This is a genomic window from Schaalia sp. JY-X159, from assembly GCF_014525425.1.
Classification (GTDB): domain Bacteria; phylum Actinomycetota; class Actinomycetes; order Actinomycetales; family Actinomycetaceae; genus Scrofimicrobium.
Map to the genome: position 1 here is coordinate 114126 of NZ_JACEXI010000005.1, position 57671 is coordinate 171796.

At 58.6% G+C, this 57671-nt stretch carries 46 protein-coding genes, 4 tRNA genes and 3 pseudogenes (2 of these 53 cut by a window edge); 9 read left to right on the forward strand and 44 right to left on the reverse strand.

Features of this window, described 5'->3' with window-relative positions:
* On the reverse strand, positions 1-65 hold the beginning of the coding sequence (locus IDL90_RS09475; RefSeq protein ID WP_187994347.1) for an FKBP-type peptidyl-prolyl cis-trans isomerase. The gene continues 340 nt to the left of window position 1, outside the view; the window shows 65 of its 405 coding nt (coding positions 1-65); the start codon lies at positions 63-65; its stop codon lies beyond the left edge, outside the window.
* A 62-nt stretch (positions 66-127) separates the two neighbouring features.
* On the reverse strand, positions 128-964 hold the full coding sequence (locus tag IDL90_RS09480) for a Bax inhibitor-1/YccA family protein (RefSeq protein WP_187994348.1): 837 nt from the start codon (positions 962-964) through the stop codon (positions 128-130).
* A 125-nt stretch (positions 965-1089) separates the two neighbouring features.
* On the opposite strand from IDL90_RS09480, the gene IDL90_RS09485 reads away from it, so the two are divergent.
* A complete protein-coding gene (locus IDL90_RS09485) occupies positions 1090-1941 on the forward strand; it encodes a site-specific DNA-methyltransferase (protein WP_187994349.1) in 852 nt (283 codons plus the stop codon).
* On the opposite strand, the gene IDL90_RS09490 is transcribed toward IDL90_RS09485, so the two are convergent.
* Complete coding sequence (locus tag IDL90_RS09490) at positions 1938-2549, reverse strand: Ltp family lipoprotein (protein WP_187994350.1); 612 nt, start codon at positions 2547-2549, stop codon at positions 1938-1940. The two genes, IDL90_RS09485 and IDL90_RS09490, sit on opposite strands and share 4 nt — an antisense overlap.
* A 137-nt stretch (positions 2550-2686) precedes the next feature.
* On the opposite strand from IDL90_RS09490, the gene IDL90_RS09495 reads away from it, so the two are divergent.
* Positions 2687-3802, forward strand: a complete 1116-nt coding sequence (locus IDL90_RS09495; RefSeq protein ID WP_187994351.1) for a methionine synthase — start codon at positions 2687-2689, stop codon at positions 3800-3802.
* Positions 3803-3920: 118 nt separating this feature from the next.
* Here the strand turns inward: IDL90_RS09495 and IDL90_RS09500 are convergent, their stop codons facing one another.
* Positions 3921-4784, reverse strand: coding sequence for an endo alpha-1,4 polygalactosaminidase (locus tag IDL90_RS09500; RefSeq protein ID WP_187994352.1), 864 nt, complete (start codon positions 4782-4784; stop codon positions 3921-3923).
* A 160-nt stretch (positions 4785-4944) separates the two neighbouring features.
* Here IDL90_RS09500 and IDL90_RS09505 point away from each other — a divergent pair, with 160 nt between their 5' ends.
* Genes IDL90_RS09505 through IDL90_RS09515 form a run of 3 tightly spaced genes read left to right on the forward strand, consistent with a single transcriptional unit; the run spans position 4945 to position 7989 of the window.
* The gene (locus IDL90_RS09505; RefSeq protein WP_187994353.1) at positions 4945-5403 is read left to right on the forward strand and encodes a hypothetical protein; all 459 of its coding nucleotides are present in this window, start codon (positions 4945-4947) and stop codon (positions 5401-5403) included.
* 58 nt (positions 5404-5461) lie between these two features.
* Entirely contained in the window at positions 5462-6154 is a 693-nt protein-coding gene (locus IDL90_RS09510; RefSeq protein ID WP_187994354.1) for a hypothetical protein, read from the forward strand.
* Positions 6155-6156: 2 nt separating this feature from the next.
* Positions 6157-7989 (forward strand): hypothetical protein, encoded by a 1833-nt coding sequence (locus IDL90_RS09515; protein ID WP_187994355.1) that lies wholly within the window; start codon positions 6157-6159, stop codon positions 7987-7989.
* Positions 7990-9347: 1358 nt separating this feature from the next.
* Here the strand turns inward: IDL90_RS09515 and IDL90_RS11880 are convergent.
* From IDL90_RS11880 to IDL90_RS11890, 3 pseudogenes are all read right to left on the reverse strand, one after another.
* A pseudogene (locus IDL90_RS11880) lies at positions 9348-9803 on the reverse strand (transposase); the annotation flags it as partial.
* 83 nt (positions 9804-9886) lie between these two features.
* Positions 9887-10152 (reverse strand): annotated as a pseudogene (locus IDL90_RS11885) (IS3 family transposase); the annotation flags it as partial.
* A 33-nt stretch (positions 10153-10185) separates the two neighbouring features.
* Positions 10186-10362, reverse strand: a pseudogene (locus tag IDL90_RS11890) (transposase); the annotation flags it as partial.
* A 6-nt stretch (positions 10363-10368) separates the two neighbouring features.
* Here IDL90_RS11890 and IDL90_RS09525 point away from each other — a divergent pair.
* Positions 10369-11580, forward strand: coding sequence for an MFS transporter (locus IDL90_RS09525; RefSeq protein ID WP_187994666.1), 1212 nt, complete (start codon positions 10369-10371; stop codon positions 11578-11580).
* A 137-nt stretch (positions 11581-11717) separates the two neighbouring features.
* Here IDL90_RS09525 and IDL90_RS09530 read toward each other — a convergent pair.
* From IDL90_RS09530 to pth, 8 genes are all read right to left on the reverse strand, one after another.
* Positions 11718-11790 (reverse strand) — tRNA-Leu (locus IDL90_RS09530).
* Positions 11791-11880: 90 nt separating this feature from the next.
* Complete coding sequence (locus IDL90_RS09535; RefSeq protein ID WP_223175168.1) at positions 11881-12870, reverse strand: Ppx/GppA phosphatase family protein; 990 nt, start codon at positions 12868-12870, stop codon at positions 11881-11883.
* Entirely contained in the window at positions 12860-13426 is a 567-nt protein-coding gene (locus tag IDL90_RS09540) for a DUF501 domain-containing protein (protein WP_187994356.1), read from the reverse strand. The genes IDL90_RS09535 and IDL90_RS09540 overlap by 11 nt, the downstream gene beginning before the upstream one ends.
* A gap of 29 nt (positions 13427-13455) precedes the next feature.
* The gene (locus IDL90_RS09545; RefSeq protein WP_187994357.1) at positions 13456-13902 is read right to left on the reverse strand and encodes a septum formation initiator family protein; all 447 of its coding nucleotides are present in this window, start codon (positions 13900-13902) and stop codon (positions 13456-13458) included.
* Positions 13903-14387: 485 nt separating this feature from the next.
* On the reverse strand, positions 14388-15668 hold the full coding sequence (gene eno, locus IDL90_RS09550; RefSeq protein WP_182141898.1) for a phosphopyruvate hydratase: 1281 nt from the start codon (positions 15666-15668) through the stop codon (positions 14388-14390).
* A gap of 63 nt (positions 15669-15731) precedes the next feature.
* Entirely contained in the window at positions 15732-16310 is a 579-nt protein-coding gene (locus IDL90_RS09555) for a hypothetical protein (protein WP_187994358.1), read from the reverse strand.
* 53 nt (positions 16311-16363) lie between these two features.
* A complete protein-coding gene (gene mfd, locus IDL90_RS09560) occupies positions 16364-19996 on the reverse strand; it encodes a transcription-repair coupling factor (RefSeq protein ID WP_187994668.1) in 3633 nt (1210 codons plus the stop codon).
* Positions 19997-20020: 24 nt separating this feature from the next.
* On the reverse strand, positions 20021-20614 hold the full coding sequence (gene pth, locus IDL90_RS09565) for an aminoacyl-tRNA hydrolase (protein ID WP_187994359.1): 594 nt from the start codon (positions 20612-20614) through the stop codon (positions 20021-20023).
* 180 nt (positions 20615-20794) lie between these two features.
* On the opposite strand from pth, the gene IDL90_RS09570 reads away from it, so the two are divergent.
* Both IDL90_RS09570 and IDL90_RS09575 read left to right on the forward strand, forming a co-directional pair.
* Complete coding sequence (locus tag IDL90_RS09570) at positions 20795-21334, forward strand: 2'-5' RNA ligase family protein (RefSeq protein ID WP_187994360.1); 540 nt, start codon at positions 20795-20797, stop codon at positions 21332-21334.
* A gap of 14 nt (positions 21335-21348) precedes the next feature.
* Complete coding sequence (locus tag IDL90_RS09575) at positions 21349-22548, forward strand: YihY/virulence factor BrkB family protein (RefSeq protein ID WP_187994361.1); 1200 nt, start codon at positions 21349-21351, stop codon at positions 22546-22548.
* Here the strand turns inward: IDL90_RS09575 and IDL90_RS09580 are convergent.
* Complete coding sequence (locus tag IDL90_RS09580) at positions 22533-23378, reverse strand: exodeoxyribonuclease III (RefSeq protein WP_316930273.1); 846 nt, start codon at positions 23376-23378, stop codon at positions 22533-22535. The two genes, IDL90_RS09575 and IDL90_RS09580, sit on opposite strands and share 16 nt — an antisense overlap.
* 132 nt (positions 23379-23510) lie before the next feature.
* On the opposite strand from IDL90_RS09580, the gene IDL90_RS09585 reads away from it, so the two are divergent.
* Positions 23511-24389 (forward strand): cation diffusion facilitator family transporter, encoded by an 879-nt coding sequence (locus IDL90_RS09585; RefSeq protein WP_262509016.1) that lies wholly within the window; start codon positions 23511-23513, stop codon positions 24387-24389.
* Positions 24390-24398: 9 nt separating this feature from the next.
* Here the strand turns inward: IDL90_RS09585 and IDL90_RS09590 are convergent, their stop codons facing one another.
* From IDL90_RS09590 to IDL90_RS09725, 28 genes are all read right to left on the reverse strand, one after another.
* Entirely contained in the window at positions 24399-25301 is a 903-nt protein-coding gene (locus IDL90_RS09590; protein ID WP_187994364.1) for a bifunctional methylenetetrahydrofolate dehydrogenase/methenyltetrahydrofolate cyclohydrolase, read from the reverse strand.
* Positions 25298-26599 carry a serine hydroxymethyltransferase gene (gene glyA, locus IDL90_RS09595; protein WP_187994365.1) on the reverse strand — a complete coding sequence of 434 codons (1302 nt, stop codon included), beginning with the start codon at positions 26597-26599 and terminating at the stop codon, positions 25298-25300. The genes IDL90_RS09590 and glyA overlap by 4 nt, the downstream gene beginning before the upstream one ends.
* Before the next feature lie 105 nt (positions 26600-26704).
* Positions 26705-27673, reverse strand: coding sequence for a sugar-binding transcriptional regulator (locus IDL90_RS09600; RefSeq protein WP_187994366.1), 969 nt, complete (start codon positions 27671-27673; stop codon positions 26705-26707).
* Positions 27674-28399: 726 nt separating this feature from the next.
* The gene (locus IDL90_RS09605) at positions 28400-29389 is read right to left on the reverse strand and encodes a malate dehydrogenase (RefSeq protein WP_187994367.1); all 990 of its coding nucleotides are present in this window, start codon (positions 29387-29389) and stop codon (positions 28400-28402) included.
* 114 nt (positions 29390-29503) lie between these two features.
* Positions 29504-31201 (reverse strand): glucose-6-phosphate isomerase, encoded by a 1698-nt coding sequence (gene pgi / locus IDL90_RS09610; protein ID WP_187994368.1) that lies wholly within the window; start codon positions 31199-31201, stop codon positions 29504-29506.
* On the reverse strand, positions 31198-33570 hold the full coding sequence (locus IDL90_RS09615; protein WP_182141886.1) for a 6-phosphofructokinase: 2373 nt from the start codon (positions 33568-33570) through the stop codon (positions 31198-31200). The genes pgi and IDL90_RS09615 overlap by 4 nt, the downstream gene beginning before the upstream one ends.
* A 46-nt stretch (positions 33571-33616) precedes the next feature.
* Complete coding sequence (locus IDL90_RS09620) at positions 33617-34834, reverse strand: NADP-dependent isocitrate dehydrogenase (RefSeq protein ID WP_182141885.1); 1218 nt, start codon at positions 34832-34834, stop codon at positions 33617-33619.
* Positions 34835-34902: 68 nt separating this feature from the next.
* The gene (locus IDL90_RS09625; protein ID WP_182141884.1) at positions 34903-36135 is read right to left on the reverse strand and encodes a UDP-N-acetylmuramate dehydrogenase; all 1233 of its coding nucleotides are present in this window, start codon (positions 36133-36135) and stop codon (positions 34903-34905) included.
* A 172-nt stretch (positions 36136-36307) separates the two neighbouring features.
* Positions 36308-36478 carry a 50S ribosomal protein L33 gene (rpmG, locus tag IDL90_RS09630; protein ID WP_182141883.1) on the reverse strand — a complete coding sequence of 57 codons (171 nt, stop codon included), beginning with the start codon at positions 36476-36478 and terminating at the stop codon, positions 36308-36310.
* 112 nt (positions 36479-36590) lie between these two features.
* Positions 36591-36664 (reverse strand) — tRNA-Met (locus tag IDL90_RS09635).
* Between the two features lie 34 nt (positions 36665-36698).
* A tRNA-Thr gene (locus tag IDL90_RS09640) sits at positions 36699-36771 on the reverse strand.
* Positions 36772-36929: 158 nt separating this feature from the next.
* Entirely contained in the window at positions 36930-39068 is a 2139-nt protein-coding gene (locus IDL90_RS09645; RefSeq protein WP_187994369.1) for a glucose PTS transporter subunit IIA, read from the reverse strand.
* Positions 39069-39962: 894 nt separating this feature from the next.
* Positions 39963-40044 (reverse strand) — tRNA-Tyr (locus IDL90_RS09650).
* A gap of 128 nt (positions 40045-40172) precedes the next feature.
* On the reverse strand, positions 40173-40667 hold the full coding sequence (locus IDL90_RS09655; RefSeq protein ID WP_182141881.1) for a YajQ family cyclic di-GMP-binding protein: 495 nt from the start codon (positions 40665-40667) through the stop codon (positions 40173-40175).
* A 10-nt stretch (positions 40668-40677) separates the two neighbouring features.
* Complete coding sequence (locus tag IDL90_RS09660) at positions 40678-41553, reverse strand: M48 family metalloprotease (protein WP_262509017.1); 876 nt, start codon at positions 41551-41553, stop codon at positions 40678-40680.
* A gap of 20 nt (positions 41554-41573) precedes the next feature.
* The gene (locus IDL90_RS09665) at positions 41574-43082 is read right to left on the reverse strand and encodes an FAD-dependent oxidoreductase (RefSeq protein WP_187994370.1); all 1509 of its coding nucleotides are present in this window, start codon (positions 43080-43082) and stop codon (positions 41574-41576) included.
* A 53-nt stretch (positions 43083-43135) separates the two neighbouring features.
* A complete protein-coding gene (locus IDL90_RS09670) occupies positions 43136-44149 on the reverse strand; it encodes a polyprenyl synthetase family protein (RefSeq protein WP_182141879.1) in 1014 nt (337 codons plus the stop codon).
* On the reverse strand, positions 44146-45705 hold the full coding sequence (gene nuoN / locus IDL90_RS09675; RefSeq protein ID WP_187994670.1) for an NADH-quinone oxidoreductase subunit NuoN: 1560 nt from the start codon (positions 45703-45705) through the stop codon (positions 44146-44148). Before nuoN ends, IDL90_RS09670 begins: the two co-directional genes overlap by 4 nt.
* 14 nt (positions 45706-45719) lie before the next feature.
* Positions 45720-47330, reverse strand: a complete 1611-nt coding sequence (locus tag IDL90_RS09680; RefSeq protein ID WP_182142603.1) for a NuoM family protein — start codon at positions 47328-47330, stop codon at positions 45720-45722.
* 51 nt (positions 47331-47381) lie between these two features.
* A complete protein-coding gene (gene nuoL / locus IDL90_RS09685) occupies positions 47382-49376 on the reverse strand; it encodes an NADH-quinone oxidoreductase subunit L (protein WP_259349597.1) in 1995 nt (664 codons plus the stop codon).
* A 16-nt stretch (positions 49377-49392) separates the two neighbouring features.
* Positions 49393-49692: an NADH-quinone oxidoreductase subunit NuoK gene (nuoK, locus tag IDL90_RS09690; protein ID WP_182141877.1), complete on the reverse strand. Its 300-nt coding sequence runs from the start codon at positions 49690-49692 to the stop codon at positions 49393-49395.
* Complete coding sequence (locus IDL90_RS09695) at positions 49689-50639, reverse strand: NADH-quinone oxidoreductase subunit J (RefSeq protein ID WP_187994371.1); 951 nt, start codon at positions 50637-50639, stop codon at positions 49689-49691. Before IDL90_RS09695 ends, nuoK begins: the two co-directional genes overlap by 4 nt.
* The gene (nuoI, locus tag IDL90_RS09700; protein ID WP_187994372.1) at positions 50639-51310 is read right to left on the reverse strand and encodes an NADH-quinone oxidoreductase subunit NuoI; all 672 of its coding nucleotides are present in this window, start codon (positions 51308-51310) and stop codon (positions 50639-50641) included. Before nuoI ends, IDL90_RS09695 begins: the two co-directional genes overlap by 1 nt.
* Complete coding sequence (gene nuoH, locus IDL90_RS09705) at positions 51303-52691, reverse strand: NADH-quinone oxidoreductase subunit NuoH (RefSeq protein WP_187994373.1); 1389 nt, start codon at positions 52689-52691, stop codon at positions 51303-51305. The genes nuoI and nuoH overlap by 8 nt, the downstream gene beginning before the upstream one ends.
* Positions 52691-55249 (reverse strand): NADH-quinone oxidoreductase subunit G, encoded by a 2559-nt coding sequence (locus IDL90_RS09710; RefSeq protein WP_187994671.1) that lies wholly within the window; start codon positions 55247-55249, stop codon positions 52691-52693. Before IDL90_RS09710 ends, nuoH begins: the two co-directional genes overlap by 1 nt.
* 11 nt (positions 55250-55260) lie before the next feature.
* Complete coding sequence (gene nuoF / locus IDL90_RS09715; RefSeq protein WP_182141873.1) at positions 55261-56562, reverse strand: NADH-quinone oxidoreductase subunit NuoF; 1302 nt, start codon at positions 56560-56562, stop codon at positions 55261-55263.
* The gene (gene nuoE, locus IDL90_RS09720) at positions 56562-57281 is read right to left on the reverse strand and encodes an NADH-quinone oxidoreductase subunit NuoE (protein WP_187994374.1); all 720 of its coding nucleotides are present in this window, start codon (positions 57279-57281) and stop codon (positions 56562-56564) included. Before nuoE ends, nuoF begins: the two co-directional genes overlap by 1 nt.
* Positions 57278-57671: the final stretch of an NADH-quinone oxidoreductase subunit D gene (locus IDL90_RS09725; RefSeq protein WP_182141871.1), read on the reverse strand. 959 nt of this gene lie beyond the right edge of the window; only the last 394 of its 1353 coding nucleotides appear in the window; its start codon lies off the right edge, out of view; its stop codon occupies positions 57278-57280. Before IDL90_RS09725 ends, nuoE begins: the two co-directional genes overlap by 4 nt.

Sequence of the window (57671 nt, forward strand, 5' to 3'; positions counted from 1 at the left end):
ACTGCCGAAGAGAATGTGATTGCGGGCTTATCTCCGAACTGGCCGGATACTGTCACGTTTTCCAAAGGTTTTCCTTGTCTTTCGGGGCGGCCTCACCGCCTGGGAGGGTTGGGTAATTTCTGTCTTTCTAGCGGGACTGCAAACGGGAGAGAATGTTGAGAATCTCCACGTACAGCCACACCAGTGTCACCATCATGCCGAATGCGCACATCCATGAGTACTTCGCGGGAGCGCCCTGAGCGACACCGACTTTGACCTGGTCAAAGTCAGAGATCAGGCAGATAGCCCCGATCAGCACTGCAAACATTGAGAGGACAACACTGAGCGGGAAGCCCATGATCATGGGCCCGTCGATGCCACCGATCGGCGCACCCATCATCCCGAGTACCCAAATGAGGACGCGGGAGAGGATCAAACCGATAATGGAGATCAGGGCAAACTTCTGCATCTTTGGGGAGTTGCGAACCTTGCCCGACGCAAATAGCGCAAGGGTGACACCAAAGACCGCGAATGTTGCAACCACGGCCTGAAGAACTACGCCTGGGGCCCACATTTCCGTCACCAGGCTCAGCGCGCCAAGAGCAACGCCCTCGAGTGCAGAGTAGGCCAGGATCAGACCCGGACGAATCGTCTTAGAGAAGATGTTGACCATCGCGAGGACGAACCCAAGCAGCAGGCCGCCCATCATGAGCGGCATTGCCAAACTAAAGTTCGAGGCCACCACAAACCACGTAGCCGCAGCAGCAGCAATCAGCACACCCAGGTTGAGGGCTGTCTTAACGATGACGTCGTCGTACGTCATCCGTCCCATATCAACTGCATCAGCCGAGGGCGCTTCATACGAACGCCGCGCCTCCTCAAATGCTTTCTGATCGTAAACAGGGGGGTGTGTCGCCTGAGCCGTTGCGGCCGTCGACTGGTTAGCCCACTGGCCTTCCATGCGGTTGAAAACCGGGTTCGACATTCTCTCTCCAAGTTCTAGGTAGTTCTAATCCAAGATTTCCATATTTAGCTACCTCTGCGCCAGCGTTCCGCCCTCGGCTTGATGATCGCGATCGCTCCGGCGCCTGGTTGGATTAAAATGAGTCAATGGATGTGCACAGACTTGGGAATGTCGTCATTGAGGGCGACAACCTCGCGGTGATTCGCGAGATGCCAGATGCTGCATTTCGCCTCATCTACCTCGACCCGCCATTCAACACGGGTCGCACCCAGACCCGCCAAACGTCAACTTCGACTCGGGTCACAGACTCGGGTCGCGTCGGGTTCAAAGGGGTGCATTACGAGCAGGTCGTAGAGAAGGTGACGTCCTATGATGACCGTTTCGTCGACTACTGGGAGTTCCTAGAGCCCCGCCTTGAGGAAGCCTGGCGGCTCTTGTCCGAGGACGGAACCCTCTACCTCCACCTCGACTTCCGCGAGGTGCACTACGCAAAGGTCCTACTCGACGCCCTGTTCGGGCGGGAGTGCTTCCTCAACGAGATCGTCTGGGCCTACGACTACGGGGCGCGCTCTAAGAAGAAATGGCCGGCAAAACACGACACAATCCTGGTTTACGTCAAGGACCCGTCCTCGTACTACTTCAACTCTGAAGACGTCGACCGCGAACCCTACATGGCTCCCGGCCTCGTCACACCTGAGAAGGCGGCCCGCGGCAAGTTACCGACAGACGTGTGGTGGCACACCATCGTATCCCCTACCGGCAAAGAGAAGACGGGCTACGCCACCCAGAAGCCCCTGGGAATCCTGCGCCGCATCATTCAAGCCTCCAGCCGTCCGGGCGACACCGTCCTCGACTTCTTCGCGGGCTCTGGCACAACCGGGGTTGCAGCCTCACAGCTGGGTCGGCCATTCGTCCTCGTCGATCAGAACCCACAGGCCATCGAAGTGATGCGTTCCAGGCTTCCCGAGGCCGAGTTCATCAACTGGCCCGATCGCTAACCCTGGGACCCGAGCTGCGCTACTGCGTGCTCGGCTTGGGCGGGGGTGAAGAGTTCGCCGTGTTCACTGGTGAGCAGGTCGTAAATGTCCTCCGTAGTAAGGTCTGGATCCTCACTGAGCAGCCGCGCCTTCTCAATGGCGTTGGCGTTCCAGTCCCAATCCAGTCTTTCGATCGCGCACGATGCCGCATCTGCACTGAACCCATCACCATCAGGACTGATCAAGAGAGACTTGGCCATTGCTTCGCTGACGTAGAGAGTTCCCGCGTAGTACTCGGCCTGCGCGAAGGCAGCGTCACAGTCCTCTGAATCATTGGTCGTCGCGGAATCGCCCTCGGACCCACCGCTACTCTCCGGATCTTCGACTTGGGCGCCCTCGTCACTTTGCTGCGGATCAACCACTGACTCCTCAACTTCGCCTGACTGCTCACCACTCTGCGGAGGTGCGACCTGCCGGGCATTGTTGACGAGGACGACCGCGGTGACCACAGCCACCACCGCAAGCGCCACGACAACCCAGACCCACAACTTCTTGAACCAGGGTTGACGCGGGGCACCATGGTGCAGTTGCGCACGCGAAGGTAAGGAATGCTCCGGTTGTGACGTCATGGTCGCCATGCTACCCCGGTCACGCGGCCGACTGACGGACGCGGGATCATGGCGATGCTCGTGGGCGTATCTTGGGATGCGCGGCGCCATGAAGAGACCGTTCTATGCCTTACGCCGCCGATCACACGGAGGACGCCATGTCGAAGAGCAAGCACAACCCCAAATGCGACATCGTTGGGTCATTCCTTAGGCCGGAGGAAGTGAAGCGGGCCCGTGCATCCTTCAGAGCTGACGATATTTCCTTGGCGGAACTGCGCGAAGTTGAGGATGGCGCAATCGCTGACCTTGTGGCCCGGCAGGTGGAGCATGGTTTGACTGTTGTGACGGATGGAGAGTTCCGCCGCCGCTGGTGGCACCTCGACTGGCTCAAAGAGTTCGATGGTTTCTCAACCCACCACCTTGTGAAAGAGCTCAATGGGGTCAGCAATGAGATTGAGTTGGGGTACATAGACGGCAAGGTTTCCTACGATTCGGATCGCTCACACCCAGAAGTGGAGGCGTTTGAGTTCCTCGCTAACGAGGCCGCCAAGTATCCGGGTGTAGCAGCGAAGAAGTGCATTTCTGGGCCGAACATGATCCTGGTCGACAACTATCTGCAGCTTGGTAAGAGGGATGTCCCCTACTACGGTGACGATGTCGACCTGCTCATCGAGGATATCGGCCTCGCTTACCAGGACGCCATCAGGGATCTTTATGATCACGGGTGCCGTTTCCTGCAGATTGACGACACTTCGTGGACGTACCTGATTGACGACAACTTCAACCAGCGCATTGAGGCAATGGGTTACGACAAGGACACGGTCCTAGAGTGGTTCCGCCACGTGTCGACGCTGGCGCTAGAGAACAAGCCTGAGGACATGACGATCGCCACTCACTTCTGCAAGGGCAACTTCAAGGGGCACCCGCTTTTCTCAGGGTTCTACGACTCGGTCGCACCGATCATTGCGCAACTGCCGTTTGACCGCTTCTACGTGGAGTACGACGATGACCGCTCGGGATCATTCGAACCGTGGGCGGTACTCAAAGATACTGGGACGACGTTTGTCGTCGGCCTCATCTCTACCAAGAACCCAGCAATGGAGACACCCGCCGATATAGAAGCCCGCCTTGCACAGGCCCGCGCCATCATCGGCGACAACGTCACGCTGTCTCCCCAGTGTGGCTTTGCCTCAGTTGAGGAGGGCAACTCCATAGACGAAGCAACGCAGTGGAAGAAGATTGACCTCCTGGTTTCGTGTGAGTCCCTAGTCTGATCCCGAGGCGCCGTCTGGCGCCGAACGCGCGAGTTTCAAGGCTCTTCACCTGGCGACTAGCCGCAGCGCCCTGTCGCCCTCTATGACTCTGTATCCAGGCGTTGGGAGACCCGGTCCACTAGGAACTGCATCTCTCATAGAGGTAGCTCGGCGAACCAAAAGGCACAAGGTCATGGTCACGCAGGATCGTCAACGGCGCGCGACTCGGCAGGGAGCAGACGTCCTCGAACGTCATCCCAGCCTCAGCGAGCTCGTCGTCATACTCAATCTGCAGAACGTGCGGGCCATAGGTTTCCCGGTATGAGGAGCACTCGTCATACACCGCACAGGACTCAGTAATAGCAAAGTCAAACCCAATTTGATCCTTGCCAATACGACCGAATTCCAAGGTGTTCTTTTGGCCAATCGCCAGACCCGCGTCATGGGCGCGAGTCGCGTAAGAGGTTGCCAAGGCAATGGTACCGGCGCGGTCAATCTGTCCAAATCTGGTGAAAGTATCGAGGTTATCGATCTCAACTGCATCGAAACCCTTTGCCGCACAGGCATCTATTTTTGGTCCAATAACCGCGAGTATCCCCTCACGTTGGCTTTCTGTTGAAGGATCAAGAATCTGCTCATCTGGCCAATCGGGGTCAGTTATCGGTGTCCCAGAGGAATCGGTGAGAACTAACTCGTTAGCGAACTCCGCTTCCTTGAGAGGTTGTGTCTGGAAGCCGTTGATATAGCAGATGCTGTACGCACGAGGCTCGGGAGAGTCCGTCACATCCCTGACAACAACATTCGGTCTCCTTCCGTCAACTGGGGAGTATCCTCCTCCGAGCTGATAGTCGAAGACACCACTGGTCGGGAGAGTTTGCAAGTCTTTGCCGCTACTGCAGGCCCCAAGAACCCCTCCTCCGGCAAGGGTCAGACAAAGTCCTACCAATACACTCGTTCGCAGCGATCGCTCCCAGTTTATGCTGCAACGTATCAGGACTCTCATTGCACTGCTCTCCTTCTCTCCGATAAAACTCGCCACAATTTGACTCTCACGTAATAGCACGGCACAACCACGAATGTCGCAATCAAAACGTTAGATTCATTCGCCTGCCTGCCTGTCCGTGATCCGGAAAGATTGAGATAAGTCAACTCAAGGAGGAGCCATGACGCGGACACACAAACTACTTACAACCGTGCTGTCACTACTAGGAACCACACTGTTTGTTGCATGTTCAAGTGGCGCCCCGACCTCGCAGACATCGGGTGATGCGGTGCAGTCCGGGGAGGACACAGCGGGCGACACCGTGGTGTCGCAGTCAGTGGACTTCCCCGGCACCTGGATCATGGTCGAAATGGAGACGGACGGTGTTGCAATTGGCTCCGAAGAGTTGGCCGCACTTCAAGAGGACGGGTTCACCGTGTCCCTGACTTTGGCGGTTGACGGCAGCGGGGCGTTCAGTGACGGCGAAACGGACACATCACTTACATGGGAAAAGATCGACGATTCTCACATCAAGCTGCTAACTGACGACGGCGCAGAAATAATCGGCACCGTTGAAGGGAACCAGCTATCCGTTGACGATGGGGAAGAGACTCGGATGGTTCTGGAGAAGGATAGTTAGGGCCGAAACTGCGGAATCATCATAAGGCCAGTTGATCTACAAGTCGGAGGTGGGTGCTGTGAAACGTTCGAGTATTACACCAATTGTGATCACGGTAGTGCTCGGTGTGGTTGCCTTGTTGGCATGGGCGGGCGGAGCACTGCTTTGGCTCACCAGGTCCAACGCAACAGAGGGCGCAACTATCAGTGTTGCTCCTCCGGCAATTGTAGAACTGGGTGGTGCAGCGGCTGGGCAAGCGGACGAATCTGACCCCGTCGAGGGCGGTGACACAGCCGACGTGAAGACAGACTTCGTCTTCTCAGACATCGCCGGAACGTGGGATATGACGTTTACTCGCGGGTACTTCGATAGCGAGGACGCAGCCGGGAATCCCATGGCTGAAGAGCTGGTCACCGGCGTACTTACCATCCCCGCAGATCAGAGTGAAGCTGGCTTTGAGGCATTTCTCAGTTCCCTCACCGCAACCATCAACGGGGATGCAGACCCAGGTTACGTGGCTACGGGGGACGTGCTAGTGACCGGAGAGCTGCATGGATCTGAGCTCCTCTTGTATCTAGATATTGATTCTTTCTATCTTGACCTCACTGCCGAAATTCTGGAAACAGTCGAGCCAGCCTATTTCCCTGTGGTTGTGCAGGATGTTGAAGGGCTCATGGTTGGCTACGGCCAACAGGCAAATGAGATCGAGGTCGGTGGTGCCACTGTCTACTCAGTTGCAACCATAGAGCTAATCAGAAGGGCAGGAAGCTAGTCATGTCAGTCGCTCCCGACCAGACCCCATCTGTACGCCGCCCAGTCAACTTGCTGCCCGCTCAAATCGTTCTGGCCGTGCTGGCTGTGTGTGGCCTCGTGTTCGCAGGACTGGGCTTTCGCGCCCACATCAGCGCCCCAATTCCCACCACGGACACGCAGGTGGTTGAGCCGGTCCAGTTTATTTACCCAGAGCCATCCGAAGAAGTCGAAGCCGCAAACGTCGCAGCAACGCTTGCCATGCAACAGTACGTTGACGCACGCTTGGTGACAGAGCGGTTCTTAGTGGTGGATTTTGCCGAGGAACCAAACATAGACGAGGTCGCAACGATAATCGACGAAGCCCTAGCTTCGCTAGCGGATGCAGACCTAATCATCAGTCAGGGCCTTCAAATCATCGACGCGGCCGTAGGAGAGGAAGCAACAGCCCCGTCGGAGAATGCTGGTTCAGATTCAACAGATTCAGATGCGGCCAGCTCAAACGCGCCACCGTCGGATGTTTTTTGGGGTCAGCCGACAGCGTACCAAGCGACTTCGCTACCCAAGCTCCTTCCTGCTGCGCCCGGGGACCAACAGCAATGGGCCGAAGAGTTCACCAAAGCGTACGACCAGACCAAGGGCCCTAAAAAGTTGCAGACACTCGCTCGACAATTGGGTCAAGACGTAAAGGACATCAAAGCCCAATTGGATGCAGCGCAAGAGATCATTCATTCTGGGGCCACCAAAGATGCCTCGTTCTGGGACAAGATGACCAAGGCTGCGATGGCCACCAAGACAGTCGCGAAAGTCGGGTTATTTGTGGGCGCCACAATCGCCACTGCCGGCGGAGCTGCAGCGCTGGCAGCCCCAACAGCGGCTGGTTCCCTGGCGGCCGCTGCCTCCACCGGGGGTGTTGGGCTTGCCGGAGCGGCCTCAATCGTGATCAACGGCGCCGACGTGATGGTGGAAATAGGGGAAACTACCAGTGCGATAACGTTAGGCGAAGACCATAAACTCACCGCCGCGTTCGGTTCCATGCAGGACACCACGGGACCGTTGTCCGGAGCTACCTTCGTCGCTTTCCCGAACCCGACCGACACCGTAGGCCTGATTGCCGACCTTTCAGGCAACATCATGGACTACTTTGCTGACGGTCGCCTCTGGGGCTTCAAAATGGAACGCTATCAGGAAGGCGAAGTCGCCCTCGACAAACTCCTTGCTGGGGATAACTCCCCCGTCCTCACTGTCACACCCCTACCGGAGGCTAACACGGAGGCGGAACTCGAATCGAACCTAGCTGCCGCTGGCCTGAGCCTTCCACCACAACAGGTTGAGAGCCTCGATGAGGCAATAGCCCAAGTGGATGTAATGGAACTGAGCAAAGCGTTGGAGGTCCTCGACGCGCTGGCACAACAACTAGAAATAGAACTGGCAAGCCCCGATCAACCGGGAGAACCCGAGGCCGAACAACAGGCATCCGACTCTCCGGTGGTAGGCGTCTACCAGTATCGTGGGACCTATTCTGCACACCCCTTCGACCCCGGGGATGAACCGATGGTGACTGAGTTCGACCCGCACCAAGCGGTCATCACTCTAGACGAGAACAAAATGACAATCACAATTGATGATGGCAGACCAACGGTCCTGCAAGGTACTTTTGATTCGCAGACAAACACCTTCACGGGAATCGACAACTCACCGGCATCCGGGGAAGCGTGGGACATTCCCCTATACCAGCGAGCGCAGACAACTGTTACTTTCGACATTGGTGCCGAACCCGTGGTGGGAATAGGGTACGCGGGAGACGAAATAGAGAATATCTCGATGGTTTTCACCCGGACCGGGGACCTACCCTAGAAGCACCAATACTTCGACCGTGCACGAGGTCTGTATGGTGCCGGACCAGCATTTTTTGCTCTAGGGCGTTTGCCGTGGCATTGGTCTGGTAGTGGTCTACTTCGAACTCTTGGGGTTGCGTCCAATCGACAACACCTCGACAAGCTGTGTTTGTCATGTCGGATCTGATAATCCGATGATGTGAGAGCAAGCAGAAATGTTCCCTCTGGTGGAGGGAACTCGGATCGGCTCGGAGAGCATCCCCGCTCGGCCGCCCAAGAGTCCAACGTCGACTCTGCCATCGACACCTCCACGCTTCACCCTGTGCTGCGAGAGGTTGGGAATGACATCTTAATTCGGTCTTTTCCTCCACCACAGGTACCAACAAATTACCACGAGCTGAATAAGGATAAGAAAGCCTAGATAGAGCCAACCCAACAAGCCTCCCCACAGCCCCGGCAGTACAAGAAGTCCGCCAAAGAAGACCAACACTTGGGCAGCAATGACGACACCCTTGTCTCCACGGTTCATGGACAAGAGCCCTTAATGCCGATTGCTCCTAAGAGAGCAATCGATGCCTTCAAAATCCAGCCTCCAACGGACGCGGGTTGACCAGGAAGGCTCAACACGAAAGATGCCCCGGAGGCCACACAATACCAGTTGACGTTCGCGGGCGCTGCTGGCGAATTGGGTATGAACATACGAGAGGCTTCTTTTTTCAGCGTCTTATCCCAGATAACCAGCGTCCCGCCTCTACACTTCGACATTGAAGTTACGTCGTATTGCAGATAGCAAATCCATTGGTATCTGGAGCCATAGTCGTGCCATGTCGGCGCAGCTCGAGGCTTTAATGGAGGGACGGTTGTTGCCTCATTTGCTTGCTGCGTTGCCTCGACTCGTTGAGCTTCTTCGGGGTGTACGGCACTCGCAAACCCGCTCAGCGAAACGGTAAGTGTCGTAGCAAGAAACACAGCTGCAAGAACGTTAGTTACGGACCGCATAGTGCCAGCCTTCCCTCTGATAAACACGTTTCGCCGGCGCCAATCGTTGCTTGTCTAGTGCCACGATATCATTCGATTTGTGACACATGTTGTTTTTTGGATGTAGTTCTGTCGAGACCGCGTCATGCGCACCCTATGCCGTCAACGGCTGGAATGGGGACTATGCAAGGAAGTGTGTGACTGGCCTGGTTCGCTGACTGGTTGTCGGCACGGCAGGTGGGCATGAGAAATGCCTGTTGCAACACTGGTGCCTGTGGCATCGAAAACAAAGAAAACGCAGGATGAAGATCGAAGTGCGGAGATGGATGCTGCGGTGGAGTTGGTCCGTCAGGCTATTGGGGGCCTTGACCCTCGATCGTGGACACGGTGTCGTTTCGGTTATGCCGCTTCCGCGAGGGTAGCAGCCGTGGTTGCCGTGTAGGCGGTCTCGTAAGTGTTCGGTGCGATCTGGCCGATCGCGGAGTGCCGCCTTCGGGTGTTGTAGCGGTTCGCCCACCGGAACACGGCCCGGTAGGCGGTGGCCTGGTCCGGGAACGCGGACGCGCCTTCGAGGAGCTCGCGCTTGAGCGTGGCGTTGACGCTCTCCGCCAAGGAGTTGTCGGCGCTCGTGCCCACCGCCCCCATGGACTGGGTCACCTTGAGCTGCTCGCAGAGCGCGGCGTAAGCCTTCGACGTATAGACGCTTCCGTGGTCGCTGTGGAACACCGCCCCGGCCAATGACCCACGGTCGCGATGCGCGGCACGGAGGGCGTCCTCGACGAGTTCAGTGCGCATGTGGTCGGCGACCTGCCAGCCCGCGAGCTTCCGGGAGCCGAGGTCGATACAGGTCGGTAGGATGCCGCGAACCCGTGGGATCATTCCCCCCCAGCGATGCGCCCGTGGTTCTACAAGGCGATTTCCACTAACGTCGTCTCAATTGCTAACTCCGCGTCCTCCACCGCTCTCACTGCCCGCCCCGGGGCCGCCGCGAGCCAGGCGTAGAACGACGACCTGGCGACCTCGACGACCTCACACAACCGCTTCACGCCGTAGGCGTCCTTGTGGTCCTCGACGAACTGGAAGCGGTTCACCAGTTCGTCTCCCCCGCGAAATACTTCGCCGCCTGACGGAGGATATCCCGCTCCGTCTCAAGCTTGACCCGCTCCGCCTTCGACTCGGCCAGTTCGGCTTTCAGCCGCACAATCCTCGCCGACTGCGACTCCGGCCGACCCGCCGGCGGTGCCGCTGTCAACTTCGTCGTCGTCCCGGAGCCCAGCCGCTCAACCCACTCCTTCAACGCGCCCCGGGAGATCCCCAGGTCCGCCGCGATGCCCTTCAGCGTCGCCCCCGGCGTGGACTCGTACAAGTCCACCGCCCGCTGCCGGAACTCGTCCGTGTAGTTCTTCCTTGCCATCCCTAGATTCTCGCTTCCCCAGCCCAGTGCTGGAATCAGCGTGTCCAAGATCAGGGGTCAAGTCCCGGCGTACTACTCTTCGTCGTCGGGCTGACGATCTGCACTTTCTCCCCATCCATGCAGATCTTTGTGTTGGGAAGGGCAATACAGGGATTCGGCGGCGGTCTCTCTATGGTTCCGCTCTACACCATCATCGGCAACCACGTACACCCGCTTCGACAACCACCATTTTTCGCCGCTTTCGCGGCCGCCTGGGTCCTGCCAGCGCTAATCGGCCCGGGAATTGCGGGCCTGGTTGTTCAGTATGCGAGCTGGCGGTGGATTTTTGGTTTTGTCCCTGTCGTCTTCCTGATCGCATTTCCAGTTCTGGTCAAAGTCACGGCCGCACTTCCCCGGACAGAACCGGCGGACTCAGATGGTTCAACTAAGCGCAGAGTGTTACTTGCGGTCGGCGCTGGCGTATCCGTGGCGCTTCTCCAGGTGATGTCCGGGACAGAGCCCGACGAGTTCGACCCCTTGATCCTCCTCATAATCGCGGTATCGGCGATCCTCACTTTCGTGTTCATGAAGCCGCTACTCCCCGCGGGAACCTTCACCGCAAAACGAGGGCTCCCCTCCACCGTACTACTGCGCGGACTGGCCAACGGAACTTTTATCGGGGTAGAGACCTTTCTCCCGCTCCTACTTCAACTGGTACACGGGTGGGACCCCGCCAGCGCCGGCCTCGTGCTAACAGTCGGTTCCATAACCTGGGCTATCGGATCAGCCGTCTCCGGGCGCATCACCGACCAGGCTAAGCGAGCGCAACTCCCAGTGATCGGCACGCTGGTGCAACTTGTCGGTACCGCGATCACCTTCGCAGGCGTGTTCGAGGGCGTACCCGGCGCAGCAATCATCATCGGCTGGACCATAACCAGACTTGGCATCGGCCTCATCTACCCCACCATGACTGTTCATGCGCTCGCCATGACCAAGACACGAAACAAAGGGAAGACCTCATCCGCTCTGCAGATGGCCGACACCCTTGGCGGCGCATTCTGTGTGGCAGCAGCGGGAATCGCCTATGCCCTGGTACTGCCGAACCTATCCCCCGCCTTCGCGGCCGCAGTCGGACTGATGGTTGTCATCCTGGTGATGGCAATGCCAATCGCCAGGCGGATCAGTCCCGCCCCAGACTCCGACGAGGCACTCCAGTTACAACAGACCCAACAGCTGTAGGAGGAGACGACAGCGTCGCGAAATGTATACGTTGGGAACCGATGCGGCCGTGGGGTACCTACCCCAGACGCAGTTTGGTTCCCAACGTAAACATTTCAGGGTTGTGGAGGGCGTGCACGCCCAGTCGCTTAGAGAAGTACCCCCGGTCGGACTCGAACCGACACTGTACCGATTTTAAGTCGGTTGCCTCTGCCATTGGGCTACGGGGGCGTGTGCGCCAGATGCGGCCCTCCGATTGTAATTCACAACCGCTGGGACCGTGAAACCGGGATCAAGGCGACGGGACCGTGAAAACCGGGATTAGTCCCGCAGCGCCACCGCAACGCTCAACGCCAGCCCGTCCAGGATGTCATGCTCGGAAACGACCACTGTGGGAGCCGCGGTAGTGGGGCCCGCCGCGTGATCCGGGATGACCCCCAGTCGAACCAAAATCCTCTCCCAAATCAGCGCACCCCCCGCAATAACATCAGCGCGCCCAGGTGGCATGGCAGGCTGCCGTGACTTCTCTTCCACCGAATCGTTGACCATGTGGTCGAGGGCGGAGGCCCACTGTTCGACCGTTGGGATCAAGCCGTGGGTGGCGTCCGGGGAATACTCCGGGACCTGCGCGATCAGCGCCGCCAACGAAGTCACTGTGCCTGCCACTCCCACGACGGTCCGGGCAGCCGCGAAGTCCACGGAACCCTCAGCCACGTCGAGTTGGGTATCGATCCAAGCCCTGGCGGCCGCCTGCTTGTCCGGCGTCCATGGTTCCGGACCAAATCTCTCCGTGACTCGAACCGACCCCATATTCACCGACACGGCCTGTTCTACCTCGGAATGACCGAGGACGAACTCCGTTGATCCCCCACCAATATCCACAACCAGGTAGGGCGTCTTGAGGTCACGCGGCAGCGAAGAAATGGCGCCAACAAAAGACAATGCGGCCTCTTCCGCACCCGTGATGACCCTCGGTTCAATCCCCGTGATCGCGCGAATACCTTCAACAAAGTCGGCCCGGTTGGACGCATCTCGACTCGCAGAGGTCGCCGCGATAATCACGTCCGCCACGCCAGCATCCTCAATACGCTCCTGGTATAGGCGTGCAGCGTCCAGGGTTCGCTGGATTGCTGCGGGATCAAGCATTCCGGTGCGGTCAACTCCTTGACCCAGGCGAGTGATGATCATGTCGCGCTCAACGTCTTTGAGGTCGCGCGCGTCCTCGGCCCCCTGCGGCACATCGGCAATCAGGAGGCGGATCGAGTTTGTCCCGCAATCGATTGCGGCGACGCGGACCACGTCAGTCGTCATTGCCGACGCCCTCAGCAAGTTCTTGTGCCGAGACTGCCCTGAAACCCGCGGGAATCAAGCCCCGACGCTTCATCTCTTCCAGAGCGGCGTCCCCCGCTGGGTTAACTCCGGGTCCTGCCACGAGGGCGTGTCCGACGAGGGCGTGCAGGCACTTCACGCGGTTCGGCAACCCACCTGCGCTTATGCCCGCAACTTCGGGAACCTCCCCGGTTCCCGTTACGGCACCGACCTCGGACCTGCGGGAAAGGTAGTCCTGGTGAGCGGCTTCATGGAGGGTGGCAAAGCCGGCATCTTCTTCCAAAGATGCGTTGAGCTGCTCCATGAAGTGTTCTGCCTCCAGCCGTGAGCATGCGGCTGTGAGCGTCGCGTCTGTCAGGTAGAAGGTGGTCGGGAACGGCGTTCCGTCGGGCAGCCTCGGGGAAGTGACGAGGACGAGGGGGTGTCCGTCAGTGCCGCGCGCCCCAACTCCGACGACACCCCGCGGTTCGCGACCCAGGTCCGAAATGACTGCCTCTCGGTCCGCTTCGTCCCACCGCACTCCCTGCAACCACGTCATCTCTCATCCATCCTTCTGCATCGTCGTAACTATCCGCCCTCGCCATTCGTCGACGAGTCAACGAGACCCGCTGAGGCCGGTGGCTGATCAGCATTCTTGAGGGACTCCAATACCGTCCAGGCCCACGGCTTGTCCGGCCCTGTCGCATTGTTATGTGCGACCGTGTGCTCCTTGTCCTCTTCGGGTTCTGGCGCATCGGTGATCACATACTGGGTTTCGCCGGGTCTAACGTATCCCAGTCTCTCCCGAGCCTGAGCCGCGATGTAGTCCTCTTGATTCCACTGCTCCAACTCACCTTGCAGCTCTTCGACTCGCGCCTGGGCGGTCGCCACCTCATTGACGGCGGAATGATATGCCTGCTCCTGTTTCACCCACTGCAGACCCAGGGGCACGAGTGTCACAACAAGGACCCCAACGACCGCCAGTACTACTAACAACCTCACCGAAATGGTCAGGCCCCCAAAAGTCCATTTCATTGGCGCGCGCTTGGTATGAATCTTGATCGGGCGCCGTGGTGCTTTCGCAGCATCCGCAGGCTTCTGAGCTGCTGGTTTGGAATGGTTTTTCGTCCCACTGCTTCCGGGACGCCCGGCGCTGCCCTTTCGACCACCCCAAGTGAAGGAGGTTTCCTTCCGGGGGGTGGAGGGCCGAAAAGACCCGGTAGTGGGCTTCCTGGCCCGGGTTGCAATCCCACTTGAGGTCGTCCGCGGCGAGGTCGCGGTCTTCAGTGTCGAGGACGAAGGCGCCCTTCGTGATACTTCTCGTTCCGGGGCCCCCACCGTCTGCTTCTCCGACGCATCCAGCATGGCGCGCGCACGAGGGCGCTGCGGGGGGCCGGATGTGGAACTCATAGTGTCCATCTTGTCGGAAGTCGGGTCATTGCCAAATCCACCACGCCAAGGGCCCCCGGTAAAAACCGGGGGCCCTGACGACTACGCGTTAGTTCACGCGCAACGAGACACTAGAACGAAGCGCGAGGAAATGCGCTGCGGCCTGCGTAAACAGCATCCTGGCCCAGTTCCTGCTCGATGCGGAGCAAACGGTTGTACTTCTCAACACGCTCTGAGCGGGCAGGTGCACCAGTCTTGATCTGACCGGAGTTGGTAGCAACTGCTAGGTCAGCAATAGTGGTGTCGCCTGTCTCACCACTGCGGTGGGAGGTCATGGTGCGGTAGCCATTGCGGTGAGCATCCTCAACAGCCTCAAGGGTCTCAGTCAAGGTACCAATCTGGTTGACCTTCACAAGGAGGGCGTTTGCAGTACCGGTTTCGATACCGCGTGCCAGACGGGTCGGGTTGGTGACAAACAGGTCGTCACCAACGATCTGGACACGGTCACCAATGGCGTCGGTCAGTGCCTTCCACGCATCCCACTCATCTTCTGACAGCGGATCCTCAATGGAAACCAGCGGGTAGTCGGTGATTAGCTTCTCGTAGTAGTCGACCATGTACTCGGTCGAGCGCGGCTCGCCCTCGAACTGGTAGGCGCCATCCTTGAAGAACTCGGTAGCGGCAACATCCAGTGCCAGCGCAACATCTTCGCCCGGCTTGTAGCCAGCGCGCTCAATCGCCTCAACGATGAGGTCAAGGGCTGCCTGGTTGGAAGGAAGATCGGGAGCAAAACCGCCCTCGTCACCCAAACCGGTGGAGAGTCCACGCTCCTTGATGACGGCCTTCAGCGTGTGGTAGACCTCTGCACCCATGCGCAGTGCCTCACGGAATGTGGGGGCGCCAACGGGAGCGATCATGAACTCCTGAATGTCAACGTTGGTATCCGCGTGGGAGCCACCGTTGAGGATGTTCATCATCGGTACCGGCAGGACGTGTGCGTTCGGTCCACCCAGGTACTCGTAGAGGGGAAGTTCAGCGGACTCAGCAGCGGCGCGTGCAACTGCAAGTGAAACGCCGAGAATGGCGTTTGCGCCAATCTTTCCCTTATTGGGGGTGCCATCGATTTCCAGCATGACACGATCAATTTCGCGCTGATCGCGAGCATCAAGCCCGATGATTTCGGGGGCGAGGACTTCACCAACAGCGTCAACGGCGTCCTGGACGCCCTTACCCTGGTAGCGGTTCTCATCACCATCGCGACGCTCTACTGCCTCAAATGCGCCGGTGGAGGCACCGGAGGGAACACCTGCGGTGCCCTCTGCACCGTCTTCAAGGTAGACGGTAACTTCGATGGTCGGGTTGCCGCGGGAGTCCAGAATCTCGCGTGCTTCAATGTCTTCGATCATTGCCACGGTGTTTCTCCTTATTTAGCAGTGGATTGTCGAACAGGTTTAGTAGGAACAGCTTAGTTGGCCTTAGCCGACAGGGATCTCTTCAAGCAGATTTCCCGTTACCGTTCCCGGCAGGGCACCGGGAGCTTGAATCTGCCCGTCGGTGAAAGTGCCGTAACGCGGGTTTAGTGTGATGGATGCATCCGAAATCAGGGTGTTCATCTCAGTGATCTGCTCTTCACTCACAGCGCCACTCTGCACGGTGTTGACCAGTAGCAGGTCGCGGAACATTTCACGAACAGGGGGAATAATCTGACTGACTGACAAGTCACTGTTCGCCTGCGCCAGCGTACCCTCTAGGGTCTGCTGCACATCTTCCTCACTCAGCCCAACCCCAACTTCATCTGCTGCCTGAAGTCGGACAGTGGTCTCAACAAGAAACCCAGCCATCTGATCACGAGGAACCTCAACCCCGGACAATTCAGCCCACTGCGTAACAGTGTCTGTCAGGTCCGTTTCTGAGAAGCTTTCACCATTCACAATGAACGCAGTTCCCGGACTACCTGATGTGCCACAGGCAGAAAGTCCTAGTGCAACCGCCGAAGCGAGTGCCGCTGCGGCCAGTGTCTTACCAATGGATCGAAATTTATAGGCTCGAGCCACTTCGCCCCCTTCGTGGAAATCTCCGCTTCCCAGTGTACGACAAACTCGGGCCCCTAACTCCGCGCTATGGGAGCACTGAGGACTTTCAACAGGTTCTCAACCCACTCTAGAAGCTCCTCATCGGCCGGGGATGACTCTGAAGCCATGCTCGGTCGTGAGATCGGCACAAGGATTTGGCGAACCGTCGGCTTGATGGTGGTCCCCGGATAGAGGCGTTGCAGTCGGAGCGCCTTTGATTCGGGGAGCTGCACGGGGCCGAGCCGCAGGTAACGCCCCTGTGTCAGGGCCTCCGTTATACCGGCCTGCCGCAGCTTTTCTCGCAGTCTCGCTACGGCAATCATTAGATCAACCTCGCGGGGAATCGGACCAAATCGGTCGGTAAGCTCCTCGCGCAGTTCGGCCTCGGTGACATCACTCGTCACCGCTGCGATGCGCCCATAGGTCTCCAGGCGCAAGCGTTCACCCGGCACGTACTCTTCCGGGAGGTGAGCATCCACCGCCAGTTCAACTCGCACATCCGTCGTGTCCTCTACCTTTTCCCCCTTGAACGCCGCAACAGCTTCGGAAACCATGCGTATGTACAGGTCAAAGCCCACCCCTTCAATGTGACCCGACTGAGCGCCACCCAGCAGGTTTCCTGCCCCGCGGATCTCCAGGTCCTTTTGTGCGATGGCAAGCCCTGCACCCAGATCGGTGTTGGAAGCGATTGTTCGCAGTCGTTCGAGGGCGGTCTCAGACAAAGTCTTGTTGGTGCCGTAGAGGAAGTAGGCATACGCCCGCTCCCGTCCTCGTCCAACGCGACCCCTCAACTGGTGAAGCTGAGACAGTCCAAACGTGTCTGCCCGGTCAACGATCAGGGTGTTGGCGTTAGAGATGTCGAGGCCGGTCTCAATGATGGTCGTGGAAACTAGTACGTCAAACTCGTGATTCCAGAAATCAATGATTGTCTTCTCAAGTTCGGCTTCGGACAGTTTTCCATGCGCCACCCGAATCCTGGCTTCCGGCACCAGCTCCTGAAGTCCTGCCGCGACCTTATTGATCGAATCGACTCGGTTGTGAACGAAGAAGACCTGGCCGTCCCGCAGTAGCTCCCTACGCACTGCCGCGGCGACCTGGGCGTTCGAGTATGGTCCCACGAAAGTGAGGACCGGTTGTCTCTCTTCTGGAGGGGTCTGCAACACCGACATCTCGCGGATGCCAGAGATCGCCATCTCCAGGGTCCTGGGGATTGGCGTGGCGGACATGGACAGCACATCGACGTTGGTTCGCAACGCTTTCAGGGTCTCCTTGTGTTCCACCCCGAATCGCTGTTCCTCATCAACCACAACCAGCCCCAAATCCTTGAACTGGACTGACCCTGTCAACAGGGTGTGGGTGCCAATAACGACGTCAACGGTGCCGTCGGCAAGGCCCGCCTTGACCTTGGTGGCGTCCGAGGGCGAAGTGAAGCGGGACAGTTGTGCAACCTTGATGGGGTAACCCGCATAGCGTTCAGCAAAGGTGTCGTAGTGCTGCTGGGCAAGCAGCGTTGTGGGCACGAGGATCGCAACTTGCTTCCCATCCTGAACGGCCTTAAATGCAGCACGCACAGCGACCTCGGTCTTGCCGTACCCGACGTCGCCGGTCAGAAGCCGATCCATCGGGACCCGCTTCTCCATATCCGCCTTCACCTCATCAATCGTCGCCAACTGATCGGGGGTTTCCGTGTACTCAAAGGCATCTTCAAGCTCGCGCTGCCACGGCGTGTCAGGAGCGAAAGCGTACCCTTCCGCCTTTGCACGTTCCGCGTAGAGGCGCACGAGTTCCGCAGCGATCTCCATGACCGCCTTGCGGGCCTTCTGCTTAGTCTTTGCCCAGTCAGCCCCACCCATCTTGGATAGCTTGGGAGCATCTGACCCGGAGTAGGCCGAAACCTGGTCCAACGAAGTTGTCGGAACATAGAGGTTATCCCCGGGTTGACCACGCCGCGCGGCCTGGTACTCAATCACCAGGTAGTCGCGCTGGACCCGATCCTCACCCTTACCCGTCGTTCTGGTCTCTATACCGAGGAACTTCCCGATGCCGTGTTGGGAATGGACGACAAAGTCACCGATTCGCAGCGTCAGGGGATCGATGCCCTTCTTTCGTTTAGCGGCAAGTTTGCGCATGTCCCGAGTGTTCGCGCCAGCACGCCCCGTCAGATCTTGCTCGGTGAGAATGGCGAGGTTCTCAGAGTGCATGACAAACCCGGTGTTACCCGGAGCGGGAATAACCGCAACCACGCCCACCGGATCATCAGCGGTGACATCTTCAACCAGCCGGGCAACAACGTCACGTTCGCGCAGCACCTCAACAATGCGGCGACCAGCCCCAGGAGCTGGCACCGTAACGATGAGGCGCCACCCACGCCCTGCCAATGAACGCAAGTCATCCGTCGCGCGGTCGAACTCACCGCGGTAGGGCTGCACGTCGCGCCCTCCGACGCGCGCGAGTCTGGCGCTAACCACCACTGCTTCCACCGACGCACCGGAAGCATCACCACTGTCACCCTGATCTGGAATGGTGGTGTCCTGCTCATCCACCATGGCGTCGGCGAGGGCGGGTGGCGGCAACGCCGTGAACTCCCACCATGCCCTTGAGGGACCGCGCCCCCATATGTCCTCCAAAGGCACAAAAGAAGCATCCTGGGCCAAGAGAGGAATCGCCCCACCGGCCGCAGCGCTACCCCAGGCAGCAGAGAGAAACTCGTCGGCCGTGCGCAGGAGGTCAGCGCCCCTGGCCAACGTTTTTTCCGGCTCATCAAGGATGAAAAGTGAGTCCTGCGGAATCAGGTCGCTGAGCATCTCCATACCGGACACCAACGAGGGCGCCAACGCTTCAAGACCAGGCGCATAAATTCCCTCAGCTGCCAACTCGAGTATCTCTCGCGCTCCCGGCAGGTCGGACTGCGCCGCAAGCGCTTTCGCCCGAGCCTGCTGGGTGAGGAGGAACTCTCGGGCGGGGGGCGCCCACAGTCCGCCCTCGGCGTCCCCAACGGTCCTTTGGTCGGACAGGTTGAAGTGGCGGATTTCCTCAACTTCGTCGCCAAAGAGCTCCAGGCGGAGCGGGTGGGGGCTGGTGGGAACAAACACGTCAACAATGGAGCCACGCACAGCCACCTGTCCGCGCTTCTCCACCATATCCACTGCTTCATATCCCAGTGCGACCAGCTGCTCCTGGAGTAAACCTGGATCGATCCAGTCTCCAACGTGTGCGGTCACCGGAGTGATCTCACCGATTCCGGCAATGAGGGGCTGCATCAGGGTTCGAACTGGGAGCACAAGAACCGAGATGGGACCCGCGCCTGGGACATCATCCTGCGGATGGGTCAGGCGACGAAGAATAGTGGCGCGTCGAGCCATCGTGTCGACCTGGGGTGAAAGTCGCTCGTGCGGCAGGGTCTCCCAAGAGGGCATCATGGCCACCCCGGTTGTCCAGGCGGATGCTGCCTGGGCGAACTTCGCGCCTTGGCGCCCCGAGGACGTCACCACGACCACGGGTGACTTCACGCCCCGAGAGACTCTCTCTTGAACCGCAAGCGCAACCGCTGCCGGGCGCAGTCCATCGGGGATAACTAGAGTGCCAAACCCTGGTTGCGCCATAGTTGGCAGGGTCGCGGCAAGGGCACCGTCATTTTGGACGACCTCTAGTAGCGCAGAGAGCTCCATGCTGTGTTCGTCGCTCATTCGTCCCTACCTTGCCGAGTGTAGAAGTTGCTGGGTTGGGATGAACCCGCGTCTCACGACATCACAAGCCACATCCGCCGCCATTTCCTCAGTCACCGTCCACTCGGTTCGCTCTGCCTTTGGGATTGGCGCGAGGACGAAGCCTGCCGCATCTTGGCGACCCTGCGGACGTCCAATGCCGATGCGTAACCTCAAGTAGTCTTTGGTGCCCAGAGCAGCTGATATGGACCGCAGTCCATTGTGTCCACCTTCTCCCCCATCTCTCTTGAGTCTGAGGGTATGGGGTTCGAGGTCGAGGTCGTCGTGGATTACTAGGATCTGCTCGATTGGAATGCTGAACCTGCGGGCAAACGCAGCCACGGGAGGGCCCGTAACGTTCATGTAGGTGGTCGAGTAGGCGAGGTAGGTGCGACCGTTGCCCGGACCCGGGCCGAGAAATGCGTCAGCCACCATCAATCCGCTCCTGTCTCTTGAGAAGCTGCTCGCCTCCCTAGCGGCAAGTATCGTCACAGCGTCCCTACCGACGTTGTGACGGGTGAACTGATAGGTGGAACCGGGGTTGCCAAGGCCGACGATCAGCCACGGCGACTGCTTATCCAACGTATGCTCCGTTCATTTGCCTGCGGTTTGGGACCTCTACGCCAGGATCCACCACGGCAAAGTTTACCGATTCTCCCCATCGACCCCTAGGTCCCACAAGTGGGGATGAACGATCCCACTGCGCCGGGGTAGACTCAATCGGTCCCCTGCAAACCGTTCCCACCATAGTCTTGAGGTTCGATGTTCCTCCCCACACGCGATGAATCAGAAGACTGGCTTGGTGTTGTCATAGCGGTCCCTGAACCATGGCTGTCACGCATTAGTGAGGCACGTTTGGCGCTCGGGGACGAGGCCGGGGCAAGCGTTCCCGCTCACATCACAATCATGCCGCCACTTGCGGTTCCCATTGATCAGCGCGAGGCCGTTTTTGAGCACCTCGCTCTTGTCGCGAAGCGCCACCATCCATTTCGGGTCACCGTTAGAGGCACCGGATCATTCCTCCCGGTCAGCCCCGTTGTCTTCCTCTCTGTAGAGGAAGGATCGCGCCAATGTGAAGACCTCGCGGATGACGTCCGTTCGGGGCCCCTGCAGTATGATTTGCGGTTCCCCTATCATGCACACATCACACTTGCTCAGGGTCTAGACGAACCTCAGCTCGAGACAGCCCTTGCCCTAGGGCAAGACTTCGAAGCCACGTGGATGGTTCCTGGCTTCCGACTGGACCGCCTTGATGCAAGCGGCTCCTACAACTCGGCGGCGCTGTTCGACTTCTCCTCCTAGAAACGGATTTGCCTATGTCAAACCCCGACTCCGATGCGCAGTCACCTGACAGCAAGGTTGCACAGTCCGGGGACGTCTCGTACGTCCTCGTGCACGCCAAGCAGTGGAAGTCAGGGGTGCGGGACATTGGGCCAGCATTGCGACAGCAGGGCCTCAAGTCGAAGATCGCCTCGCTAATTGATGTCTACCAGCACAGCAGAATTGGACGCGGTCTGGCGCGGTATTCCATGCAGAAGGGGAGAATTGCCGCGGGTGCAATCTCCTATATGGCAATCTTCTCGCTCAGTGCCGTGGTCACGGTCGCGTGGGTGATCTTTACTCACTTCTTCTCCGCAAGCGCTGCGTTCCAGTCTCTGGTTATCGATACGGTCAACAGGTTTGTTCCCGGACTGATTGCAAACCCGGCGACGGGCACGAGCGGGATTGTTGATCTCTCCGACATATCTCTGGGCAATGGGACCCTTGTCGCGGGCATCATTGCATTCGTTGCTGCGTTCTGGACGGCGATGCAGATTATCCGCTACATCGTGGACGGACTCCGATCCATGTTCGGCCTTCTTGACTACCCTGGCACGGCAGTGACCGCATACCCCCGGTACTTTGCCGGGTTGATACTGCTCTTCCTAGGAGTGATCACGACCGCTGTCCTGACGGTTATGACCGGACGCTTCGAAGAGTGGGTCGTGTCGGTCTTCCCGGGAGTCCGCGAGATCCTCGAAACGCACACCTTTGGGGCCATACGTCTCGGAGTTCCCTCACTGGTTGACTTCCTCATGTTCATGGTGATGGTGACATTTGTGGCGCGCATCGCGGTGCCTCGCCGCACCCTCCTTATTGGGGCCGTCATGTTTGCAGTTGCTTCCACCACCCTCCGTTTTGGTGGTGAGGCACTGATGGGCGCGTCTAACGACCCCGTCATCGCTACCATCGCTACGGCGGCAGCACTGCTCCTCTGGGTCAACTTTGTGGCACGAGCTGCACTAATGGTCTCGGCGTGGATGGCGGATCCGCCTGCCGTGGTCATGAAGGTTAAGAAGGACTCAGTCCACGCTGACAAACGGCCGAACTACGTCACACTCAGCCGACCCGCGACGCTGGCGTGGCCACACAACCCGGTGACGGGGGACCTTATTCCGGCACATCCATTAGATGCGGATGGGCACGCAGATCCTGATGAACTCGAAGCGAGCGAGGACGATCAGGCTTCAAACTGAACAACTACCGGCGCGTGATCTGAGAACCGCGTGTCCCAGGAAATTGCGCGATCCACCCTCGCTGCGAGCGCACGTACCGCCAGTCCTGGTGTTGCATAGTGGTAGTCGATGCGCCAACCAGTATCATTGTCAAACGCCTTGCCGCGCCAGGACCACCAGGAGTAGGGCCCCGGAGTTGGCCCGGTGAGTGTTCGCACCACATCGCACCAACCAGCGTCGACCCAGCCATTCAAGTAGGCTATCTCCTCATCAAGGACACCGGAAGTCTTGTTGTAGTTGGCCTTCCAGTTCTTGATATCCATCTCTGAGCGAACAACATTGAAGTCCCCGGCCACCAGCGTCTGCGGACCGCCCTCACCACTGCGGGACAACAGTTCCCGAACGCGGGCATCAATGCTCGCCAGGTGGCGCATCTTGGAATCTTGCTTCGGGTCGTTGATTTGGCCCGAATGGAAGTATGCGGACACCATACGCAGCGGAAACCCGCTCGCGGTCACAAGGTCGACCTCTATCCAACGACCTGAATCAACCAGCTCTTCTTGCTGTGCCAGACCAATGGTGTGCTGTGCGCCGGGAGCCAGCCCAATCTTGGTGGAGTCTTTGGCAACGGCAACCCCCACTCCCGCGCGTCCCTTGATCAGTGAGGGCGCAATGAAAGTATCAAACTGGTCGCCAAGAAGATCAGCCGCGATTTTCTCCTCGGCACGCACTTCCTGGAGCAGGATCACATCGGGTTGTGCTTCTTCAATCCACTGCCCCATCCCTTTCCGGTATGCGGCGCGAATGCCGTTGACGTTTACAGAGGCTACAGAGAAACTGGTAGAAGTCACCGCCCCAGTATGCCAGGTGGCGCAGGTAGCCCAGGAACCAAATATGGGATAGCTTGAATCACTATGAGCAACACCCCGGGAGATCCGCCGGCCCCAAGCCATGGTCACTCTCACACCCACGCAACCGCCACCATGTCACGGAAGCGCCTTGCTTGGGCCCTAGGTGTCACAGTATCCATTCTCTTTGTCGAGATAGTCGGAGCTATTTGGAGCGGCTCACTAGCTCTCCTCGCTGATGCCGGCCACATGGCAACCGATTCAATCGGCCTGGTTGTTGCGCTCTTCGCAGCTCACCTGATGACCCGCCCTCGAACAGACAAGTGGACCTGGGGGTTTGCGCGGCTAGAGATACTGGCGGCTGGGCTCCAGGCTGGTCTTCTCATTGTTCTCTGCGGATTCATTGGGTGGGAAGCGGTCGGACGCTTTATGAACCCCACGGCCGTCGAGGCCGGGCCCATGCTCCTAGTTGGTGTCATCGGGCTGGTGGCCAACGTGATCTCCATGTCGATCCTTTTTGGAGGACGCGGAGCTTCCCTCAACATGAAGGCAGCTTTCCTTGAGGTGAGCGCGGATGCCCTGGGTTCCGTGGCTGTCATCGTAGCTGCCCTGGTACTGATGTGGACAGGGTGGCCTTACGCCGATTCTCTGGCTTCCCTTCTAATAGCCATCATGATTGCGGCGCGCGCCGTGGCTATCCTGCGACAGTCAGTCGACATCCTCCTGGAAAAAACACCAAGCGGGCTTGACCTCAACGAGGTCCGCAAGAGGATCTGTGAGAATCCGGCTGTGCGCCAGGTTCACGACCTCCACGTCTCCAGCATCGGCACAGGACTGAACATCCTCACTGCACACGTCATCGTCTCCGAAGAGTGCGTGTCATCTGGTCAAACAGTAGAAGTACTCCACGACCTGCAGGAAGCACTCAAGTCCGGGTTTGATGTCGATCTGAACCACGTCACGCTTCAGATCGACTCAGACCTGCACGCCTCACACGAGGATCTGGCCCACTAACGTTCTGCTCTATGCTTGCAGCTCCGCCTGGTGGACCACATTCTCAAGAAGCATGACGCGCGTCATCGGTCCGACTCCACCCGGATTGGGTGACAGCCAGCCCGCAACGAACTGAACACCGTCTGCCACATCCCCGGCAATCTTCCCGTCCCGCCTTGATACCCCCACGTCAACAACTGCAGCACCTGGCTTCACGTCCTCGGCAGTGACCAGGTCGGGAACCCCTGCCGCGGCGATAATGACATCAGCTGCTCGCATCTCAGCCCGGAGGTCACGGGTCCCGGTGTGGCAAAGAACCGCAGTGGCACCAACGCTACGCTGTCCCAGCATCAGACCCAGGGGGCGTCCCGTCGTCAGACCACGCCCAACAACGCAGACTCGCGCCCCGCGAAGTTCCACTCCATTGTCACGGAGGAGTTCCACAACGCCTCTGGGCGTACATGGTTGAGGGGCCTGTGAGGTGCCCACAATATCTTCAACCAGGAGACCCAGGTTGTACGGGTGGAGGCCGTCCGCGTCCTTCGCAGGGTTCATGAGGTGCAAGATCGCCGACTCGTCAATGTGATCCGGCAGAGGGAGCTGCACGATGAAGGCGGTACAGGATGGATCTGCGTTCAGTCTGCGAACCGCAGCCTCCACATCCGCCTGCGTTGCATCTGCCGGGAGGCGGACGTCGATAGAGCGGATCCCCACCTCTTCACAGTCGCGGTGTTTCGCGCCAACATAGATGTGCGAGGCCGGGTCTTCCCCAACCAGGATCGTCCCCAGCCCGGGCGTCACGCCCTTGGACTTGAGAACCTCAACTCGATCTCGGAGCTGCTGCTTCTTCCTTGCAGCGAGCGACGACCCGTCAAGCGGTAAGGCAACATCTTCCCCTTCGCCTGCGGAACCTGTCGGCCAAGGAAACCTCATGCCATGACCTTGAGATCAGCGATGTCTTCATAGAGCGGGTGCGTTGAAGCGAGAGCTGCAACTCGGTCACGCAGTCCGGCCTCGTCGACCTCTCCGCGAGCACCCTGACGAAGCGCGGTGGCAACGATGTCGGAAACCTCCACAAAGTCTTCCACTTGGAATCCGCGGGTAGCCAAGGCGGGGGTGCCGATCCGCAAGCCCGATGTGACCCTGGGCGGGCGAGGATCGAACGGAACAGCATTGCGGTTAATCGTCACCCCGACGCGGTGAAGCAAATCTTCCCCATCCGCACCACTCAGGGGACTGGCCTGCAGGTCAACCAGCACCAGGTGAACATCCGTGCCGCCTGTGAGAACCGAGATCCCCTCCGCAGTCACATCATCTTGTAGCAGGCGGTCAGCAAGGATCTTGGCGCCCGCAAGGGTACGGGTCTGCCTCTCACGGAACTCCTCCGAGGCCGCGATCTTCATTGCGACGGCTTTCGCCGCAACAGCCTGCATCAGCGGACCACCCTGCTGTCCCGGGAACACAGCCGAGTCAATCTTCCGCCCCCACTGCTCACCCCGTGAAGTGAGGATCATCCCTGACCGAGGTCCTCCCAGTGTCTTATGCACAGTGGTGGTGACAAGGTCGGCGTACGGCAAGGGGTTTGGGTGCAGCCCCGCAGCCACCAAACCGGCAAAGTGGGCCATATCGACCATTAGTGCTGCCCCGACCTCGTCCGCAATTGAGCGGAACGCCTCAAAGTCCAGCTGCCTCGGATAGGCAGACCATCCGGCAATAAGGACGCTGGGACGGACCTCACGAGCGCGGTCGCGCACAACGTCCATGTCGATCAGATAGGTGTTGGGGTCAACGCCGTATGAGTGCGACTCGTAGAAACGCCCTGAGAAGTTGATCTTCATTCCATGCGTGAGGTGACCACCGTGTGCCAGTTCGAGGCCGAGCAAACGATCGCCGGGTGCTGCAAGAGCCTGAATGCCAGCAGCGTTGGCTTGGGCTCCAGCGTGGGGTTGAACATTGACATGATCGGCGCCAAACAGCTCTTTGGCTCGACTGATCGCCAGTTCTTCGGCAATGTCTACCCATTCGCAACCGCCATAGTAGCGGCGTCCTGGGTAGCCTTCCGCGTACTTGTTCGTCAGAACGGAGCCCTGCGCTTCCAAGACTGCATACGGCACGAAGTTCTCTGATGCGATCATCTCAAGGGTTCCGCGTTGGCGCCCTAGTTCGCCCTCGACGACGGCATGGATCTCTGGATCTACGATTGACAGCGGCTGGTAGAGACTAGAAGACAAAACGATACTTCCCCTCGATACTTGCGTGGCTCCCGAACATAGGAACGTACCTACCCTACTGCCCAAACAAGTGCGGGCGGCGCCAAGGTTTGCAGTGGAAGACAGTTAGTCGAGGAGGGCCGTCGCGGTCTGTGAATCAGTGATCAGCACGTTTGCTAAACGGCCTTTCAGCGTAGCTGCCAGCGGAGCAACTTTGTCTGGACCTGTGCAAACAGCTATGGACCACGGCGCCTGCGCTAGTGATCGCAGCGACATTGCGGGAAGGCGCCCCTCAAGCCTGTCTGACACCGGCTGAGCCTCCGCATCAACCAACCTGCCGAGGACGTTCGCCCTCGCGCCGCGCTCCCACAGTTCCTCTAGCTCCACGTGGGACAGGATCCCCGACTTGACGATAATCGATGATGAAGGAATAGATCCGGGTGAGAAGATGATGACGTCAGCACTCTCGGCCTCGTCCACAACGCGTCGTGCTGCGGGTGAGATATCGGGACTCGCTCCCCGCAACGAATTCTCCAGAACCTCGTCAAATAGGGAGACTGTGCCGGGGGCTTTGCGGGCCAGGAGTCGGGTAGCTCCAGAACCAAGCAGCTCATCAACTCCTCCGGGTGCAGCATTTGCTTGAACGACGCGGGTACCTGGGGACCATCGTGGTGCTGCGGCGCGTGCCACCGCTGAAGTTGTTCGACCCCACGCGAGGGCCACCGCCGTCGGACGAGGGCGAATGTCAGCAAGATAATCAGCAGCAGTTTGGGCAACCAGTGCCAGGGTTTGTCCGGTGGTCTCCTGGGTGCCAACAACCTGAACGTCAGCCAGGCCGAAACGTGATTCCAGTTCAATCTCGAGTGAACGGACCCGGGCCTGTGCATGACGAATACGAATGTCGACAACTCCGGAGTCCTCACCTTCTTTGAGGAGGCGTCCCACGGTCCAACGAGTGCACCCCATTCTCTCCGCAACAGCTGCTTGGGTAAGGCCATCGAGAAAGTAAAGTTGGGCGGCACGAAGTACAGCCCGCTGGCGCTCACTTGTTGGAAGCTTTGCCACGGGTGCAGCGCTATCTGCTGGTGTTGTCACGGCTCCTCACCCAAAACTCAATGTCGTTGGTCGAGTGTACGCAGGTGGCCCCCACTCGACGCAAGGCAATTTGTTGCCGCTAACATCATAAGCGTAAAGCCGCAGGTCAGAACACATGAAGAGGTGAGACGTCAGGCCTCAGCCCGGCCAAGCGCCCAGCCAAGCGCCCGGCCCACCCAGCCCACTGCCCAGCCCCGGCCACGGACGCCTGCCCCGCATCGGCCCCAACCAAGCGTCCAGCGCAGCCTTTCGCGAAATGTATACGTGGGGGCGAAATGTTCGTCTGGGGTACGTACCCCAGGGGCGCTTTTCATCCCCACGTATACATTTGGCAGCGTCCGTCTCTCAACTCATTGGGGCCCTGTGCGTGTCCGACTGCCTGTGGGTTTGGTTGGGGGCTGTGGCTGGTACGCCTTACGGAGCCGGTTGGGCTTAGCGAGCCGGTTAGGGCATGGGGAGCCAGTTAGGGCATAGGGAGCCGACCAGGCTGGCATAACGGTGTAATCCCTGGCTGTGCTGGGCCTATCGGGCTCCGTATGGCGTAGGCGGCTCCGCAATGCTGGGGAACCCCGCGGGAGCCTTGCACTTGGGTCGCCCCACCCACACCGGGGCGCCCACACCAAACCGGGTCGCAGCAGATGAGGAAGGGGTCGAACCATACCGGGTCACAACACATGAGGAGGGGGCCGAACCAAACCGGTCCGGCCCCCTCCAACAAATCTGCTACTACTTGATGAAGCCCATCGCCTTCACGGCGTCGTACTCTTCAGTAAGCGCAGCAATGTTCTCTTCAATGCCGCCGCGCGTGCCAGCGTTGATCTCAAGATCGTCAACGATCTTGTATTCGCCACCCACCGAAACGCAGGGGAAGCCGAACGACAAGCCCTTTGGCACGCCGTAGTGTGTGCCGTCAGAGTAGTGTCCAACCGTCACGAACTCGCCATCCTTGGTGCCATTGACCCAGTCATGCATGTGGTCAATTGCAGCCGAAGCAGCCGAAGCAGCCGAAGACGCACCGCGCGCCTCGATGATTGCCGCGCCACGCTTGGCAACTGTTGGGCGGAAGTAGTCCTTCAGCCACTCTGCCGATACCAGCTCATCAGCGGGTGTGCCGTTGACAGTTGCGTAGGAAACATCCGGGTACTGATCTGCGGAGTGGTTGCCCCAAACAGTCACATTCTTGATGTCACGAACAAATGCATCTGTCTTAGCGGCGAGCTGAGCAATAGCCCGGTTCTGGTCAAGACGCAGCATCGAAGTAAAGCGCTCTGCGGGGACGTCCGGCGCTGCGTTCTGAGCAATCACAGCATTTGTATTGGCCGGGTTGCCAACAACTAGGACACGAATGTCCTCAGCGGCATGGTCATTGATTGCTTTGCCCTGCGGGCCGAAGATTCCAGCATTCGCCTCTAGGAGATCTGCGCGCTCCATACCGGCGGTACGAGGGCGAGCCCCAACCAAGAATGCCATGTTTGAACCTTCGAATGCCTTGTTGGCATCGTCAAAAACGTTCACTGAATCAAGCAGGGGGAACGCCGAATCCAGCAGTTCCATTGCGGTACCTTCGGCTGCGCGCACGCCCTGGGGGATCTCCAGAAGGTTCAGCTTCACAGGCGTGTCATCACCGAACACAGCGCCCGACGCAATGCGGAACAAGAGGGCATAGCCGATATTGCCAGCTGCACCTGTGACGGTTATCGTGCGGGGTTCCAACATTTATTAACTCCTCAGTGTTTGTGAAAAAACAAGTTGATTTCTCTGGTCAATCATAGGTCTGACAACCGCGGTCCCGCAGGGCCCTTAGACCCCGGTGGGAACCGGGCCATCCGGTCACTTCTTACGGTTAGCCAAGTAGTATTCGATGAGTTCCTTGGTTGAAGGATCCTGCTCATCCAGGACCTCACGGTCGCCCTCGATAGCGGGAAGCAGACCCATAGCCAAAACTTTGCCCAACTCAACCCCCCACTGATCGAACGAGTCGATTCCCCAGACGGCTCCCTCAACAAAGGTCAGGTGCTCATAGAGGGCAACCAACTGGCCGAGCACGCTGGGCGTCAAAGCGGGTGCCATGATCGAAGTGGTGGGGCGATTTCCAGTGAACACGCGCGCTGATACCAACTCTTCTGCCGTTCCTTCCGCACGCACTTCGTCCTCAGACTTACCAAATGCCAGCGCTTTGGTCTGTGCAAAGAAGTTGGAAAGTAGCAGTTCGTGCATGTCCGCATCACCGTCCGCAAGCGGCCAGGTCGGGTTCGCGAAGGCAATAAAGTCAGCCGGAATTAACCTGGTGCCCTGGTGAAGCAGTTGGAAGAAGGCGTGCTGTCCGTTCGTTCCTGGTTCACCCCAGAACACTTCCCCGGTGTCATAAGAAACTGGTGAACCGTCCCACCGCACCCCCTTACCATTCGATTCCATGGTCATCTGCTGCAAGTAGGCCGGGAAGCGATGCAGGTACTGGGAGTAGGGCAGCACCACGTGGGAAGAAGCGTTGAGAAAATTCACGTACCAGACGTTCAGTAGTCCCATCAACATCGGCACATTTTTCTCTGCTGGAGTGCTCAAGAAGTGCTCATCCATCTTATGGAGCCCGTCAAGGAACTCAGAGAAAACCTGCGGGCCGAGGACGATAGCCAGGGAGGTTCCAACGGCCGACGAAACAGAGTATCTTCCGCCCACCCAGTCCCAAAACCCAAACGCGTTCTGAGGGTCGATCCCAAAGTCGGCAACGCGGTCCAGTGCCGTCGACACGGCGACAAAGTGCTTGGCAACCGCTTCTTGCGCCTTCGCGGAGTCGGGACCATCAATTACGCCCTCTTCAGTCAGACTATCGAGGAACCACTGGCGGACAACACGCGCATTCGTGATGGTTTCCAGCGTTGTGAAGGTCTTGGAGGTTACAACAACCAACGTTGTCTGAGGATCAAGGTCGCGAACCGTATCCGCCGCGTCGGTCGGGTCAATATTCGAGATGAAACGTGCTTCCATCCCCTCTTTTGCGAAAGGCCTCAGCGCCTCATAGACCATGACGGGGCCGAGGTCGGAACCCCCGATGCCAATGTTGACGACCGTTGTCAGAGGTTTGCCTGTGATTCCCGTCCAGGACCCGTCCCGGACCTGGTCTGCAAACGAGTAGACCTTCTTGAGTTCGGCATGCACCGCCGGCATCACATCGGCTCCATCGACCAGCAGGGCCTCCCCCTCAGGTCGGCGTAAAGCCGTGTGGAGGACGCTTCGGTCTTCCGTTACATTTATCCGCAAGCCTTCAAACATCTGGTCCCGGTGCTCTGTCACGCCCGTCTGCTCTGCCAGAGCCATGAGTTGGGCGAGGACGGAGGGCATAATCAGATTCTTCGAAAGGTCCACATGCAAATCACCGGCAGTGAGGGTGTACCTCTGCGCCCTCTTCGGGTCCGCAGCAAACCACCCACCGATGTCAGGCACGAACTCTTGAGCAGTTTCTTCCAGGGTGTCCCAGGCAGCCGTTGTCGTGGGATCAACCGGTGAGCCAAGTACGGCGTCTTTGGTCATTTCTTTCCTTCTCTCATAGCTTCCTTCATGACCCGTTGTTCGCCCGGTGCAGCGGGCGCTGAACCAGCGATTTGGATGCGTCGCACCTGCAGTTCGGCGTTCTCCAAAGAAACAGTTTCACTCATGAGTCGCAGCGGCAACCACCACTGCTCCCTGGGTCGTCGGTGAACCATATCCAACAGTTCCGACATCATGGTCACGGGCTGCGCTGTGATACCGTCATCGGCCATTCCCATGAAGACCGCATCCGTGTTTCCTCCACGGAACGCCTGCTCAAGGTAGACCACGGCCCTATGGGTTAGCCGAGTAGCGAGAATGCGGTCAAACGCCGAAGGCATCCCACCTTGCTGAATATGACCGAGGGCGGAGTCACGGACATCAAACAACCCTTCACCAGCCGCCTCAATGGCGCGAGAGATAAACTCGCGATCGTAATGCGTTGAAGTCTCCTCATTCATGACTACCATGAACACCCGACGACCGTCCTCGAAAGACTTCCTCATAAGTGTCAAGTCGTGAGATAGGTCGTCAAGAGCCAAATCTTCTTCATTGAGGTAAATATACTCGGCTCCCGAAGCGATACCGCTCATCAGCGCCAAGTAGCCGCACTTGCGCCCCATGGCCTCTGCAACAAAGCAGCGTCGTGAGGCAGCAGCAGATTCCTTCATGCGGTCCAGGGCCCACACCGCATTGTTAATGGCCGTATCTGCCCCAATTGTTAGCTCCGTGCCCGGCAGATTGTTGTCGATAGATGCGGGGACGAGGACGATCGGAATATTCAGGGCTGGGAAGTGCCCCCGCGCCGCGTTGAGGTCGCTGACTGCCATGTAGGCGGAATGCCCGCCGATGACAAGAAGCGCGTCTATGTCATTGCGTTCGATGGAGCGTCCCAACGCGTAGTACTCTTCCGGTTTCGGAACGGGACGGCGCGTCCCGAGGACGGCACCCCCATCAAAGGCCCATCCTTCGACTGCTTCCCAGTTCAGAGGGCGGATACTCTCATTGATGAGGCCGTCCCAAGAGCCCTCAATACCCAGCATTTCCCAACCACAATCCAAGCCAAGCCGAACCGCGGCACGAACGGCGGTGTTCATTCCGGGTGCCAGGCCGCCCGCATGCAGAATCGCAACGCGCTTGGTCTTCTTCCTGTCCTTGGTCAACTGTGGTGGTGCAGAGAGAGTGAAAAAGACATTCCCCATCTGGTAGTAGCTTCTGCCGCGAGCACGCCGAGCAGCGATGTACTCCCCCTCTTCGATGAGTCCAGCAACAGCCTTCGTGTCCTGAATCGACTCTTCGAGGGGTAGTCGGGTCACGCGGTTTCTCCGTACACCGAGGATCACCCCGCGCCCGTACGCGGCGGGATCAAACAGCTCCTGCACCGCGGCGTACCCCAGAAGCGTCGACATCCAACGGTCGTAAGCCGTGGGGGCGCCACCACGCTGAATATGACCCAGGATCGTCACCCGGGCGTCCTCGTCCAACCCCTCTTTTAGTGCTGTCTTGACATCCTCTGTGGTCAGCGATTTACCATAAATGTCCCGAGCACCTTCTGCCACAAGGATGATCGATTCACGGCGGCCAGCCTGCCTTCCCAGCTGCAGCTTCCTGCACATGTCTTGCTGCCACCCGTTTCCAGCGGGTTCTTCCGGTGTGAAAACATAGTCTGCACCGCCAGCAACGCCCGCCATAAGAGGCAGGTACCCGCAGGCACGCCCCATCACCTCAACAACGAATGTGCGCTGGTGGGAGGCGGCTGTGGATGCAAGCATGTCCATCGCGGCAATGATGCGGGTCAGTGCGGTGTCAGCACCAATAGTCATGTCGCTGCCGACGAGGTCGTTGTCGATTGACCCGACCAGGCCGACCAGCGTCAACTCCGGGTAGTCCCGAGCGACCTCAGGGGTGATCTGCCCCTCTTCCACGAGTTCGGCCAAGTGCTGGCCCCACTCGCGACGGAAGTGATCAGCTCCGGTGAGGGAGCCGTCCCCACCGATGACGATGAGCCCGTCGATGCGCTTATCGATGAGGTTCTTGGCTGCCCTGTGGCGCCCGTCATACTCACGAAACTCGGCACTTCGCGCCGTCCCGATGGTGGTGCCGCCCTTACCGAGGATGGAGGATACAGAAGACCAATCCATCTCCTTGATGAACTGCCCACCCCGGACGGCACCATCCCACCCCTCCAATACCGCGAAGGGTTGAGCACCTGCGGCCAGGGCCGTGCGCACAACAGCTCGAACCGCGGCATTCATTCCCGGTGCGTCCCCACCGGAAGTAAGCACCCCGAGTCTGTACGGCTCCCCGGTCCTCTCGTTGATCCCACTAATTAGTTCAACGTCTGATGGTTCAACGAAGTTGCGGATGGACATTTCTGGCTTCCCTTCCCGAGAGAGGCTTTGCTTTCAGGCAGTCGTCCTAAGAGAGTCGCTCACGCAGATTCTCATCAATAGCGCCAAGGAACTCTTCCGTTGTCAGCCAAGGCTGCTCCGGCCCGATCAGGAGGGAGAGATCCTTGGTCATTTTGCCGGACTCAACAGTCTTGATGACCACGTCCTCCAACGTGTTCGCGAAGTCCGCGACCTCGGGCGTCTCATCCAGCTTCGCACGGTGGGCAAGCCCGCGGGTCCAAGCAAAGATGGATGCAATGGGGTTGGTCGAGGTCGGGTTCCCAACCTGGTGCTGGCGATAGTGGCGGGTCACCGTGCCGTGAGCGGCCTCGGCCTCAACAGTCTTGCCATCCGGTGTCATCAGTACCGAGGTCATCAAGCCCAGGGAACCGAAGCCCTGCGCGACAATGTCAGACTGGACATCGCCATCGTAGTTCTTGCAGGCCCAGACATAGCCCCCCTCCCACTTCAGGGCAGACGCAACCATGTCGTCGATTAGGCGGTGCTCGTACGTGAGGCCGGCGGCCTCATACTGGTCTTTGTATTCGGCATCAAACACCTCTTGGAAGATGTCTTTGAACTGCCCGTCGTATGCCTTGAGAATAGTGTTCTTTGTCGACATGTAGACGGGGAAACCGCGCTGCAACCCATATGCGAACGAGGCGCGCGCAAAGTCGCGAATCGAGTCGTTAAAGTTGTACATTCCCATCACCACTCCACCGGACTCCGGGATCTCAACGACCTCGAACTCCATTGGTTCTGAGTCGTCGTTAGGAGTGAACGTTAGAGTCACCGTCCCACCCGTGGGGGCTTTGAAGTCCGTGGCACGGTACTGATCACCAAATGCATGACGCCCAACAACGATCGGCTTCGTCCACGTTGGGACCAAACGCGGAACATTGTTGATGATGATCGGTTCCCGGAAGATGACGCCACCCAGAATATTGCGGATAGTCCCGTTCGGGGAACGCCACATCTTCTTGAGGTCAAACTCTTCAACACGGGCTTCGTCAGGTGTGATGGTGGCGCACTTAATGCCGACACCGTACTTCTTGATTGCTTCCGCAGCATCAACTGTCACCTGGTCATCGGTTGCATCGCGGTTCTGGATCGACAGGTCGTAGTACCGCAGATCGATGTCCAGGTAGGGGAAAATCAAACGGTCCTTGATGAACTGCCAGATGATCCTTGTCATCTCATCGCCATCTAGATCAACAACGGGACCGATTACCTTGATTTTCGCCATTTTCACTCCTCTGACCGACACTGGTTAGCAACTGTCAGCTTACTGGAGTCAACCCCGTCTCTGGGCGATCAGATTGAGATTCCCACTTGAACGGGTTCTGGCTCGAGGCGAATTCCGAAATGCGACTCCACACCGTCACGCACCGCTCTCGCAAGTTCAACCACATCCTCACTGGTGGCATCTCCGCGGTTGGTGAGGGCGAGGACGTGCTTGGTTGAGAGTCGTGCCTGCGCGTTCTCCGTGAGGCCGAATCCTTTCGAGAAGCCCGCCTGCTGAATAAGCCACGCAGCAGAAGTCTTGATCTTCCCCTCAACTGTCGCGTGAGATTCATCCACGCCCGTAAGAGGAGCGTTCGATCCCACTTCAACGGGAAAACGTGGCGCCTTGAAGGGCAGCTTCTCATCTGCCTCACGCTCCGTGAGGATCGGATTGGTGAAGAAAGAGCCAGCAGACCACGTGTCATGATCTTCAGGGTCCAGAACCATTCCTTTGGAGGAGCGCAGTTCCAGAACAGCGGCCCTCACGTCGACCGTAGAGGCCCTGGATCCGACCTCGACTCTCAGCGCGTTTGCTAGCTCCGTATAGCGGATGGGTGCTGACCTGTCGTCCTCGAGCAACTGGAGAGCGACGCTGAGAACAACCCATCGCCCCGTGTGCTGCCAGGTTCGGCCACCACCAGCCTTGCGGTTCGATAGCGACTTCTTCAAAATTGAACTACGGTACGCCAAGTCAAGGCTTGCGCGGGAAAGTAACTGGACCCGGCCCGTGAGCCTGTCATAAGCACGCACGTAGGCCAGGTTCTCACCAATCTCCCTGCCGTACGCCCCAATGTTCTGCACGGGTGCGGCACCGACAGTTCCGGGGATCCCGGAGAGGGCTTCAAGACCCGACCAGTGCTGCCCTATCGCATAGGCGACAAGATCATCCCACGTCGTTCCAGAGGTTGCCTCAACTGTGATGCCACTTCGCTCGCTACGATCGTGAACCGCAAAGTCCCTTCGCGAGTCACGGATGACAGTTCCAAGGTAAGGGGCGTCTGAAACCACCAGATTCGAGCCGCCACCCAGAACAAGCAGTTGGTTTTGGGACTCCTCTGATTCTTCGGGGAGGCGATACCACTGCTTACCGCCCTCCAAGACGCTTGGGATCGCGCGTCGCTCCTTGAGGATCCCGACAGCATGATCGTGGTCTGCCACCACATCGATGAAGTCACTCTCTGTGTCTGCATCGATCAGGGTTCTCGGCACTCCCCCGATCCTCAGCGTTGTTAGCTGAGACAGGGGGGCGGCTTGGCCTTCCATCGCTGCTCCTTGAAACCATGTATCGAGCGTGGGACCGCTCGGCTTGTGTGAAGTTTACTAGGACAGTGTGTCCTTCACCCCGCGGTCCATGCCTGGCCGCTGCGGGCAACAGCGGTTGAAAAATCAAACGCCCCAACCTTACCGGAGGGGCGTCTGAGATAGATCGAAGCGCTTAGCGGGTTTCGCGGTGCGCCGTTGACTTGTTGCAACGCGGGCAGAACTTGTTCAGTTCTAGACGGTCCGGGGTGTTGCGACGGTTCTTCTTGGTGATGTAGTTACGCTCCTTGCACTCCGAGCATGCGAGAGTGATCTTGGGGCGAACATCTGAGGACTTGCTGGCCACGATATTTCCTTAACGTTTCCGCAAGGTGCCTTGCGGGATATAAATAAGCACAAGCGATTCTACGAACGGATTAGGCATCACGCCAACTACCGTGACCCATAACTCACCATTGTAGCGAGGCGGGGACTCGAACCCCGGACCTTACGATTATGAGTCGTACGCTCTAACCAGCTGAGCTACCTCGCCACAACTGTTCCTTGCTTGCGCTAGGGACAGTCAGAGCCCCGAAAGGGAATTGAACCCTTGACCTTCTCCTTACCATGGAGACGCTCTGCCGACTGAGCTATCGGGGCAACAGAGGACAGATTACTTCAGGCACACCATCCCTTGCAAACCGCGAGCGGCCGCTATGTTCGAGATCACGAGCTCGGGTTGGGGTCGACTCTCTTCTCTGAAAACTGACCCCAACCCAAAGGCTGCAACGACGTCACAACACCTAATCGCTTGAGTGCTATTGGTTGCCCTTTGCCGCGACCTTCAGAAGCGGTGAGCCGAATGTCGCATCGCCATCTGCTCGCGCATCAATCGAACCAAACTTCTTATGGTTGGTCACCAAGACGGGTGTTATTGGTGAATACCCCGCAGCTTTGATTGCAGCGATATCAAACTCAACCAAAGGATCCCCTTCACTGACGATGTCACCCTTCGACACCAAGACCTTGAAACCGGACCCTTCCATATTGACTGTATCTATGCCGATATGAACCAATAGTTCAACACCGCTGTCCATCTTCAAACCCACTGCGTGGCCAGTTGGGAAAGTCATGATCACCTTGGCGTCTCCGGGAGCAACCAGCCGACCCTCGCTGGGATCGATGGCCACACCCGCACCAACCGCTCCCGAGGCAAATCCTGGATCCGGAACATCCTTCAACGGGACAACCTTTCCCTGCAATGGGCTAGACAGGACTGTCACGGTACCCGGTACCATCCCGGGAGCCTGCGTCCTCGGCCGCTCCTTGACTGCGGTTGCAACAGCTCCGGCTTCGAGGAACGGTTCTGCGTCCGCAGCAGTGATACCCGCCTGCTGGGCTGGTGTTTCGAATCCGTCCTGGGCCTCTTCCTCCTCAAGGATGTCCACATGCGGACCGCCCTCGGCCTTCTGCTTAGCAATGCGCGCCAAGGCTTCGGCCTTCTGTTCCGGCGTGCGGTAGTCGGTAATGACAACCAATGCCATTGCGGTGCAGAAGGCAACGGCAATCGCGATGACGTACAGGGACATCGGGGAGAAGAGCGGGATGGTGAGAAGCGAAGTGAACGCGAATGCACTGGCTGTGACCCCCGCAGTTCCGAGCAACATCGACCCCACACCAATCGTGAGACCGCCTAGGAAACAGCCGACAAGCATGCGCGGATAGATCCGCGCGAACCGCAGGTGAATGCCGTAGAGAGAAGGCTCTGAGATCCCACCAAAGAGTCCGGCAATCAGGGCGCCTGTTGAAGTTTGTCTCATCTGAGCGTCACGCTCACGCGCAGCGATGAATAGAACCCCGGCGGTTGCCCCAAAGCAAGCGAAGTTCCAAGCGCCCATGGGGCCCTGGATGAAGTCGTATCCCAACGTGTCTATGTTCATCAGCATGAGGGCGTTCAGTGGCCAGTGCAGGCCAAGAGGCACCAGGAATGGGTAGAGCATTGGGATAAGCACCGCAAACAGAATTGGTGCAGTTGTGTTCAACCACGCGAGTCCCGTACCCAGGATCCCACCGAGCCACACACCGAGCGGGCCCAAGATGAACCCTGTGATCGGGATCATGATGATCATTGAAAGGAAGGGGAGGAACACTAACTGAAGGCTCTCAGGAACAACCTTCTTGATGCCGTGATAGACGACTGCGAGGAGTGCCGCCATCATCAATGGGACGAACACATTTCCGCCGTAGTCTGACAGCAGAAGCGGAATCCCGAAGATATCCGCACGGCAAGACTGAGTTCCCAGGGCCTCGTTGGTAACACAGGTGATGTCATCACGTGAAGAAAGGTTGATGAACTCGGGCGTCATCAGCGCGCCCATGATCGCCGCACCTAGCCAAGGGTCGACGTTGAGCTTCTTCGCAGCGTTGTAGGCCACCATGATTGGTAGGAAGTAGAAGACCGAGCGCCACATTGTGTCTAGGAACTGCCAGCCTGCCGGCTTCACCTCAGCACGGAAGTCTTGGACTCCGAAAGCGTCCATCACCGCGGCAAAAGCGATAATTAGCGAGGCTCCCAGCAGCACGCCCAAGATGGGCCTGAAGCTGTCTGCCAAGTATTCAAAGAACCCGTCCATCCACGCGTGCTTGCCGCGGGGACCTTTCGAACGCGCTTCGGCCTTCACATCGTCAGCCGACTTGGCAGCGGTGGTTCCCATAGCTGGAAGATTGTTGATCTGTTGGAACACGGTGGCTACACCACCGCCGATTATGACTTGGTAGCGATTCCCGGCTTGGGGAACCGATCCCATGACCACGTCAATGTTATCTAGTGCTGCGGAATCTACAAGTTCTGAGTTGACCAGTTGAAAACGCAGACGCGTGGCACAGTGCGTCAGGCTCTCGATGTTCTCTGGTCCCCCTACTGCATCCACAATTGCTTGCGCAGCTAGTTCAGCCATGATGGTTGCCCTCCAGTTGTCCTCCCAAAGACGTCGGTGTCTTCGGCTAGCAGTCTCATTATGGCGCGAATCATACTTCTGTGGGGGCTGGATCGCCCAGCTTCAATGAAACGGACGGGAACCACCGTGCGCGGCAAACTAAAACCACTGTGCGTAGCAAACTAGAACCACCTTGCAGGCCTTGGGATAACCTGCCGATGCTCACTAGATTCCGGCCGTGCGGAGTCAGCAGGGCTTGCAGAGCCAGTGGGCTGTGCAGAGCCCGCTACGCCATAGCGAGCCAGCTAGGCCCAGCGAGCCGACCAGGGCTTGCAGAGCCCGCTACGCCTTAGCGAGCCAGCCTGGTCGAATAACGCTGTTTTATTGACTCGAACTAGGCCTAGTCGGCTCGCTATGGCGTAGTCGGCTCCGTATCGTCCAAACCTCAGCTGAGACATGGAAACAACAAACAAGCACGCAAAACACGCAATTTCAAAGTCGCTCTCCACGCAAAACTAACAGGCGCTTGACACCCCTCAATGCCCGCGTCCACACCGTCTAAGACACCACGTTCTGGCCGACATCCCCAGAATAATTGTGCGCGTTTGGCGCAGTCTTGGATAACGGTGCGAGTTTGGCGCGATTTCGCGCATCATTACGCCGTTATTCAAGCCAAACGCGCACCGTTACGCCAAGCGCGCACCGTTACGCTCGGGGGCGGCCCCAAACAGTACGACACCGGCATCACCACCGAAGACGGACTCTGGGCCAGAAAAGGATGGGCAGGCAAGTGGCAACCCTAACGACACGCCCAAACCCCGGAGTTTAGACACCAATAATGGCCGCATCCCCACCAAAACCCCGGGCCGGGCAACGGAAAAGCCCGGTTCCGTTAGGTTCCGGGCTTTCCTACTGTGGCGGATGAGGGATTTGAACCCCCGAAGCATTCCGCGGCTGATTTACAGTCAGCTCCCTTTGGCCACTCGGGCAATCCGCCTTGCACCCTCAAGTGGGTGCCGTGAAAGATTACCAGCTTTTGGGCCCAATCTTCCACTCCATCCCGGAGGTAGCGCGTGATCTCTCGCACCTCATCCGAGCCCCTCTAGGAGCATTACTAACGCATGACTAGCGATAGTTCACAAACTGCAGGGCAACATCCAGATCCGCCCCTTTGAGCAGTGCAATCACGTCCTGCAGGTCATTGCGAGACTTAGAAGAAACCCGAACCTCATCACCCTGGATCTGAGCTCGTACTCCCTTTGGCCCCTCATCACGGATCAGCTTCGTTATCTTCTTCGCGGTGGGTTGATCAATCCCCTCCTTCAAAGGGACAACCAACCGGTAGATCTTCCCGGCTATCTGCGGCTCACGATCCGTCAAGTCAAGCACTTTCAGCGACACACCACGGCGAACAAGCTTCGACTGCAAGACATCAATGACCGCCATGGCCCTCTCTGCAGAGTTCGCCTCCACAACGATCGTCTCCCCGACCTGCTTCAGGGATGCGTCCACTCCACGGAAGTCATAGCGGGTGGACACCTCCTTGACCGCCTGGTTGACCGCGTTGTCAACCTCTTGCGCATCTATCTTCGAGACAACGTCAAATGATGAGTCAGCCACTGGCATTTCCTTACTGTTGGTTCATCTCTTCTTGCATTGCATGGAGCCGGGCAATCCGATCCTCCATAGGAGGGTGCGTCGAGAACAGCTTCGTCATGTCCTTGCCACGGAAAGGATTGGCAATCATCATGGCAGAGGCGCTCTCACGGTCCGGAGTTCTCTCCATCGGAGCCTGGCGGCCCAGGTTGTCGATTTTATTCAAAGCCATGGCCAGTCCGACCGGATCGTTCGTTAGTAGCGCCCCGTCCTCGTCCGCGTCATACTCCCTGGATCGCGAAATACCCAACTGGACGATCGATGCAATCATCGGCGCAGCCAGTGCGGCAATGATTGCTGGAAAACCTGCCCCCCGGTCGCGGTCACGGCCACCAAAAAGAAGTGCCCACTGTGCGAGACTCGTGATCAGTCCCGCCATCGCAGCAGCGACCGAGGACGTGAGGATGTCGCGGTTATACACGTGCATGAGCTCATGTCCGAGGACGCCCCGTAGCTCCCTTTCGTTAAGAACCTGCAGTATGCCTTCCGTACAGCAGACTGCGGCATTCTGCGGATTGCGTCCCGTCGCAAATGCGTTCGGGTTCTGCGTCGGAGCAATCCAAATGGATGGCATCGGCATTCCGGCCCTGGATGTCAGGTCTTCAACAATCGCGTAAAGTCCCGGCGCGGCCTCCCGAGTGACGGGATAGGCGTTCATCTGCTTGAGCGCAAGAGTCGCCGAGTTCCAGTAGGTGACGAATGTTGAGATCACTCCCATCCCGGCGAAGATCCACAGCCACAAAGAATCGTTGGTCCCGGCTGAAATTGCAGCACCGAGGGCCAGCAAGATCGCCCACATCAGGGCAAACAGACCAACGGTCTTCGTTGTGTTCGATAGGCGACGGTTCATGGCCTATAGCCTAGCTCTCCCTATGAGTTTGGCCCCGTGAAGTCTTCAAACCGCTGCGGCGCCGTCGGGCTGCCGAGCTCACCCGGCTCACCCACAAACGGGTCAGCCGCCCAGTCTTCACCCGAAGCAAGACCGAGGGACTCAACATCTTCCCCGGCAGCGATCTCCATCATCTTCTTTCTGGAAATCACCTTGACGCGTTCTCTCGTACCACCGCTGGGGAGAGGACCCCACTGCGATCCCAGCTGCTGCTCGTAGGCATCAAGCAGCTCCCACCCCTGCCAGTCAGTGAATGACACACCGCGGGCCTCTAGCAGATCTTCAACAGGGCCGGCAGTTGGTGCGCGCAAGACACCCGCTTCAGCGTCGGCCACCAGGTTTGCGATGGTCTCTTGTGCATCTGACTTAGTTGATCCAATGAGGCCAACCGGTCCACGCTTAATCCAACCCGTTGCGTAGAGGCCGTCCACCGCAGCGCCGTCTCCGGTTGCCTCCACAACGCGGCCCGCAATGTTAGGGACGACACCTCTGAGACTATCGAAGGGCACTCCTGGAATCGGCGAAGAGAAATAGCCCACCGCCCGATATACGGCTTGAACGGGCCATTCCGTCAGGGCCCCGGTCCCCTCAACAGTTCCATCCCCGGTAAGTTCCGTGCGCTGTGTGACAAGTGCCCGGACATTTCCGGCCTCGTCAGCCAAGATTTCTTCCGGCGCCTCAAACATGTGCAGGTAGATCCGCCTCGACGCCTTGTGGTCTTCCGGATCCCGAGAAGCATAGGAGGTGAGTGTCTTTACTACCTGGCGTTGCTGGTTTGATGACTTCAGGGTCCGCTGTGAGCCCTCATCAAAATCAAAGTCTTCTTCAGACACGATGATGTCGACGTCCGAGACATGCCCCAGCTCACGCAATTCAAGCGGAGTGAACTTGACCTGCGCGGGACCACGCCGCCCGAAGACATGAACTTCCTCAACGGGGTTTGCAGCCAACTGAGCTGCCACGTTTGAAGGAACATCCGTGGTGATCATCTCGGGAAGATGCTTGGTGAGGACTCGCGCCACGTCCAAAGCAACATTTCCAACGCCGATGACCGCCACTTGACGTGCTTCTAGGGGCCAGGTGCGCGGATAGTCGGGGTGACCGTCGTACCAGGAGACAAAGTCGGCCGCACCGTAAGACTGTGGGAGGTCCACGCCCTCGATATCTAGCTTGGCGTCACGGTCGGCACCCGTGGCAATGATGATGGCGTCGTAGCGCTGACGCAGCTCCTCTACGGAGATATCCCTTCCGACCTCGACATTTGCGAAGAGACGAATATCGCCGCGCTGAAGAATACGGAAAAGTGCAACAATGATTTGTTTGATGCGCGGGTGATCGGGGGCGACCCCGTACCGAACAAGACCGTAGGGAGCGGGAAGGCGCTCAAACAGGTCGATGGAGACATCTAGATCAGACTTGGCGAGAATATCGGATGCGTAGATCCCAGCGGGACCCGCGCCGATAACGGCCACTTTCAAACTACCGGACACGGATTTTCTTCTCTTACTCAGGCTAACGAAACTGGCCCCAATCCTAGCTGGCTTCAGGCAGCCCGATCCACCATGAGCACCGCGAACGCGACCAACGCCTCTTTTGCCTCTGACTCAGGTAGCGGGTCGAGGGCGTCAAGCGCACGCTTCGTCCATTCCTTTGCAAGACCACGGGTTCTCTCAATGACGTCGTGCTGTCCCAGTAGGGTAACGACCCGGCTCAGTTCCTCATCAGACTGTAAGTTGCCATCAAGTAGTTCGAGTATGACCTTCCCGTCCTCGTCGAGGACGCCACTGGCAAGATCTTGCCTCAGGAGTAGCACCGGCATGGTGTCCACGCCCTCGCGAAGGTCGGTTCCCGGGGTCTTCCCGGTCACCTCGGATGGGGAAACGATGTCGAGGACGTCATCGGCCAGCTGGAACGCGACTCCCACATACTCACCAAAGTCTCGAACACTCCGTGAGATCTCCGGTCCCGCCCCCGCGTGGAGCGCGCCGAAATACGCAGCAGCTGACACTAGTGAGCCTGTCTTGTCCGCGAGCACCTGCAGGTAGAACTCGACCGGGTCGACCCCTTCGGGCGGCCCAAAGGACTCGTTCAGTTGGCCAAGGCACAGCCTCTCAAACGTGTGTACGTTATAGAGAATGGTTTCCTCACCGAGGGCCGCCATTATTGATGAAGCACGCGCAAAGAGCAGGTCGCCAGCGAGGATCGCCCGGTTGTTTCCCCAAATCATTTGTGCGGAGTCAACCCCCCGACGCGAGGGGGCAGAGTCCATGACGTCGTCGTGGTAGAGCGAGGCCAAATGGGTGAGTTCAACTCCGGTTGCTGCCTTGAGCACAGACTCTGACTGCGCTCTGTGCGGAGCACCAAGGTGACTACACACAAGTGTCAGCATCGGACGCAACCGTTTACCGCCTGCAACAGCAAGGTGCCGGGTCAGATCTTCGACAAGATCCCGTTCGGTCGAAACGGATTGGCTCAGGAGAACCTCGACCTCGTCAAGGCCCTCCTGAACTGCAAGTTCCAACTCCCCATCCGAAGCAGAATCAAGGGACGCGATCATGGAATCAGGATCGTAATCTGGTTGAGCAGATCGAGCACAGGGGCCGGAAAGATTCCCAATAGCACGGTAAGAACCGCGGTAACCCCGATGGCTACCTCTGCAAGACCCGCGGAACGCACCACGGCCACGCCCTCGGCCGGCTCACGGAAGAACATCACCTGGACGACACGGAAGTAAACCGCAGCCGTAACCACGGAGGCCGCAAGGCTGATGCCAACAAGCCATCCGAGGCCGCCCTGTATACCAGCGGAGAAAACAACAAATTTTCCAATGAAACCAGAGGTAAGCGGAATACCCGCAAAGGACAGCAGGAAGATCAGCATCGAGAAGGCGAGGAAGGGTGACCTCTTACCGAGGCCCGCCCATTGGGAAACCAGATTAGCTTCACCACCGATTGCACCATCAGCAGACTTGACGCGAACCAGGCCGACGATGCCGAAAGCCCCCACCGTGGCGATGCCGTATGTCAGGAGGTAGAAAGCAACTGCACCCGCGGAACCTTGGACCAATGCGAGTACGCCGATGAGGACGAAACCCGCGTGGGCTACCGACGAGTAGGCAAGAAGACGCTTGATGTTCTTCTGTACTAGGCCGCCAAAGGTACCGAAGATAACGGTTGCCGCCGCGAGCACTGCAAAGACCAGCGCGAAATCCCATTTGAGGTGACCCGCAACCGAGAAATAGAAACGCACGAGTGCGCCGAAGGCAGCCACCTTGACACCTGCAGCCATGAAACCTGTGACTGGAGTGGGAGCACCGGTGTAGACGTCCGGAGTCCACTCATGGAATGGGAAGGCAGCAACTTTGAACAGTAGGCCAACCATCACCATGAACACACCAATAAGGAGGATCATGTCCATTCCTGCAACCGTCGGCACGGCTGCGGCAATGGCTCCAAGACGGAGTGACCCACCGGAGAATCCGTACAGAAGAGCCGAACCCATGAGGAAGAACGCAGATGCAAACGAACCCAGGATGAAGTACTTGATCGCGGCTTCCTGCGACAGGTCGCGACGCCTACGGGCAGATGCCACCAGGATGTAAAGCGGTAGCGACATGACTTCCAACGCTACGAACATAGTCAGCAGCGAGTCCGTTGCCGGGAACAGCATCATGCCACCAATGCTGAAGAGCACCAGGGGGAAGAACTCACTGCGCTGGTAGTGCTTGGCGAGGCTCAGCGCCTCTTCACCAGAGCCGGGTCGATCTGAAGGTTGGGCCGCGAAGGCCCCATCACGAAGTTCTGAGCGATCAGCAAGCACCAGCAGCGCCAAGAAACCAATCAGCGTGATGATGACCTGCATTGCAACGGTCCACGTATCGTCTACGTACTCCCCAACCACAGTCGGGTCGGTGCTAGCGCGCAGCCACTCCGCAACTGACGTAACAAACGCGGCTGCCACAACCAACAGTGACCAGACAATGTTGATGACTCTGCGGTGCTTGACCGACGCAAAGGCCTCGATGAGGACCCCGATAACCGCGCCACCCAGAACGATAATGACCGGCACAAGCGGCACCCAATCGATCTGGGGCGCAGTGAAAGTAGGCTCCATTGGGATCAGCAAGTTCACTGTGCATTCCCTTCATTGAGGTCAGCGGTGGAAGAGGGCGAGATGATCCCCAGGGCGGGGCTACCCGTCACCTCGGGTGCCGTCTCAGACACAAACGTAATGTTGGGTTCCAAGTTCTCTGAAATCTGCTGTAGCGACCCAACGAGTGGTGCAGACCAGATGCCTAGGACGACCATTCCAACGATCAGCGGCGAGACTACCAACTTCTCGCGCCCGTCCAAGTCGGCCAGCCCTGCGCGCTGAGGATTGATTGGACCCGTGAACATCTTCTGATACGGCAAGAGGATGTACATGGCTGCCAAGATAACGCCGGTGACGGCAAAGAGTGCCAACGGTACCGAGACCTTGTAGGTCCCCATGAGCACCATGTACTCGGGGACGAACCCGGACAGACCAGGCAGTGCAATCGAGGCGAGCCCCGCAAAAAGCCAGGTTCCAGCCAGCACCGGTGTCACACGTTGGAGACCGCCGTAGGAAGAGATCTGTGCACTGCCCCCACGCTGCACCAGGAACCCTGAAATCAGGAATAGTGCGGCGATCGACAGGCCGTGAGCAACCATGTAGAACATTGCACCGGTCAGTGCCAGGTCTGAGCCAATGAAGATGCCGAGGACGATGAAGCCGAAGTGGGACACCGAGGTGAACGACACCAGCCTCATGAGATCCTTCTGGCCATTCGCCGCAAGCCCGCCCCAAATAATGGAAATCACTGCAAGGACAAGGATTGTGGGGCGCACCATTGCGGTTGCACCCGGAAGGAAGGACACCGCCATGATGATCATGCCGTAGGTGCCGATTTTGTCGAGGATACCCACCAGCAGAGTGGATGTCCCAGGTCGTGCTTCCGCAGCCGTGTCGGGCAGCCAGGTGTGAACCGGCACCATTGGGGCCTTGATTGCAAATGCAATGAAGAGGGGAAGGAAGATTGCCATCTGCCATCCCACCGAGAGAGTCGGCAGGGTCTGCTGCAGGAAGTCGTAGCGGAACAGAGTGCTGGTTCCGCCCATCCCGAGGGCGCCAATCACAACGATTCCACCCAGCATGACCAGGCCACCCGCTAGCGAGTAGAGCAGGAACTTCATGGCAGCTCGACGGCGGTTCTCACCGGTTCCGTAGCGCGAAATCATGAAGAACACAGGGATCAGCATGGCTTCAAAAGCGATGTAGAAGAGGACGAGGTCGTAAGAGGCAAAGATGATGACAATGAATGCATACAGGGCCATGATCAGGGCCGCATAGCCTCCACCACGTACCTCGTCGTCGTCCTCGTTCTTAGCAGCAATTAGGACCAGCGGCACCAGGAGTCCCGTCAGGAGCAGCATCACAAGTCCGAGGGCGTTAACTCCCAGAGACCAGGTGATTCCCAGGGGTGGGATCCATTCGTATGACTCAAGGAGTTGAGTCGTTGAGGAAGCTGCCCAATCGAATGTGAACGCAATAACCACGAAGGCGATCAGTTCAAGCACTGAAGCACCCAGAGCGATGACGCGACCTTTGGCGCGAGCGGCGGGGACCAACCAGATCACCAGGGCAACGAGCGCCGGCAAGACCACCAGCAGTGTTAGCCAGGGCCCTGTCGAGGGTGTGGCAACCGCCGATGCAAACATCTGCGTAGCAGCGGGAATGAGATTCAAACTTTCCACGATTCTCCTCCGGCCCTAGAGCCTGAATCCTAGGACGATCGCAACTATTACAACGACGCCACCAAGCATGTAACCGGCGTAGGAACGCAGGTACCCGGTCTCGGTCCAAGCGATGACTTTACCGGTCCAAACACTGAGTCGTCCCAGCCCATTGATGCCCCCATCAATGCCGTACCGATCAACTGCGGTGACGCCTTCGACGGCGGCAGTGGTGGGTGCCACTGCAATAACCTCATTGATCTCGTCCTGGTAGAAGTCATTGCGCGCCGCGCGACTGAATGCGTTGCCGTAAGGCGCGGCCTTCGGTACTGCTTCTTTACCAAACTTGACCCAGGCGAAGGCCGCAGCGATCAACACGAGTACCAGTGTGATGATCTGGATCCAGATAGCACTCAGCACGGGCTCAGCGTGATCTACCGGACCAATGGCCGGAGTCAGCCAGGTAGTGAAGACATCATTGATGGAGAGGACCCCGCCGAGGCCGACTGCGAATACCGCCAAGATGATCATTGGAACAGTCATTATCGGCTTCGATTCGTGCGGGTGCACTGCACCGCCATCGACATCAGATGTCCACCGGGCCTTGCCGGAGAACGTCATGAAGAACATTCGTGACATGTAGAAGGCGGTCATTGCTGCGCCGAGGACGGCCACGGATCCAAATACCCACGCGGCCCACGGTGCATCCGCACCGGCGAAGGTCGACGTGGAGAATGCGGCTTCGATGATGTGGTCCTTTGACCAGTATCCTGAGAATGGTGGGACGCCAAGGATTGCCAGCCAACCCATCATGAACGTTATCCAGGTAACCACCATGAACTTGCGCAAGCCACCGAAGCGACGCATGTTGACCTGGTCGTTCATGCCGTGCATGACGGAACCTGCACCAAGGAACAGGAGCGACTTGAAGAAGCCGTGGGTTAGCAGGTGGAAGATTGCGAAGGCCCAGCCAATCGGACCGAGTCCAGCGCCCAGCATCATGTAGCCCAACTGGGACATTGTGGATGCAGCCAGGGCCTTCTTAATGTCGTCCTTGAACGAACCGATCAGGGCCCCAAGGATCAGTGTTATCAGGCCGACCACCGCAACGCACGCCATCGCGATTGGAGCGTAGATGAAGATGGTGCCCGAACGAACGATGAGGTAGACACCGGCAGTCACCATGGTTGCAGCGTGGATGAGGGCGGAAACCGGGGTGGGGCCCGCCATCGCGTCTCCAAGCCAAGCCTGAAGGGGGAACTGGGCGGACTTCGCACAGGCGGCGACCAGCAGGAAGATGCCGATTACCGTTGCCGTGCCCTGGCTCGCACCAGCGACACCAGCGTTGACATCATCAAATGTCGTTGAGTTGAACGCCGCAACCATCGCCATCATAGCGATCAAGAAGCCCACGTCACCGATACGGTTCATGATGAATGCTTTGTTGGCCGCAGAGGCGTTGGATGGCACCTGGTTCCAGAACCCGATTAGCAGGTATGAGGAAAGACCTACACCTTCCCAACCGAGGAACATGGCCGTGTAGTTGTTGGCCAGGACCAGCACCAACATGGAAGCGATGAAGAGCACCAGGTATGCGAAGAAGCGGCGTCGTGCGGGATCATGCTCCATGTATCCCACCGAGTAGACCAGAATCAGGGAACCAACCAGGGTCACCAGCATGACAAAAGTCATTGACAGTGGGTCAACCAGCAGACCGAAGTCAACCTGGAAGTCTCCCGCTGGAATCCACGTGAAGAGCGTCTGTGTGAAGCGACGGTCTGACGCGGGAAGACCCATCATCTGAATGAGGATTGCTACACCCAGAGCGAAGGAGAACCACGAGGCAGCAACCGCAACCCAATGGCCCCACTTGTTGGTGCGATTGCCCCCGAGCAGTAGGAAGGCAGCCACCGCCAACGGAACAACGAACAGCAACGATGCAAAGGCTGCGGGGCCTGTGGCTTCCTGTGTTGCGACGGGCCCGACCCAGGCATCAGAGGCGGGAAGTACGGCGGCTACGGCCGCGAGCATAGAATTCATCTCTCCACTACTTCCTCAGTGCGACGTTCTGGTCGAGGTCGGTTGTGGCTCGACTCTTGAATATCGCCACAACGATCGAGAGTCCCACCACCACTTCTGCCGCGGCCACGATCATCACGAAGAATGCCATGACCTGTCCGGAATAGTCACCCAGGACTCGTGAGAAGGTTATGAAGACAAGGCTTGCTGAGTTGAGCATCAGCTCAACTCCAAGCAGTGAAATGATCACCGATTTACGCACGACGACGGTAACAGCGCCGATGGAAAACAGGATCCCGGCTAGCGCGATGTAAAATGCGAGACTCACTTTGCCTCCTCCGTTTCCTCTGTAGCGGTGTCCTCAGAGTGCATCTGCATCATGCCGGTCGGAGCTCCGTCACCGCGCATACCCCACGCCTTGGACTGCTTGACCTCAACCTTGCCACCCCACGGGCTCACCGAACGATCATCCGTTCTTGCCAGCCGCAAGGCTTCTGCCACCTGGGGACTTACTTGGCCCATGGGCTTCTCAAGTCCACGCAGACGCAGCACACGTGGGATTGATTCTTCGGAAACTTCCAGCGTGTCACCGGCGATTGCTGGGTTGTCTACAGCGTTGCCCGTAGCCCAAACACCGGGCGGCGGCATCTGCCCGACATGTCGACCAGCCTTCTTGTAAAGCATCATCCGTGCCTTAGCGACCGATCGCTGTGACAGCTTCGGTCCCAGATTGTCGCTGTGCGTCAGCAAAACCGCGCCGACTGCAGCGGTAATGAGCAGTGCCGCCACCACCTGAATGGTCAGCCAGTGTTCTTGGAACAGATTCACGGCAAGAGCGGTAACGGGAACGTTTGAGTACGGGTCATCCGCTATCTGGCCGGGCCCGGGAACAGTTGAGATTACAACCGCGGAAACCAGAAGAACCGCTAGGGCCCCACCAAACAGCACGCCCGCCCAGATGAACCCACGTCTCTGTTCAAGGTATCCGTCCGTTGCACCCAGACCAATCATCATGATGACGAATAGGAAGAGCATCAGGATCGCGCCCGTATAGACGATTACCTGCACGGAAGCATTGAATGGGGCTTCAAGCGCGAAGAAGAGGATGGCCATTCCCACCATGACCACGACCATGCTGAGGACGGCGTAGGCGGCCTTACGGAAGAGCAGCACCCCGAGTGCCCCACACACCATCAGTGATCCGACAATCCAGAAGAGGACCGCCTCCCCCGTCCCGCTCATTTGGGGCCACGCCCCCATGGGCAGCAGAGACATCAGTTGGCCTCCTTCTTTGCTGGTGCTTCAGCGCGCGCCGGTACTGGTCGCGCCGTCGCCAGAGAGGGATCATCGGGACGGTTTTGCTTGACCCAGTCAATCTGTGCTTGGGTCGGTCCGGTGATTTCACCCTCGTAGTAGTCGATGTCGCTTGTCCCCTCAACCATTGGGTGGGGGGCCGCCAGAGCGCCTTCGGGAAGCTTTGCGAGCAGCATGTCTTTGTCATAGATGTCGGAGATGCGCTCGTACTCGGCCAACTCAAAATCGTTGCCCATTGTTAGCGCCCTGGTCGGACACGCGTCGATGCAGAACCCGCAAAAGATGCATCGCAGGTAGTTGATTTGGTAGACGCGCCCAAACCGCTCCCCTGGAGAGAACTGTGCATCCGGTGTGTTGGACGCGGCCTCAACCAGGATTGCATCAGCCGGGCATGCCCATGCGCACAGCTCGCAGCCGATGCACTTCTCAAGCCCATCCGGATAGATGTTGAGGTTGTGACGCCCATGGAACCTAGGTTGGACATGTGGCGCTTCGAACGGGTACTGCTCGGTGACCATCGGCCGGAACATTGATGAAAATGTCACGCCGTATCCTGCAACCGGCGCGAAGAACTCACCGATGGGGCCTTTCGGGTCCCTCTCGTAGCGCATCTGCTTCGGATCGTCAGTCATTGCTATCCTCCTCAATTGCGGGAATAGTTTCATCCGTTTCAGCAACGGCAGTCACGGCCACTTTTGCGCGACCTGCCCGAGGCGAGGGCGGCAGCTTCTGACCCAAGACAGGCGGTGCCGGATAGCCACCCAGGAAGGCGTCGAAGGGAGCATCCGGGTCAACTCCTTCTTCTTCACCCTGGTCTGAAGGTGTAGCAACCAGATAGACCACAACTGCCACCAGGATGACAACCGCAAGCATGACCGTAAATAGGACCAACCAGGATCCAGAAACCCAGGTCTGCACGCCACGCATGACGGCAACCAGAACGATCCAGACAAGGGCGACTGGAATGAGGCCCTTCCAACCCAGGTTCATGAACTGGTCGTAGCGCAGACGAAGCAGCGTTCCACGAGTCCAGATCATTGCAAACATCAGCACCCAGATCTTGAAGATCAGCCAGAACATTCCCCACCAGCCGTCATTGAGTGGTGCGATGTGGCTGAAAGGCCACGGTGCGTGCCATCCGCCAAGGAACATGGTTGCTGCGACCGCTGAAACATTGAGCATGTTGATGTACTCAGCCAGGTAGTACCAGCCGAACTTCATCGACGAGTACTCGGTCATATGCCCGGCCACCAGCTCGCCCTCGGCCTCTGGGAGGTCGAATGGGAGACGGTTGACTTCACCCACCATAGAGATCAGATAGATGACGAATGCTGGTGCGAGGGCGAAGGCCCACCAAACACTTCCCTGCGAGGCAACGATCTCTGACGTGGACATTGTCCCCGCCATGAGGAACACGGAGACCAGCGCCATTCCCATGGAGAGTTCGTATGACACCATCTGGGCTGAAGACCGCACTGCGCCGTAAAGCGGGAGTGTTGAGCGTGCTGACCAACCGCCGAGGACGACCCCGTAGACGCCGAGTGATGTGATCGCCAGGATGTAAAGAGTGGCAACGGGCATGTCCGTAACCATCAACGGCGTGGAGTGGCCAAACATGTTGACATTGGGCCCAAACGGAATCACTGCCAGGACGGAGAAGGCAGCGAACGCCATGATGACGGGTGCCAAGAAGTAGAGGAACTTGTCGCTTCGTTTCGTCCAGATCTCTTCCTTGAAGAGCATCTTTCCGGCATCGGCAATAGCCTGAAGCAAACCTAGAGGACCCGCGACGTTGGGGCCGTGTCGGGTCTGCATCCGGCCAAGCGCCCGCCTCTCAACCCACAGCGCCATGATGACGGAGAGGATCAAGAAGAGGACAATGAAGATTGCCTTAATCAGAACCAGCCACCAGGTCGTATCTGAAAAGTCAGCAACCGTGTATTCAGGGACGCCCCAGGCCGGGAGAAGCCCTGCCGTGGAAGTCCCAAGTGCTGTGATCGTCAGCCCGCTCATCACTGGGCCACCTCTCTTGCAGGAGTAATTGTCACGTGGCCGCCGGCCGGAGCCAGGTCCTGGTTGATTCCCTCACCAGTGGAGCATTCGGGAAGCCAAACTGTCCCGTCGGCAACTTCAGCCGCCTCAATAGGGACCGTCAAGGTGCCTCTGGGACCGGAAATCTCAACCTGGGAATCGCCGGCGATAGCCAGTGACTCCAGAGACTTCTTCGATACCAGGGCGACGACTCGGCGTGCGCTGAGCCTGAGGTCGTCAGCACCATCGAGCATGCGGCCGAGGCCGACCATCACCTTATGGGAGGCGAGAACAAACTTGTCATCTGGCACAGCTGCAGATCCTGACTCCGGATCCGCCTCCGTCTTCGTCCTAGCTCCGCGCCACGACATGAGAGGGTTGACCTCCGCATACACGTGGTTGAGGCTCTCAACACCAAGATCAATTCCAAGTTCGCTGGCAAGCATGCCGAGAACTTCACGATCAGGCATGGTGCGCGATGCAATCGACTGGCCGAAGGGACGTAGGCGACCTTCCCAGTTGATAAACGTGCCGTTCTTCTCGACGGGAGGCGCGACCGGGAAGACAACATCCGCTAGGGAAGTCACTTCCGTATTGCGAACCTCCAGAGCCACAACAAAGCTCGTCTTCTCAATGGCATCGCGCGCTGCGGCCGGGTCTTCCCAGTCGCGCAGATCGATTCCACCGATGACGAGGGCGTCTAAGCGACCTTCGGCTCCAGCCTTAAGCATCTGCGTCGCGGTCAATCCTTCGGCCGCTGGTAGCGCGCCCCAGCCAAGTGAATCCCTGGCTTCAGCATCTGCCACGGGGCGCCCGAAGGGCAGCAGGTTGGGTAGCAGACCGGCATCAACCGATCCCCTGTCGCCGCTTCTGCGAGGAACCCATGCAATCTTGGCTCCCGTGCGTGAGCAGAGGCGTTCAAGTGCCGCAAAGAGCCCGGGAGTCTGCGCGGCGCGTTCACCCACCAGGATGACACCGCCGTCGGCAAGTCCTTTGAACAGGTCCGCGTGTGCGCCATCTTCCGCGATCGCATCAACGGCCGCTACTTCGTCACCTGGGCGAGCTGCAATAAGCTGCGCGTCCAACTTTTCGCTTCCGCGTGACAGTAGTGGAGCGATGGTTGCGACCTTCACCGTTCCGGCGCTCAGCCCCTTACGCAAACGCAGGAACAGCGAGCCACATTCGTCCTCGGCCTCGAAGGCCACAAGGAGTGCGGTCCCGCTCTTCTGGACGTCCTCGTATGTAACGCCGAGGCCGCGTCCCGCGACGTGGGCTCCGAGGAAGCCCAGTTCCTCGTCACTCTGTCTGCGCCAACGCGAGTCCACGTTGTTGGTACCGAGGACCACCCGAGCAAACTTTGACCATGCCCAGGCATCCTCAAATGCGCTACGTCCCCCGGGGAGCAAGCCGACACCGTTCCCCTTAGCGGCTTTTGCGAGGCCCTTGGCGGCGCGGTCAAGCGCATCAGACCAAGAGGTGCTAACGAGTTTTCCGTCTTCGCGTACAAGGGGAAGGCTGAGGCGATCCTGTTGTTTGTACCAGGGGAACGCGAACCGGTCTTTGTCGGTAATCCACTCCTCGTTGACCTGGGGATCATTCCCGGAGAGCTTCCTGGTCACCTCCGCGCGACGAACGTCAATGCGTACCGCGCTTCCGGAAGCATCGTGCTCGGCGACCGAAGGCGTTGAGACGAGGTCGAAGGGGCGGGCACGGAACCGATAGGTTGCCGATGTCAGCGCACCGACCGGGCAGATCTGAATGATGTTTCCCGAGAAGTACGAGGCAAAGGTGCGCCCCGCCATGTCCTTGTCAGACTTCTTTTCAGGACCCGAGTAAACGGAAGAAATGATGCCTTCGCGCCCGTAGGGGCCGGAAATGTCGGTACGTTCCGGGCCTGCGACGCCCTCGACGAAGAAGTCAAGAACTTCGGCGTCAAAGGTACCGACCTGCTCACCCATGAAGTGGTGGTGATCCTCTGGCGAGGAGCCCCCACCGCGACCCTGGAGATCGAGGAAAGCATCCCCGGGGATCTCTTTGGCAAACCTGACGCAACGCTGGCAGAGGATGCAGCGGTCCCGATCCAAAAGAATCTGGGTGGTGAGCCGCATCGGCTTCTTGTAAACGCGCTTGGCACCGTGGAAGCGAGAATCCGGCTCGCCCTCGGTCATTGCCTGGTTCTGCAGTGGGCATTCGCCGCCCTTATCGCAGATTGGGCAATCAAGGGGGTGGTTGATGAGCAGGAACTCCATCACGCCGGTCTGTGCCTTGAGCGCAACCGCAGAGGTGTGCTGCGTGTTGACAACCATCCCGGGGCTGACTTCGATGGCGCATGACGGCTGAGGCTTCGGCATCATCCTCAAGTTGCCATCACGGTCGGGGGTTCCCACGTCGACCAGACACTGTCGGCATGCGGCGACCGGCTTCAAGAGCGGGTGGTCACAGAAGCGCGGAATGCGGATACCAGCCTGCTCGGCAGCGCGAATAATCAGCGTTCCCGCGGGAGCTTCAACCTCGGTACCGTCGATGGTGAGCGTCACCATGTTGTTCTCAGTCACTGAGCACCTCCCTGGGGAAAGATCGTCGAACGCTCATAGGGGAAGAGTTCCCATGCGGGCGTCGTCATTCCGGCTTCGAACTCCTCGCGGAACAGCTTCAGAGCCGACATGACCGGGGTAGCGGCAGCGTCACCGAGGGCACAGAATGAGCGGCCCGCAATGTTCCCTGCAACGTCGTCAAGTAGTTCGAGGTCGCCAGGGCGTCCCTCACCTCTCTCAAGACGCAACATGATCTGCTTGAGCCAGTAGGTACCCTCACGACAGGGGGTGCACTTGCCACAGGATTCGTGCTGGTAGAACTCCGTCCACATACGGATTGTTCTCACCACCGATGTTGTTTCGTCAAACATCTGCAGTGCGCGGGTGCCAAGCATGGAGCCTGCCGCCGCAACGCCCTCGTAGTCGAGGGGAACATCGAGATCCTTTTCGGTGAACAGCGGGGTTGATGATCCACCTGGCGTCCAGAACTTCAACTTGTGCCCCTTGCGGATCCCACCGGAGTATCCGAGGAGTTCCCGCATGGTGACACCGAAAGGTGCCTCGTATTGGCCTGGCTTCTCTACGTGTCCTGAAACGGAGAAGAGGCCGCATCCCTTCGATCGCTCAGTCCCCATTGAGGCGTACCACTGTGGGGAGTGACGGAAGACGAGGGCGACATCCGCGATGGTCTCAACGTTGTTGACAACGCTGGGTCGGGCGTAGAGACCGGCGACGGCCGGGAATGGTGGCTTCAATCGAGGGTGTCCGCGCCGCCCCTCTAGGGAGTCGAGCAGTGCTGTTTCTTCACCGCAGATGTAGGCTCCTGCACCCGCGTGGGCAGTGACTTTGAGTCCGTCGAGCAGCCCGGCTTCTTCAGCCTCATGGATGGCTTCCAGCAGACGCCGGTAGACGTGGACGACCTCGCCCCTCAGGTAGATGAAAGCATGGTGGCAGTTGATCGCGCGTGATGCGATGGCCACACCTTCAACCAGCAGGTGAGGGTCCGCCATGATCAGCGGAATATCCTTGCAGGTGCCCGGCTCAGATTCGTCGGCGTTGACCACCAGGTAACGTGGCTTGCCATCATCGGGAGGAAGGAAAGACCATTTCAACCCGGTGGGGAATCCAGCGCCACCACGGCCCCTGATTCCCGCGTCCTTAACGGCTTGTGTGATGTCGGCGGGCGCCATCTCTTTGGCCCGCTTCAGACCCTGGTAGGCACCATTGCGAAGCGCGGTCGCCAGAGTCCATGATTCCTCGGTGTCCCAGTACTTGGTCAGTGCCGGGGTCAAGGGGTCGGGGGCTGTGAAGGTCTCCATCACTTATCTCCCTTCGCTTCTGCGGTATCTGCCGGCCAGACATAGTCGAATGGGTCCACCGGTTGTGGTTCCTGCCAGTCGTTGGCAGCTGCGACGTCAAGACCCTGGAAGGTAGGTTTGCCGCCACTGGGCCCCTGGTTTGCGAGACCGTCGCGGAAGCCAGCCAGTGTACGTTCGTTCTCTTTGAAGGTCCGCATCACGTTTGGACCGCGGGTGGGATGAACCGGGGTGCCGTCCTGCAGGTCGGAGACCAGCGCCTGTGCGGATTCCGGGGTTTGATTGTCGAAGAACTCCCAGTTCACCATGATTACCGGGGCAAAGTCGCAGGCAGCATTGCATTCGATGCGTTCCAGCGTGATCTTTCCGTCGGCAGTTGTTTCATCGTGGCCCACGGCAAGGGTCTTTGAGAGCTCATCGAAAATCTGCTCCCCGCCCAGCACGCCACACAGTGCGTTGGTGCAGACACCCACGTTGTACTCACCGTTGGGGTGACGCTTGTACTGGGTGTAGAAGGTCGCGACAGCTGAAATCTGCGGTTGGCTCATGCCGAGGACGTCCGCACACAGCGCGATCCCATCGGGACTCACGTAGCCTTCCTCCGACTGCACTAGGTGAAGCATCGGAAGCAGGGCTGAGCGTGCGTGACCTTCAGGGTAGCGCGCAATAATCTCACGGGCATCGGCCTCAAGCCGAGCCTTCGTTTCGGGAGCATAGGTCATCTGTCAACGCCTCCGGCTACTGGGTCGAACGAGGCCAGGGAGACAACGACGTCGGCCAGCTGGCCGCCCTCGGTCGCCATGGACAAGGACTGAAGGTTTGAGAAAGAAGGGTCTCGGAAGTGAGCTCTGAAGGGGCGGGTGCCACCGGCTGAAACAAGGTGGGTGCCGAGTATGCCCTTCGGGTGCTCCACCTGCTGGTAAACCTGTCCCGCTGGCACCTTGAATCCTTCGGTTACCAGTTTGAAGTGGTGGATCAACGCCTCCATGGACTGTCCCATGATCTTGGCGATATGCTCCGGGCTGTTGCCCTGACCGTCCGGGCCAACCGAGAGGCTTGACGGCCAGGCAATTTCCTTGTCGGCGATCATCACCGGCGCGCCCTCGGTCTCA

Excerpts from the sequence above, each read along its gene's own strand:
- IDL90_RS09480 (WP_187994348.1), bottom strand. The coding sequence starts at position 964 with ATGTCGAACCCGGTTTTCAACCGCATGGAAGGCCAGTGGGCTAACCAG.
- IDL90_RS09485 (WP_187994349.1), top strand. The coding sequence starts at position 1,090 with ATGGATGTGCACAGACTTGGGAATGTCGTCATTGAGGGCGACAACCTC.
- IDL90_RS09490 (WP_187994350.1), bottom strand. The coding sequence starts at position 2,549 with ATGACGTCACAACCGGAGCATTCCTTACCTTCGCGTGCGCAACTGCAC.
- IDL90_RS09495 (WP_187994351.1), top strand. The coding sequence starts at position 2,687 with ATGTCGAAGAGCAAGCACAACCCCAAATGCGACATCGTTGGGTCATTC.
- IDL90_RS09500 (WP_187994352.1), bottom strand. The coding sequence starts at position 4,784 with ATGAGAGTCCTGATACGTTGCAGCATAAACTGGGAGCGATCGCTGCGA.
- IDL90_RS09505 (WP_187994353.1), top strand. The coding sequence starts at position 4,945 with ATGACGCGGACACACAAACTACTTACAACCGTGCTGTCACTACTAGGA.
- IDL90_RS09515 (WP_187994355.1), top strand. The coding sequence starts at position 6,157 with ATGTCAGTCGCTCCCGACCAGACCCCATCTGTACGCCGCCCAGTCAAC.
- IDL90_RS09535 (WP_223175168.1), bottom strand. The coding sequence starts at position 12,870 with ATGACGACTGACGTGGTCCGCGTCGCCGCAATCGATTGCGGGACAAAC.
- IDL90_RS09540 (WP_187994356.1), bottom strand. The coding sequence starts at position 13,426 with ATGACGTGGTTGCAGGGAGTGCGGTGGGACGAAGCGGACCGAGAGGCA.
- IDL90_RS09545 (WP_187994357.1), bottom strand. The coding sequence starts at position 13,902 with ATGAAATGGACTTTTGGGGGCCTGACCATTTCGGTGAGGTTGTTAGTA.
- mfd (WP_187994668.1), bottom strand. The coding sequence starts at position 19,996 with ATGGAGCTCTCTGCGCTACTAGAGGTCGTCCAAAATGACGGTGCCCTT.
- IDL90_RS09570 (WP_187994360.1), top strand. The coding sequence starts at position 20,795 with ATGTTCCTCCCCACACGCGATGAATCAGAAGACTGGCTTGGTGTTGTC.
- IDL90_RS09575 (WP_187994361.1), top strand. The coding sequence starts at position 21,349 with ATGTCAAACCCCGACTCCGATGCGCAGTCACCTGACAGCAAGGTTGCA.
- IDL90_RS09585 (WP_262509016.1), top strand. The coding sequence starts at position 23,511 with ATGTCACGGAAGCGCCTTGCTTGGGCCCTAGGTGTCACAGTATCCATT.
- IDL90_RS09590 (WP_187994364.1), bottom strand. The coding sequence starts at position 25,301 with ATGAGGTTTCCTTGGCCGACAGGTTCCGCAGGCGAAGGGGAAGATGTT.
- IDL90_RS09605 (WP_187994367.1), bottom strand. The coding sequence starts at position 29,389 with ATGTTGGAACCCCGCACGATAACCGTCACAGGTGCAGCTGGCAATATC.
- pgi (WP_187994368.1), bottom strand. The coding sequence starts at position 31,201 with ATGACCAAAGACGCCGTACTTGGCTCACCGGTTGATCCCACGACAACG.
- IDL90_RS09615 (WP_182141886.1), bottom strand. The coding sequence starts at position 33,570 with ATGTCCATCCGCAACTTCGTTGAACCATCAGACGTTGAACTAATTAGT.
- IDL90_RS09620 (WP_182141885.1), bottom strand. The coding sequence starts at position 34,834 with ATGGCGAAAATCAAGGTAATCGGTCCCGTTGTTGATCTAGATGGCGAT.
- IDL90_RS09625 (WP_182141884.1), bottom strand. The coding sequence starts at position 36,135 with ATGGAAGGCCAAGCCGCCCCCCTGTCTCAGCTAACAACGCTGAGGATC.
- IDL90_RS09645 (WP_187994369.1), bottom strand. The coding sequence starts at position 39,068 with ATGGCTGAACTAGCTGCGCAAGCAATTGTGGATGCAGTAGGGGGACCA.
- IDL90_RS09660 (WP_262509017.1), bottom strand. The coding sequence starts at position 41,553 with ATGAACCGTCGCCTATCGAACACAACGAAGACCGTTGGTCTGTTTGCC.
- IDL90_RS09670 (WP_182141879.1), bottom strand. The coding sequence starts at position 44,149 with ATGATCGCGTCCCTTGATTCTGCTTCGGATGGGGAGTTGGAACTTGCA.
- nuoN (WP_187994670.1), bottom strand. The coding sequence starts at position 45,705 with ATGGAGCCTACTTTCACTGCGCCCCAGATCGATTGGGTGCCGCTTGTG.
- IDL90_RS09680 (WP_182142603.1), bottom strand. The coding sequence starts at position 47,330 with ATGTTTGCATCGGCGGTTGCCACACCCTCGACAGGGCCCTGGCTAACA.
- nuoL (WP_259349597.1), bottom strand. The coding sequence starts at position 49,376 with ATGCTCGCGGCCGTAGCCGCCGTACTTCCCGCCTCTGATGCCTGGGTC.
- IDL90_RS09695 (WP_187994371.1), bottom strand. The coding sequence starts at position 50,639 with ATGTCTCTGCTGCCCATGGGGGCGTGGCCCCAAATGAGCGGGACGGGG.
- nuoI (WP_187994372.1), bottom strand. The coding sequence starts at position 51,310 with ATGACTGACGATCCGAAGCAGATGCGCTACGAGAGGGACCCGAAAGGC.
- nuoH (WP_187994373.1), bottom strand. The coding sequence starts at position 52,691 with ATGAGCGGGCTGACGATCACAGCACTTGGGACTTCCACGGCAGGGCTT.
- IDL90_RS09710 (WP_187994671.1), bottom strand. The coding sequence starts at position 55,249 with ATGGTGACGCTCACCATCGACGGTACCGAGGTTGAAGCTCCCGCGGGA.
- nuoF (WP_182141873.1), bottom strand. The coding sequence starts at position 56,562 with ATGGAGACCTTCACAGCCCCCGACCCCTTGACCCCGGCACTGACCAAG.
- nuoE (WP_187994374.1), bottom strand. The coding sequence starts at position 57,281 with ATGACCTATGCTCCCGAAACGAAGGCTCGGCTTGAGGCCGATGCCCGT.